We start from the raw sequence: 47,698 nt of genomic DNA on the forward strand, positions 1-47,698 counted from the left end.
TGGGTGATTAGCTCAGTTGGGAGAGCATCGCCCTTACAAGGCGAGGGTCACTGGTTCAAGTCCAGTATCACCCACCACATATAAATACCATCAGACAACCTCTCTAGTAATAACTCTTTCTTCGCATATTAAATACATTTAAGAACTTCATAAAAACTCAATATATAATACCAATCTGCTTATATATGGGGTCTATTTAACGTTAAGAAAATTACGCTAGAACTAGGCAAAAGTTTTTGTATCTAGTTGTTCTAAATAAAAAATTTTTAACGACGTTATAGTGCAATTTAATTCGTTAAATTGATCAAAGATTTATGCAGGTTGGTATAAGTCGTATGTAATTAAGTCACTGGTATCAAGCCAAGTAATCACCCACCACATATAGATACCATCAGATAACTCTTTAAATGACAACTTCTCTAGTAATAACTCTTTTCCCATATTGAATACGTTTAACTCCTCTTTTTACCTTAAATACATTTCATATTTTTATTAAAATCTAAATTTCCATATCAAAGCACTCATCAAATATAGCGTTATCAATTTTACTTATTTAGTTTTTAATTATGTTATTCGGCTCAGTACCTTCGTAGTTAGATAAACGTATTAGGCAAAGTTAAGTACCTAATAAATACAGCTATCATTTAAATTCCCTTGTAAGGAGTTAAACTGTTGATTATAGTCTGTGTTAAATACAATTACGCTTAAGCCAATGCCAACTAAGATCTATTCAAAAGCCAAAATACTTATAGTAGAAGAGCAGCCACTTGCTCAAAGCTATATGAAACAATCGTTAGAAAGGCTTGGCTTTCGGCAGTTGCGCTTTGCTGATCATGCAAATTCTGCAAAAGAGCAGTGTTTAAGTGAAGAATTTGATCTAATCGTTTGCTCATTCAACTTAAATAAACACCAAGATGGCTACCAGCTTTATGAAGAGCTACGTGTAAAGCAACTCATAAAAAGCTCGACTGGCTTTATTTTTATCTCAGCAGAAACAAGTGGCTCACTTGTTCATAGTGTTCTTGAGCTGCAACCTGATGACTTTTTAGTTAAACCTTTTACAGTACAAGAGCTTAAAATACGCATTGAACGAATCCTAAAGCGTAAACACGACTTACAAACAGTGTATTCATTAATTGATGATGGTAACGATTCAAAAGCTATTAAGTTTATTGATACCGCTCTGGATAAAAAAAATAATAATTACAGCCCTATCCTACTTCGCTTAAAAGGTGATGCCTTACTTCGCTTAAAGCGCGCTCAAGATGCGAAAGACTTTTTTAAGTCTGTTCTCGACATTCAAAAATTTGCTTGGGCAAAAGTAGGCTTAGTAGAAGCACTTATAGCGAATAACGAACATATTTTGGCGCAGCGAATGCTCAAAACAATGTTAGAGCGCCAAGAAACTCGTTTAGTAGCCCTTGATTTGTTGGGCAGATTAGAAATAAAGCTAAATCAATTTGAGCTAGCACAAAGCTTTTTAAGCCAAGCTGCAGAAATTGCACCGCGAAATATCACACGCCAAAAATCGCTAAGTAATGTGTCGCTAATTAATCACGACTACGAAAAAAGCTATTTAACTCAAAAAGATATAGCCACCTTTGCAAAACACTCAATACACGACCACCCCGATGTATATTTGAATGCAGCACGTGCAGGTATCGACTTTGCGCTAACGACTGATCAAACCGACCAAATACAGCGAATTTCAAGGCAAACTAATCAGTACATTAATGATTTAAAAAAACAGTTTCCTAATAATGCGAATAAAGCTCAAATTGATGTACTTAATGCACGACTTCATTATTTAAAAGACGAGCACCAAAAAGCTAAAAAGCTAATTGAGCAGCTTGATGATGACGATACTCATATCCGATCGGTTGATGGCGCACTTGATAAAGCAAAGGCGTTTCATGAGTTGGGGTTTCATCAAAAGGCACAAGCCTTATTCACTCAAATAATCAGCCACTGTGAAAGACACCCTGCGGTTAGCGACACAACTTACTTGCGTTATATTCAGCAGCAACAAAGTGAGCGACGCGATATTAAAATGGGTCCTAAGGAGCTTAACAACCATGCAGTTAATCAATTTAATAAAGGCCAATTAAATACGGCACTGGAAGCGTTTACACAAGCATTTAGAGTCATGCCTCGTAATCAAAATATCGCACTTAATTTATTACAGTGTTTATTTGATTCAACCAAGCAATCTGGCAGCTCATTCAACATAGAACTTGCTAAAAGATGCTACGCCCTTCTTGATAAAGCTAAGTTACAAGCAGATCAGACGCAGCGTTTAGATAAGATTTTACATATAGCAAAAGAAATGAATTTAGATATTCAAAGCGCTAGGGCGCGTTGATCTTTGGTGGGTGAATTTGCAGCAGTATGTTTGGTTTTTAGGCAAGGCGGAGCCTATGTAGTGTGGTTATTCCCCATGAATAGGCGATAACGCAGCATAAATACCAAACATGCGCTGCCCTTTGGGTTCTTTCTAGGGACGATTAACTCTTTGTTGCTCGGTTTTTACTTAGCCCACTAGGTTACAAACCTCGCGCCGCGATTTAATCGCCCCTAGATTGAACAAATTTCAATCCACAAAGATCAACACGCCCTAATAAATAAAATATTAGAGTTTTTTCATTGATGCGGCATTAACGCAATAACGTAAACCTGTTGGCAATGGGCCATCTGGAAATATATGCCCTAAGTGCGAATCACACATGTTACAAACCACTTCTATGCGCTCCATACCATGACTTGTATCGCTTACATAACCAATTGCTTCAATTGTTGCAGGTTGCGTAAATGACGGCCAACCAGTACCGCTATCAAACTTTTCATCTGCATCAAACAATAGATTATCACAGCAAATGCACACATACTTGCCAGGTTCGAGCAATGTACAACTACCCGAGCTACCTGGGCGTTCTGTTCCCTTTTTACGTGTTACGTAATATTCATCTTCTGATAGTTGCATCCGCCATTGCTCATCAGTTTTGACTACTTTTTTACTCGGGGTAGGATTGCCGTTGGTGGCAAAATTAATAACATCATTCCACTTCAACATAATAACCTCATTGAATAGTTGATTAGCGGTACTTTCTAAATTTATAGAAAAGTATCACCAAGTATTACGTTTTTGAATAGAGCGAAGATCAGCCTAATCAAAGGTAATGTTTTGCTTTTCTGAATCGGTAAGTATTCGTTTAATAAAACTAGCTAGTTCTGCTTTTTTTACAGGCAAACTAACGCTCATTTGACGCTCGTTATTACTATAAATTATTAGCCCATCATCCTTTGTCGTTATACGTTCAATACTCTCAATAACTAACCAATCTGGACCGTGCTTTTTATCAAAAAATCCCATCAAACTAAAAAGTAATAAGTGCTGGGCATCTCGTTGAATAAAATCTTCTAACCTATTTCTTGATTTAAATAGCAGGGTAAGTCTATAAATACTTGAACAAAAAATAAATATCCATAATCCAAATAACACTTTAAACCACATAAACTCTAAAAGCTCAGTGCTAATCATTAAAATAACAAGCACTAATCCTATTAGCGAAACCGCTATCGCTATTTTTTTATTTACAGCGTCCACATCTAATCCCTTTTAAGTCGCTTTTTTTCTTCTGATGCTTTTTCTGTCGGCTCAGGCCAATCATTAAAAAAAACAGTTAAATAACGGCTTTTCATCAAATACCACAGTACCCATAAAACAATCATCATTTGTATGGCTAAAAATGGTGAAAATCGATAATGACTATGCGCAGCTTGAACACTTAACCATGTCAAATCTACAACTGCGCATAAAATAAGGGGCCAACGCATATGTCGCCATATTTTTGCTAGCCTGTCGCTCGCACTAAGTGAGTCTCGGGGCCTGCGTAAGCAAAATAAAATAGTCGGTATTATTGCAATACTTCCAATCGTTATTGCGATAAAAAAGTCATTTTTATTTTTAAAAAATAACGACATTAAATCCAGTTCAGGTCTGCGGCTTAAAGCCGCTATCACCCAAATAAAATAGCCGCGTAAAAGCACAAGTACACTTAAATGAAATGCAATAGGTGTACGGTAACTTCCGTACTTATCCCAGTATTCTGGCCCATATCGGCTCATTTTTGTTTTCCTAACCGTTATGCTTTATAAGCAGCTCTATTAACTCATCTTCCGTTAGTATGTCGATACCTAGGTCTTGTGCTTTAGTTAATTTTGAACCTGCTTTTTCACCTGCTACTAGTGCATCTGTTTTAGCCGATACACTACCCGATACTTTGGCGCCTAGTTGCTGTAAGCGCGCTTTAGCATCATTACGATTAAGTGTATTAAGCGTACCTGTAAGTACATAAGTAAGCCCTGCTAGCGGCTGTTCTTCCTCAGAAGGTGCACTTAGCGCTGGCCAATTTACGCCTTGCTCTATAAGCGCATTAACAACTGCTAAATTATGCTCTTCATCAAAAAAGCCACGAACATGAGCAGCTACAATTTCGCCTACATCGCTCACCTGCGTTAAACTATCAATGCTGGCATTTATTACATTTTCAAGGGATAGGAAGTGATTTGCTAAATTTTGTGCTGTTGCCTCCCCGGCTTCTCGAATACCTAATGAATATAAAAACTTAGCAAGCGTAGTGCCTTTAGCCTCTTCAAGTGCTGTTACTAAGTTTTTAGCTGACTTAGGTCCCATACGTTCAAGTGACTCAAAATGCCCCTGTTTTAAAATAAACAAATCAGCAGGCGTTTTTATAAGTTCTCTATCGACTAACTGATCAACAATCTTATCGCCAAGACCATCTATATCCAGCGCTTTGCGCGAAGCAAAGTGCTTAATAGCTTGCTTACGCTGTGCAGGACATACAAGTCCACCCGTACAACGGGCTACAGCTTCGCCTTCAACCTTTTCAACATGAGAATCACAGATTGGGCAAGTCGTCGGGAATTCGATATCTCTGGCATCATCAGGTCTGCGTTCAAGTACAACTTGAGTTATTTGTGGGATTACGTCTCCAGCACGGCGAATAATAACTGTATCGCCTACTTTTACGCCTAAACGTGCAACTTCATCACTGTTATGAAGCGTTGCATTTGATACGGTAACGCCACCCACAAAAACAGGCTTTAAACGTGCAACAGGTGTAATGGCGCCAGTACGACCGACTTGAAAATCAACATCAAGTAGTTGAGTTATTTCCTCTTGCGCCGGAAACTTATACGCAATAGCCCAACGAGGAGCACGTGCCACAAAGCCTAAACGCTCTTGTAAGGTCTTTTTATTTATTTTTATTACTACGCCATCAATTTCATATTTAAGCTCACCACGGCGCGTTAAAATATCGCTGTAGTACTCGAGCGCGGCTTTTGGACCTTCAACTAATTTTGTTTCTGGGCACAAAGGTAGCCCCCAATCAGTCAGCTTTTCTAATTGCTGATAGTGATCCTCAGGAATGCTGCCATCAGCAACAAGCCCGGTGCTGTACGCATAAAACATGAGTGGGCGTTTAGCGGTAATTTTAGAGTCGAGTTGACGCAAACTCCCCGCGGCTGCATTACGCGGGTTAACAAATACTTTTTCACCGCGTTTTTGCGCTTCAGTATTCAATTTATCAAAGCCAGCGCTGTCCATAAATACTTCGCCGCGAACTTCAAGCTCTTTTGGGTAATCACCACGGAGCTTGAGCGGTACATTACGAATGGTTTTAACATTTTGAGTAATGTTTTCACCGGTAAAACCATCACCTCGAGTAGCCGCTTGTACAAGCACACCATCGCGATAAATAATTGATACAGCTAAACCATCAAGTTTTGGTTCACAACAAAAAGTAAGCTCATCAGTACTCATTAAACGCTCTTTTATACGGCGATTAAACGCAGTGAATTCTTCTTCACTAAAGGCGTTATCAAGTGAGAGCATGGGTACTTGGTGCGCTACTTGCTCAAATTTACTAAGTGCTGCACCGCCTACTTTTTGTGTAGGAGAGTCGGCGGTTAAAAATTCTGGGTGCTGTGTTTCTAGTGCGCTTAGTTCGCGTAATAACCTATCGTATTCAGAATCAGGAATACTAGGGGTGTCGAGCACATAATAATTATAGTTGTGTTGCTCTAATGTAGTACGAAGATGATTAACTTGCTCACTAATGCTGCTAGACATTTAAACCTCAATAAACATAAAAAAAGCCACTTTGACGATTCACCGTCCAGTGGCTTATAAAAATATAATGTATGCGTTATTTACGCTGAAAAAGAACGGACCTGCTCAACATATTGTCTTACGCGATCTACCGTCATTTCATTTCGCTCAGCATCTAAAATTTGTGCACCAAATTCATCCGCTAATTTTTTAGCTGCGCTGTGCAACATATTAAATGCAGCTAAGCCATCGCCGTCACAAGGTAATGTCATAAATAAGCTTACCCCAGCGGTACTAAATTGTTCCATATTATCAATATCGAACGTACCTGGGTTGTACATATTTACTAATCTAAATAAAACAGGGCCTTGACCAGCCGGATCTAAGTGGCGATTAAAAAAGCCTTCCTCAGAATATTTAAAACCTAAAGTGTTAACTGCTGGTAATAATTTACTACCCTGCATGCTAAGCTCTTCTGGCATTTGAATATGCACAATAACAAAGTCAGACATTTGGGCAGGTGCTTCTTCAACGCTTTGCTCTTTTGCTTCTAGGTCATCAACTATTTCTAAATCATCTTCAATAGGAACTTCTGGGACGCTCGTATCAATTTGCGGCTCATTTTCATCAAAGTTAAGCTCACCAAATTGCGGCTCGTCACGTTCGTTTTGCATCGGCTCTTTTGGCTCAGCCTCAGTACGAAACGGTTTAGATGAAGCAGGTGCACTCTCTTGCAATGGCTCAACCCGTTCATTATCCGATACTTCTGGGCGGTCTTTTTTTCTAACAGACCACAATCCATGTATTAATAAACCACCAATGACAACTACACTGATAACGATTAAAACCCATCTTAATTGTTCGGCCATCCCCTCACCTTTTATTATTTGATATGCCTAAAGCCTGTATATTAATTAAAAACTAATACACTTGTTATAAAAATTTATACGTGTGCAAGTTGCACAGCTTGTTCTATATCTACAGCAACCATACGCGATACGCCAGGTTCTGCCATAGTAACACCCGTTAATCTACCTGCCATTTCCATCGCAATTTTATTATGACTAATATAAATAAACTGCACAGATTGTGACATTTCTTCAACCAAACGGCAAAAACGGACAACGTTGGCATCATCTAATGGTGCATCTACTTCGTCCAGCATACAGAAAGGAGCTGGATTGAGCCTGAATATAGAAAACACTAATGATAATGCGGTCAGCGCTTTTTCTCCACCACTTAACAAATGAATTGTTGAATTTTTCTTACCCGGTGGTCGTGCCATTATACTAACACCACTTTCGAGTAAATCGTCACTGGTTAATTCTAAATACGCGCTCCCGCCACCAAAAACTTTAGGAAAGAGCTCTGCAAAGTCCTCATTTACCTGATCGAACGTCGCTTTAAAGCGTGTTTTAGTCTCACTATCAATTTTACGAATAGCTCCTTCAAGGGTACTTAACGCTTTGGTTAAGTCATCTAATTGATTATCAAGATAATCACTACGGGCTTTAGCTAAATCAAACTCTCCTATTGCCGCTAAATTTACCGCGCCTAATTTTTCTAACTGATTAGTAAATCCGGCTAACTGATTTTGCGCTGCGCTTAAACTTAATGAATCAGGTAATTCATCGAGTATTGCTTTTAAACTTTGCTTTAAATCTTCTAATGGTTCGAGCGCAAGCTGCGCTTTTATAAGTAAACTTTGCTCTTCAATTATTAGCTTTTGATGTTGCTCTTGCAAACCCACCAGCTCACCTTGTGAATTTTTAAGGCTTACTTGCTTAGCGTTTAAGCTTTCTTTGGCTTGAACTAATTCTTTTTGAAGTAATACCAGTGCCTGGTCACCTTTTTGATGTTGCGCTAAAAACTCCGTTATTTTATCGCCAAGTTCTTGCTCTGGTATAAGCAGCTCTTCTATTTCATTGAGTAATTCTTGTGCGCCTTCAGAGGCACTAACATGCTCTTGCTCTGCATGGCTGAGTTTAGTTTGGCTTAACTGCCATTCACTGCGTGCCTTTTGCTCAGTAAGCGTTGCCTTATGCGCTTGTGTTTTATATTGCTCAAGCATGCTTAATGCTTCGCTATAACTTTTATCACTTTGTGAGCGCAGGCTATTTGCAGCGTCAACCTCATCCGTTAAGTTGAGCTGCTGCTCATTTAACACTTCAAATTGCTCTGTTTGCCCACCAAGCACGGTATTTAATTGCAAATGCTGAGTGGTTAATTGCTGTTTTTGTTGCTGTCGTTTTTCAAGCTGCAGCTTAAAGTGCGCTACTTGCTGTTTGAGCATATCGCTTCGCGTACTCCCTACCGCTATATTTTGCGCAAGCTCATGTATCGCTTCTTTAAGCTCGCTCTGCTCGTTAGTTAACTTTACTTGCTTGGCTATATGTTCATCACGAGTCGATGTTATTTGTTTTAGCTCATACTCGGCACTAGTTAACTGCTGAGTTTTATCCTGTAATTGCTTATGTTTTAAAAGCAATGAGTTTTCGGCATTGCGATCGGCGCTTACATGCCAATTTCGACCATATAAAGCACCACTTTTATCCATAACAGCTGTATAAAAAGTATCTTTTAGCAGGGTTAAATCACCGCTCTCGCTATAAGCAATACACGTTAAATGTTCTGGATACACGCCACTTGTTACAAATGTCGCTAAGCTATTTTCAGCAATGTGCTTAGTACTAATTGGCCACACACTATTATCAGCTTGCTGCTCACTTACATTTAAATGCTCTAGCGATTTAAGTGCTTGCTCTATTAAGGGTTCAAAGCCTTCTTTAACACTTAGCTGATTAAACAACACATTAGTATTTTCATTTTCGTCATCAAGCCCTAATGTACTTTTAAGCCCGGTTATACTGGCTTTTAACTCATTTATTGTTTGAGTAAGCGCTGAGTATTGCTTTTGTGAGTTATTAACACGCTCATTTTGCACTTCAAGCTTTGCGCTGCACTGCGTATGCGCTGTTTGTTTAGCGGCCAGTTCTTGAGTTAATATTTGTGTTTGCTGTGTTTGCTGCGTTAATTGTTGCTCTACATCACTACTTTGTAGCTCGCTAAGCTGCGAATTTAACTGATTAAGTTGCTCGTTAACGTGACTTATTTGCTGCTGCGTTTGCTTAATGTGGCTGCTATGCAGTTGCGCATTATTATTAAGTTGTTGCTGTTGCTCACACAAAGCTTGCCAGTGAGTGTTACGGCGCTGCTTAAGTGATAATAAGTCCTCAAGCTCATGCGTTAACCCACTAACTTGCTCTTCGCACATTAGGCTGTTTTCACTTGCCTCTTGTAGGGTTTCATTTAGCTGTTCGCACACAATTTGCTGCTGCGTTTTAACCTCAGTGCTATGGGTTTGGCGTTGCTGTAATTTAATTAAATTTTGTTTAAGTGTTTGGGTTTGCTGCTTTACACTTATTTGCTGTTGCTCAGCGCGGGTAAGCTCGGTATGTATTACATGTTGCTGGTGCTGTGCATCGCTTAGTTTATCTTGCTGAGCTTGCACTTGTCCTTCTAAGCTTGCAAGTACATCGTCATGCCCTGAGTTAGCTGTTTTAAAAAACGAAATCTGATCGTTCAGCTTTTTAATTTGGGCACTTTTTTCAAGTTGTTGCTGGTGTAGCTTTTGCCACTTTAAAACCGCAATTTGCCCTTTTAGCGTGCGCTCTTGCGCTTTTAACTCACGGTATTTTTTTGCATCAACTGACTGCACAGCGAGTTTATCTAACTGGCTTTGCAGCTCTTTACGCACATCGAGTAAACGTTCAAGGTTTTCGCGGGTGCTTTTAATACGTGTTTGGGTTTCGCGGCGGCGTTCTTTGTATTTAGAAACACCAGCGGCTTCTTCTAAAAATACGCGTAGCTCTTGTGGTTTACTCTCTATTAAGCGCGAGATCATCCCTTGTTCAATAATCGCATAACTTCGCGGACCAAGCCCAGTACCTAAAAATATATCGGTAATATCGCGCTTACGGCATTTACTACCATTTAAAAAATATAGTGACTGCCCGTCGCGCGTTACTAAACGCTTAATGGCAATTTGGTTTCTGTCGGCAAATGTATTTGAAGGATTACCTTTGTCGTTATCAAAAACAAGCTCTACGGAGGCCTGCGATATGGCTTTACGATTAGTTGAGCCATTAAAAATAACGTCGGTCATGGCATCGCCACGCAGATTTTTAGCAGAGCTTTCACCTAGCACCCATCGCACTGCATCAATAACGTTCGATTTGCCACAGCCATTAGGGCCTACAACACACGTCATTTGATCAGGAAATGGAATTTTAGTGGGCTCTACAAACGATTTAAAGCCCGCTAATTTAATAGTGCTTAAGCGCATCTTATTGTTATTACCAATTTATTATTGTTATTTGTCATAAACAATTTAACCCATAATTTACTAATAGATTAAGCTTGTCGTTTGAAGTTATCTAAAATAATACCGGTTGCCATTGCAACATTAAGCGACTCTGCTCCACCAAAAGCGGGAATGGTGATTTTATTGGTCACTAAATTTGCACATTCCTCGCGTATACCATGCGACTCACTGCCCATTAGTAAAACGCCTGAGCCCGTAAATTGGGTTTTATGTACACTTTGCCCATCTAAAAAAGCACCATAAACAGGTAAATTTAAAGACTGTAAGTAATCAGGTAAATCTACTTGGCTTACCGATACCCTTACAAATGAGCCCATTGTGGCGCTAATTGTTTTAGGGTTGTAAGCGTCTGCGCTGTCGGTGCTAGTTACTATATGTTTAATACCGTACCAATCAGCTACTCTAATTATTGTGCCTAAGTTACCTGGGTCTGACACGCCATCAAGCGCGAGTATTAAGCCACTTGATTGTGGTAAAGCCGCCTTTGGCATATCAACAATAGCAATAGCTGCATTATTGCTAACTAGCGTGCTGGCTTTAGTGAGGGTCTCTTCATCAGCTTCAATAAAATTAGCGTGCTGATACTCACCTTGGTACGCATTTATAAATTCGTTTGTAGCAAAAATATTTACCACATTTAATGGGCTGTTTAATAACTCAAGTACGTTTTTTTCACCCTGTACAAGGTATTGATTATATTGCTTTCGGTACTTTTTTTGGCCAAGTTGGCGAATAAGTTTGAGTTGGTTTTTTGAAATCATAACAGCCCCATAAAATTATCCACTCAGTATAACAGATTTAGCAATCACTTCTGAACTTCAAAAATACAAAAGTGCTTATTAAGCGACATCTAAACTCGCTATTTTTTTAGCGCTTCTCTCAAAAGTGAGATTAATGCGCATAAACATCCCTTTAATGGTTTCTACTTGGCTACTTTCACCAGCTGCATCTACTAGCTCTGCGTATAAGGCGTCCGATTTATTTTTAAACTCATTACTACACTTACCTTTAGTAGCTAATAAAAAAGCATCTGCAAGGGATTGCTGCCAGCTAATAAGTTGCTTTAAATCCTTACCCGCTAGATTTGTACAAATTGACTGCAAGCGAATAGATGCATGCCCTACATTTAAAGCCGTTAAGGCTAAATCGGTAATAGCGCGTGAATGCGACCCTTGATCGTAGTTAGTTAAGCGCAGTAAGCGGTCAGACATTCTACGGTTATACCAAATAGCTGGCGTACGCTGCTGATGTATTTGAAGCAAATCTTGATGAGTTGTTTTAAATACTCTATGCACAAGCAAGCGTACACTGGGCCCTGTTATTAAATGAAATACCCAAAACAAAATACTCACTCCTGTAAAAATAGCCATGGCAGCGCTTAATGTATAGTCGATAGAAAACGCTAAGCTCATATCGGTGCTTGGGCGCACTAAAATAGAAAACGGAATACAAAACCCTAAACCGTAAGGTAGTGTAGCTCTATCACCAAGCAGTAGTAGTCCTAAAAAGTAAGGGCCTGCTAGCACTAAAATTAAAATCTCTAATTGCCCACCACTTTGCGATAATAAATTAAGCGCGTAAAAAATAGTTACAATTGATGCGACCACTATGCCAATAAGTAGGCGCTTTATTACCACCTTTAACATGGCAAGCGGAATACGCGCTAACATGATTGAAAAAATTACCGGTAAAATCATGATCATTAATGCAGCTGACGAGCCTGTACTTATCCAAATGCATGCGCCAATAACAAAAACGAGACTCGTTCTAAGCCCTACAAAAACACCTGCTAGCGGGTCGCGATAAGTAAGCATACTTGGGGCATTTAGTAAGCTTTTGTCTCGTTCCTCAAGTGCTTTATAAGCTTTTAGTAAAACGGTTAACTCTGAGGCCACTTCTAACGCGAGTGACAGCATATGAGATTCAAAGGGCGAGTCTGTCTGGTTATCAGCTTTAAGGGCTGTTAAGTTTTTTCTGTATGTTTTTACTTCACCCGCGCAATACTCAAAACAATCTGACTTTGCAATATTGCATAAAACATCACTTAAGTTTTGCATTAGCTTGGTTAAGTCGGGGGTGATTAGCTCAGTGTGGCTGCGCTGTAAACGACCAAATATTTGTATTAAAGCAAGTAACGAAAGCACTTTTTGCGAAACTTGGTTAGCAGCGCGCGAACGACCAGGGCCTTTAGGGCCTTCGTATCTTACAGCGCTTGAGTCTTCGTTTATTACGCCCAGTGTGGCCATAATTCCATCGATTTGCTGATGACGTTTTTCGTGGGTGCCTTTTGTGTCTATTTCGGTAACTAAGTAGTTAAGTGTTTGGTTAATAACAGAGCGAGCTTGAACCTGTAATGTCTCTTTAACTTTAACTGGCCAAAATAAATGGCTAACTAATCCCGCACAAATAGACCCAACCACTATCTCGCTCATACGCGATTGTGCTATATCAAACACAGCTTGGCTGCTTACTGTTGTTGGGTTTGCCATAACTAAAAGTACTATAATTTCGGCCGTTACAGCTGCCATTGCAAAAGCATAAACAAAATTAGCTTGGCGCACCATTGCCGAAAGCGCTGAGTTTAACCCAAGCCACAATGCTAAAGTTCCAAGCGCTAAATAAGGGTAAGGCATAAGCTGAGTAAGCAGCAATATACCAAATAAGCCACCAATAATAGTGCCTACAATTTGGCAAATTGCTTTTTCTACAACTAAACCGCTTTCTGGCCGTAACTGCAAAAATATAGCTGATACTAGTGCCCAATAAGGCCTATCAAGATTGAGATACATAGCAACGCTTAACGACATTGCCATAGCAATAACGCCTTTTGTTGCAAAAATAATGGCCTGTTTTTTAGGAAAAAACAAATTCCTCAATACATCACCCAAGGCATTCTCCCTACTGAGTATTGAGGTGTATTGTGGCGGTCATTCCGGCGCTAAGCTGTATATCCTCAGGCACCGAATCTAGTTTTATATCAACAGGAATTCGCTGTGATAAACGCACCCAGTTAAATGTTTGCTGTACCACGGGTAAAAGCTGTGTATTACTTTGCGTGTTTGTATTCGCAATGGCTTTACCCACACTAATTACATGCCCGGTTAAAGCCTTGCCACCGCTTAACAGTGATATTTTAGCTTTTTGATTGTCATGGATTAAAGGAATTTTAGTTTCTTCAAAGTAACCCGTAACGTAAAACGAATCTGATTTTACAATGGCAAATACCGATTTTCCTTGAGCTACATAATTACCTTGGCGTAAGTTTAAGTTAATAATTTGCCCACTAACGGGGGCATACACTTTTGCTCTATCAAAGTTAAGTTGAGCTAATGCTTGATCTGTTTTTGCAAGTTCATAATTGGCTTTTGCTATTTTTGAATTAATGCGTGTTGACTCAAGCCCTTCTTCACTAATTGCTTGCTGAGTGTTTAAACCTTTTCGGCGAGCTAGTTTATGTTTTGCCAACTCCCAAGTGTATAAAGCATTTTCAGTAGTCGCTTTACTCCTATCAAGTGCCGCTTGGTAGCGTTTGTTGTCAACACTAAAAAGTAAGTCACCTTTTTTTATATTTTGACCATCTTTAATGTTTAGCCCAATTACCCACCCCGACACATCGGGCGAAACGGTGACTATTTCAGCTCGAATACGACCATCTCGAGTCCAAGGAGTATGCATGTAATCAGTCCATACCCATCGTCCTGCAAATACAGCGGCTATAACAACGATTATGGTTAAAAGTATACGTAGATATTTTGTCATCTAATTTATCTTCCACTGAGTAGGTAAACGGTTAAGGCCAAATAACAAATAAATAAAGACACCTCAAACCAAGCCACCTTCCAAATACGGTCGTGCCAATCTAAACGATGTAATATAAAACGTGTAATGGCTGTTAAAATAAAAGCGATAGGAAAGTAAATAATCAAAGGGCTAAACTCTACCCCGCCTAAAACAACAGCTTGCAGCATAATAAAAATCCATATGTGTTTAAAAACGGTTAAAAGTTGAGTGCGATAAAGCAGATATCTAATTATATTAATTTTGTGCTTAATTTAAAATTAATAGTCACACAGTTTTAAGCCTACTGCTATTACTTATAGTCTTTTAATCAGCTACTTGCAAAACTGTGGTGTTATTATAAACATTGAATTTTGCACCAAATTTAGGTAAATTAACAAAAAAACAACATGGATATAATTTTAATGGAATCAATACACCCTACTACCCCCGAAGCAAACCCACCAGTAAATGAGCCAACTGCACCCATTTTTAGCGGAAAAGTGCAGTTTAGTGGTAAAGGCGGTGAGTTTTTTGGCATTTGGATTGTAAATATATTACTGAGTGTTATTACGCTCGGCATATACTCAGCGTGGGCTAAAGTACGTACGCATCGCTATTTTTACGGTCATACTCGCATAGATGGTCATAGCTTTGACTACTTAGCAACGCCAATTCAAATTTTAAAAGGCCGGATTTTAGCGGTTATTGTGTTTTTTATTTACACACTCTCTATCAGCTTTATGCCTATACTTGGCCTGTTTATTGCTATTGGTTTTATCTTTTTAATGCCATGGATTATTAACCAAGGTTTACGTTTTAATTTGCGTATGACGCGCCATCGTAATGTTCGCTTTTCTTTTAAAGGCAGTTATGGCGAAGCCTTTGTTAACTTTATACTGTTACCTATAGCAAGCATATTTACGCTCTATTTATTAATGCCTTATGTTATAAAACGTATTGATAGCTATATCCATAGCAACATTAGTTACGGCGACAAACCACTTACTGTAAATCTAAAAGGCGAAACCTATTACCTAACAGCGCTAATTTGTTTTGTGGTCAGCTCTATTACCATGGTGGTATTTATGGGGATTTTAGGATTATTTGGCCTCAACTTATTAGATGTTGAAAATGCACAAAATTTAGAGAACTCCCCTGCAATGGTTATGCTTCCTATATTTATGATGATTGCCTACGTACTGATGATTGCAATAGTTTCAGCTGTATGGCACGCCGCTATTCGTAATCACATTTTCGATAACAGCCATTTTGAAGGCGTTGCTACATTTAAATCAGAGCTAAAGCCTATTCCTTTCGCAGTTTTACTACTCACTAATATGTTGGCTATTGTATTTTCTTTAGGGCTTGCATACCCATGGACAAAAGTACGTACATCAAAAATGCTTGCAGATGTAACTAACGTCACTATTTATCCTGGTGTATTGAATCTGATTGATACCGCGCAGGATCAGCAATCATCATTTGCTGAAGAAGCTGCAAACGTATTTGATATTGACCTTTCTTTAACTTAAGAGCTCACTATGCATGTAAAGGGACATTTTTTTCCCAAAGCATCGAGTAACTATCAAGTGTGTGTTGCAACTATTAGCGACACACACATTGAAATTATTAACGATGAATATGTTATTGCTCGTCACGCAGTCTCAAGTCTAAAATTAAGTTCGGGAATGGCAGGACTTGCTGACGAACTAAACTTTGAAGATGGCAGTCGTTTTATTCCTCAAGATGTAAGTTACAGATGGCCATTTAAAGAAAATAACCATCACATAATGGAGCGCCTCGAAAAAAGTAAATGGGCCATTTTAGCCGCCGTAATTTTTACGCCACTGTTTATGTGGTTAGTACTTTATAAAGCGGTACCTGCCATTGCTGTTTATAGTGTTGATACCCTACCGCGTAGTGTTGTAGAGCAAATGGGTGAGCAGAGTTTTACCCTTATTAAAAAAATTGCGCTTGACCCAAGTGAGCTACCCGCAGAGCAGCAAGCTAAGGTACAAGCACACTTTAAAAGTATGCTTAATGCGTTATCGCTTGATCAATCAGTTTATAGATTATCGTTTTATAAATCAGACAGCTTTGGTGCTAATGCGTTTGCACTACCCCATGGGCGTATAGTCGTCACCGATGAGTTAGCCAATTTACTTGCCGATAAACCCAATGCGCTAAAAGCGGTATTGCTACACGAAATGGGCCATGTAGTCCACCAGCATAGCGTACGTATTACAGCGCAATCTGCCGCAAGTACGATTGTGTTAGCGGTTGTATTTGGTGATTTAGAAGGTGTTGCAGAGGTTGCATTAGGTACGGGTGCCTCGTTTGCTCAGCAAGGATTTTCACGTGATATGGAACGTGAAGCCGATAGTTTTGCGCTCATACAACTTGAACACTTAGGGTATTCGAGTAATGATTTTGCTGATGCAATTGAAGCTCTGCAAAATGCACATACTAGCGAAAACGAACATCTCGAAAAAGTGAATAACTTATTAGAGTATTTATCTAGCCACCCAAGCGCTCAAGAGCGTATTGATAATGCTAGGAAATAATCGCGGTTATATTCAACTTGCTCGCTACATAGTGTAGTTTAAGTTGGATATATCATGGCTTTTTCCCAAAGCTTTACCATATTGCACCACTTGAAAAATTAATGACTGGCAGTGCTGGTTTTTCAGCAGAAGTGTCTGACTTAATTACACGTTCGGCGGGTGTTGGCGAAATTATATTTGGATTGTGTTTATTTATGTTTTATAAACATAAGTACTTAGTAATCTTAAATATTTTAGCGTTAATTGGCCTTTTACTCGCTGTAGTTGTAATGCAGCCACAATTACTTATTGAAGCATTTAACCCTGTAACTACTAACCTGCCGCTTATTGCCTTAAGCTTTATTTGGTTAAAAGAGATTAAGCTGCTGAATAATCGATACCTCTAACTAAAAAAGGGTATGCCTGCGCATACCTTTTTTTGTAGTACAAAATTTATAAAATTAGTACTTATTTTTATGTGTCCACAAATGTAATAATTCGCTCGCAATGGTTGCTGCGGCAATAGCAGTAAGCTCACTTTGGTCATACGAAGGTGATACTTCTACCACATCCATACCCACCATGTTTATGCCTTTTAGCGCACGCAGTACTTTAAGTACTTTATCTGACGTTAAACCACCACACACAGGAGTGCCTGTACCAGGCGCAAACGCAGGGTCTAAACAATCTATATCAAACGTTAAGTAAACAGGTAAGTCACCTACTCGCTCAAGTATTTGCGCTGCAATATCATTTGCATGTAAATCGTTAGCTTGCATCGCGTCAATCACAGCAAACTCGTGTTTACTTTGATCAAAGTCAGTACGAATACCTATTTGTATACTGCGTTCAACATCTATCAGCCCTTCCATTGGCGCATGATAAAACATAGTGCCGTGATCAAAACGCGAGCCGTTACTATAGGTATCTGTGTGCGCATCAAAATGTACTAATGCCATTTTGCCATGTATTTTTGCATGAGCACGTAATAGCGGAAGCGTCACAAAGTGATCGCCCCCTAAACCTAATAGCGTTTTACCTTGGCGAAGTATTTGCTCAGCAGCCATTTCTAGCTGCGCAGTAAAATACTCAGGATCGCCAACAGGGTAAGTAAAGTCCCCTGCGTCTGCCACTTTTAAACGCTCAAACAACGGAAACGTCCACGGGTATTTAGTGTCTTCCCATGCTAAATGAACCGATGCTCTGCGAATGGCATCAGGACCTAAGCGCGCACCAGGGCGACCCGATGTCGCTAAATCAAACGGTAAGCCTAAAACCACTACGTCAGCATCAATTGCATTAATATTTTGCACCATAGGACGACGCAAAAACGTCATCCCATTTGAGTACAATGAGTGATCTGCGTGACCAAACAAAGTCGACATTGCTTATAACTCTTCTAAATAAGTGTAGCCATCAAGGCCGCTTTGCAACTCGTCTAAAACGCTTTGCTGTTCGTGTTTTTCAAGTTTAGTGCTTACTAAGTGCTCGTATGATTGCTGAAAACTCTCAACATCTAAATGTACATAGCGCATCATATCGGCAACCGTATCGCCTTGGTTTATTTCAGTAATACTAGCAACGCCTTGCTCATCCATATTAACAATCGCGCTGTGCGTATCGCCAAACAAGTTATGCATGTCGCCTAAAATTTCTTGATAAGCACCCACCAAGAAAAAGCCCATTAAGTATGGTTTATCAGCACTAAACTCTGGTACTGGTAATGTGCTTTCAATGCCTTGCCCATCTACGTAATGCTCAAGTGCGCCGTCTGAGTCACAGGTTATATCAAGTAATACAGCACGTTTTTTTGGTGCTTCAGTTAAGCCACTTAATGGCAATACCGGAAACACTTGATCAATACCCCATGCATCTGGAAGCGATTGAAATAACGAGAAGTTTACAAAAAACTTATCGGCTAAACGTACGTTTAACTCGTCAATAATAGGACGATGAAAACGGTTTTTATTATCCATATGCTTATTAAGTTCGTAACAAATACGAATATTAATTTGCTCAGCCCACGCACGTTGCGATAAATCGAGTAAACCTAATGCGAACTGGTTGTGCGCTTCAGCTAAATCACCTTGGCTGTCGTGATAAATTTCAATTAATGCACGGTCATCTGTTAAATCAGTTAACTGTACAAACGACGCCCACATGTTTTTTAATAAAAGTGGTGCATCTGCTACTGGCGCGATTAAATCTTCTGGCGTGTAACTCTCAGTACCAATAACATTAGAAATAAGCACAGCATGATGCGCCGTAAGCGCACGACCCGACTCAGAAATAATAGTCGGCATTGGTTGCTCATATTGCTTACATGTATCACCAATGGTGTACACAATGTTATTTGCATATTCAGCTAAGCTGTAATTCATAGAGTTATGCGATTGGCTACGTGTTCCATCATAATCAACAGCTAAGCCACCGCCTACATCAAGGCAATCAATTTCTGCGCCTAGTTTACGTAGTTCGCAGTAAAAGCGTGCAGCTTCACTCACGCCTAAACGTACGTCACGAATGTTTGCCATTTGCGACCCTAAGTGAAAATGTACTAGCTGCAATAAATCAAGTTGGTTTGCGTCTTTTAAACGATTTACTACGTGTAAAACTTGCGATGCAGATAAACCAAATTTTGACTTTTCGCCGCCACTTGCTTGCCACTTACCTTTACCTTGCGACGCTAAACGTACGCGAATACCAATGCGTGGTTTTACGTTAAGCTCTTTTGCTTGGCTAAGTACCATGTCTAGCTCAGAAAGCTTTTCAAGAACGATATACACTTTATGACCTAGCTTTTCGCCAATCAGTGCTAAACGTACGTATTCTTTATCTTTGTAGCCATTACATACAATAACGGCGCTGGTTTTTTCAGCCAGTGCTAATACTGTGAGTAGTTCAGGCTTGCTGCCTGCTTCTAAACCAAGTTGCTTTTTTTCTACTTGTGCTTGGCTTGCTACTATTTCTTCAACTACTTCACGTTGTTGGTTTACTTTTATTGGGTAAACTAATAGGTAATCTTTAGGGTAACCATAGTTTTCGATCGCAGTATTAAATGCGCCGCATAAGCTGTGTACACGATGGTGTAAAATTTGCGGAAAACGAACTAAAGCAGGTAGGCTTAAACCTTTATCTTGTAGTTGTTTTGCGATATCTGTTAATGCAATAGTTTGCTCTGGGGCATGTGCCTTTGGCGCCACATACACATCACCTTGATCATTAATACCAAAAAAACCTTGGCTCCAATGACGAACATTGTAGCTCGTACGAGCTTGTTCTAGTGATGTTGTTTCTTTCATTTATCTTTCTCTTTTATTTGATGAATGCCAATAGTGAGTATCGGCTGATTGCGCGCATTAAAAGAAAAATAGGGATTCAAGTCCAACAAGTATTTTTACTCGTAACGAGTAATTTTTAAGATTATAAATACCCACTTTATTACACAGCCAACGAGCCCTTAATTAATAAGGCTTAGCTGCTAATTAACTTTATGATTGGCAGTATATAGCGGGTTATGATGGTGAGTTTCACTTCCAAAATTATATAAATTTTTGCTTAATTAATTACTACTTTGGTTATTGAGTCTGCTTTTGAAGATGTAGATCCAAGTTTGCGCCATGCTTCGTACTTTTCACTTTTGAGCCATGTAATACCTATATACTCTTCCCAATTAACAAAATTAAGAGTTCTATAGCGCTCATCTGCGCAGCCACCAGCGCCAAATGCCACCCTGCAAAGCGTCAATGTAAGATACATGCCATCGTATTTAAGGCGTTTATTGCTTTGATTTTCTGGGCAGCTAGACAATAACCGAGTAGGTATATTCAAAATAATGCTTGCTGTTTTTATACTGCCTTCACTAGCAACCCGAGTGATAGACGAGCAACCTTGTAAATAAAATTCATTGTTATTAATAACAACATCAGGCGTTAATGGCTCCCACCAAGGCGTAGGTATCGAGGTAATAACATTGGTTTTTAAAGGATTTTTACTACAAGCAGTTATCAAAACAAGGCAGCCAAAGAGTAAAAGCAGTGATTTGTAAATATTCATAGTTGGCTTCCTATCTCTGCAGTTTAATTTATTTGAGTATAGGATATTTTAACAAAAGGAAATTGGACGAGATTAAACACTTTTAGGTGCAAACATAATAATGGCCATACCCAGTAAAGCAACAGCTCCACCAATACCATCCCACATAGTGAGCTTTACGCCATCAACAACCCATAACCATAATAGCGCAACACAAATATATACGCCGCCATAAGCTGCATATACACGACCTGCTGCATCAGGGTGGAGAGATAATAACCAAGCAAATAAAGCTAAACTTAAAGCACCAGGAATTAAAAGTAATATACTTTTATCCTCTTTAAGCCAAAGATAAGGAAGGTAACAGCCAATAATTTCGGCAAGAGCAGTTATGACAAATAGCGCGATAGTTTTTACTTCAAACATAACGTTCTCACGTAATTTAATTAGCTAAGTAACGTACAAATGTTGTTACTTAGCTATTTTACTTATTCAGCTAATGCCATTGCGGCAAGCTTCATTGTACTTTCAAACGACTTAGTACCCGCTATAAATAAACCATTGTGACAGAACACAGCGTCTTCAATACCTGTTTCATCTACAAAAGATTCATCAGATAGGCCTGACCATGTTTTAGGAAGCGATTTTCTATCTTCAAATGAGCCTGGCTCAACTGGCACTGTTTGTAATATCCACTGCCCTGAATGCGACGGATAAACCATGTATAACGCATCGCTTGATAAAATATGCACTGTTTTTTTCCATGGGGTGTATTTTTCAAGCACGATTACTCGAGCATCTTCTGCATTTTCAATTGCTTTAGCAACAATCGCTTTTGCATTAACACTACCGTGAGCTGAAGCGATAAAACGCGTTAGCATACGCGCTGCAAATTCAACAGCCTCATCAAAACAGGCATCAAAGTTACTTTCTTCTTCCCATGTAGGGTTAAACATTGAAATTGTTTGGCTCAGTGTTATGCCCTCAACTACGCCTTTTACATAACCGCAGTCAATGGCATCAATAGTCGATACTAAACCAGAGTCAACTCTATCTGCTACTGCTTGATTATCATTACAAAGCATTAAACCGTACTTTTTCCAAATTAAACCAAATGATGAAAAAGGAGTACCATTTTCACGCTCACCCGCACCACCGCGTTGGTGATGATCAAATCGACCTGTATCTGGGTTATATTCGCCGCCTACATCAACAACAATATCAGCACTTTCTATAAGCGCTTTATCGCGAGTACGAACAAGCTTAAACGCTGGCAAAATATGTTTAAGTACCGCAATACTAAAAACGTCGTCTGCATGAAAATTACCATTGTGGGTTACTACTGTTATTTCGCTCATTGGTTTATCGCTACTATTAGAAAAGATAAAAATTCTCGCTTTGTAAGTTAATTACTAATTATCGAGACAGATTTTATACGAAGACAGGTGTTAAAAACAGTGAAGTATTTTTTGCTTATCTATAAAAGGAGTTTTTATAGTGATTAGTTTTAAGAATAGCGTTTATTGCAAGGTAATAATGGGTGATTGTAGGGAAGGATATTTACGACACGTTAAACTTTAACATGCCGCATAGCTAGTTAACTTATTGGCTAAGCCCTAGTTCCATAAATACACTTTGTGGATTATCGACATATGAGCCAAAGCTGCCACAACGTTTAAAGCCTAAATTTTCATATAAACTGATCGATTTAATTTGCTTTGGGCCTGTTTCTAAACGTATTAACGGGATTTGCTTTTCACCAGCTTGATGCAATAAAATTTGCATAATACGTCTCGATAGCCCTTTACCACGATGGCTTGGTTTAACGTACAAACGTCTTATTTCGCCATAAGGTTGAGTATCAAATTTCTCTACAATCGCACCGCAGGCTATAATTCCCTCTTCGGTTTTTAAACCAATAGCATATACATTAGGTGAGGTTAATTCGTCTAACTCAAGAGACTGCGCGGTAGCAACAGGATATAAAGAGTTTATAAGTCGGTCTATATCATCAAATACATTGACTACATCGGGGTCATTAGGGTTCAAATCGACTAACTGCATAAAGCTTCCATTCATTGTTATAAGTTGATTAAGCTTTAAATAATATATTTAAGCGGGCGTAGCTTAGCACTGTTTAACAAAAAAATCTTTAGGGGAGACTGCATTGTGAAATTTCATCACTAAGAGCAATAAATAATCCAGTACCAAAATGAGCAGTTAGATTATTGCTATTAAATTGCGTTGAGCTTTAAGTAATGAGATTGTGAGGCTTATTTTTAGCGTTATGCCATTTTAAATAGCGATCCTTATCCATTGGTTTTGCGATTAAGTAACCTTGCATCGAATCAATATTCATTTTTTTAAGTAAATTGTACTGCTCAGCGGTTTCTACACCTTCTGCCACTACCGCTAAGTTTAAGCTTTTTCCTAAGCTGATAATTGTTTGCGCGATATTAAAACCAATGTCATTGTCTAAAATTTTATCAATGAAGCTCTTATCTATTTTTAGTTCTTTAACAGGAAACGCACTTAAATAAGCTAAGCAAGAATACCCAGTTCCAAAATCATCAATCGAAAACAAAAAGCCTGCAGCAATAAGCTCTTTCATTTGTTTAATTGTATATTCTATATCGTTTGAGATCATCGACTCGGTTATTTCTAACTTAATTTGTGAAGCTCGAATATCAAACTCGCTTATAGTACTAAACAGCTCCTTTTTTAAATTTGATGAATTAAACTGACTTTGGCTAATATTAATTGAAACACAGAACGAATCGTCAATAGCGCTGGCTTCTTTAAGTTCATTAATTAAAATACATATATCGCGTAATACTGCATTTTGTAGTTTTTGTATAAGTCCGTACTGCTCGGCTATAGGTATAAATTCATTTGGTGCTATCAGGCCTCTTTGCGGATGGTTCCATCTAATTAGCGCTTCAGCTCCAATAATATCTCCGCAAGTATTAACTTGTGGCTGAAAATAAGCACAAAACTCATCAGAAGCAATAGCTCTAACAATGTCGGTTTCAAGCTCAGTTTGCTTTTCCAGCAGAGTTTGCGACGCTGGATCGTAAAAACTACTGCTGTTTCCGCCTTTCTTTTTAGAGCGATACATAGCAGTATCGGCAAACTTTAATATATTGTCAGTTTGTGCATTTACGCTGTCTATTAGGCAAATACCTATGCTGCAACTTACTTGAAAGGCAAGTTCGCCGACTTCAAAATTATCATGAAACACGCTCTGAATTTTTTTAGTCACGGATTCGCATTCATAAATTGCCTGCTTTGTATTTTCACCTATATCTTCAAGTAAAATAATAAACTCATCGCCACCGGCTCTAGCTAACGTGTCTGAGCTTTTGATTATGGCGTTTAATCTTTTTGATAGCTCTACAAGTACTTCGTCTCCGGCACTGTGCCCCAACGAATCATTAATACGCTTAAAGTTATCTAGGTCTAAAAATAATAAAGCTCCAATATTTTTTATACTTTTTATGCTCTCTACGCACGTGTTTAACCTATCACTAAGCATTCTTCTATTTGGCAGATTGGTGAGTGGGTCATAAAATGCGAGCTTATGAACTTCTTGCTCTGCTTTTTTCCTTATTGAAATATCCCTGGCCATCCATACAATATGCCTTTTTGTCGGGTTCTCAGGGTGGTAATGATCTAAAGCAGCGGCTCGTCCTTCAAAAACTATACTCCCCTTCGGGACATTTAATTCATATTCAAAGATTTGCATATCGTTAGTCGACAACGTTTTTGCAATGACTGCCATTATCATTTGCGCATCTTTTTGAGGAAGTAAGCCTTTAACATTTTCACCAATAATATCTACCGTCGACTCAAGCAGTAACTCATTAGAGGTACCATAAACATCGGTATATACGCCCTCTTCGCTTAAAATAAGGATGAGATCGGGCATTACTTTGGTAAAGGCTTTAAATTTTTCATTACTGTGCTGTAAATTAGCGACAAGCTGTTTTGCCTTTTCAAATTCGTTACTTTTTTCAAGAGCGATACTTGAAAAGTGTACAAAAAAATCTATTAATTCTAAATCTTGTTTTGATGGAATTTTAGGGCTGCTATGGTAAATAGCAAAGGTGCCTAACAAATCAGCTTGAGTTGACATAATAGGCGTTGACCAACATGACTTAAGATCAAACTTTAACGCTAAGTCTTTAAAGTCCTCCCACAGTGGTGAAGTTTCAATATTTTCTACAATTATGCGCGATTTCGAAAATGCAGCAGTACCACATGAACCCACTTTTGGCCCTATGTAAACTCCATTAAGCAAACCACAGTACTCTGGATGAATATTTGGGGCTGCACAATGAAAAAGCTGCTCGCCTTTAGCTGATAAAATGGAACACCTAGCAGATTCATCATCCATAATTTTTTCTATCGATAAACAAATTTCAGTAAGCACCTCATTTAAAGGTGCCCCTAATGCAATTTTAGATAAAATGCCTTGCTGGTGAGATAATAACTTTTTTAACCTGTCCGTACCCATTTTTACTTGCTCGCATTATTTATACATATTGATACAACAAAAGCCTCAAGCAGATGCTTTTTTACTATGGAGTAAAGTTCAGTATAGTCATGATTAGTAAGTTTATTATTTTATTAATAAAAAACTAATCTGACCTATTTTGATCAATCATAATTGCATATTACTAAACATCTGTAGTTACCATATAACCAAAATAGCAACATTAAAGCTAACACTTTGTTACCTAAAAATACTGTTTAAAATTACTCAGCTATTTATAACTGTCACTAATGGAAAATATTTTTGAAGTTACAGTGCAGATCACGCAAGGTATGGAATATTTTTTCAGGATTTAAATTAATTAGCCAAAAAGGGTTAAAGCGTTTTGTGCTTATCCCGCTTTTAATTAATATTTTACTATTTGATAGCTCGTTTTTTTATTTTTCTGGTTAAACGACTGTTTTAGCTACATAAATAACATACTACCCGAGTGGTTAAGCTGGCTAGAGTAGTTAATGTGGCCAATCGCAGTTTTGCGTCGTATTATTTGGCTGCAGCATGCTATTTACTATAATCACTAATTTTATTATACCAATCTGCTTATATATGGGGTCTATTTAACGTTAAGAAAATTACGCTAGAACTAGGCAAAAATTTTTGTATCTAGTTGTTCTAAATAAAAAACTTTTAACGACGTTGTAGTGCAATTTGATTCGTTAAATTGATCAAAGATTTATGCAGGTTGGTATTACAGCCCCATTCAATGCTTTATTAAGCGAAAAAGTTGAGCTTTATTTAACGGGCCAAAAAATTAGCGATGACGGCTTTTCTGAATTAGTTAAAGATGTACCTGGAATGCTTGCCCGTGAGTGAACAAAGCTGTGCTACTACCCTCTATGCACTATTGGCTTTTTTATATTACTTTGGGTTTTACCGGTCATTGGTCAAGTATTATGGGGTTTATTTACGTGTTGGATGTGTGCGGTGCAATACGAAGACTATGCGTTTGATAACCATAAAATTGACTTTAAGCAGATGAAAGACGATTTAAAAGCTAAGCAAGGTGTATCGTACGGATTTGGTTTTGCTGTTATGTTATTAACCGCTATACCATTTATAAACTTAATCGTTATGCCTATTTGCTGTGTGATTATGCTCACCGAGCCTTTAATTTGAATCCTTGCTTTAACCCTTATTGCTGGTGCTGCTGCACTGCAAAGTTTACTTGGTTTTGGCTTAGGGGTTATTGCTACGCCAATTTTAGTATTGATTTATCCTGCTTTTATACCCGCCCCTATTTTGCTTCTAGGACTAGGCTTATCGCTATTAAGTGCACTAAATAATAAAAAGAACATACAGATTAGTCGTATTAGCATTACTTTATGCGGGCGTTTTAGGTAGACGTTACCCTAGCTATAGCAGCGGTGTAACCAACTTAATAACCACTGATAACAAGCAAGCGTTAACCATTATTTGTAGTTCAAGGGTCGATTTAATACCAATCTGCTTATATAGGGGGTCTATTTAACGTTAAGATAATTACGCTAGAACTAGGCAAAAATTTTTGTATCAAGTTATTCTAAATAAAAAATTTTTAACAACGTTATAGTGCAATTTAATTCGTTAAATTGATCAAATATTTATGCAGGTTGGTATAACTACCTCACTTCAAAGTGATAACAGTTATATGATTAGCGCTGAAAAAATTGAAAAAAACAAAAATCACTCAGTTAATCATGGGATCGGAATTGACGAAGATATTTGGCTAAAAATAAATTATCTCGGTGTGGGGTCTTGGTAGAAAACCCCGACCACTCTAGACTCGATGCCGGGGGCGCTAACCTATAAATAAGATTGATTACCTCACGTTGGGCAATCAATCCTTTATTTAGCTTTAATACCTATTGCTTATAAACCTTGCTCAGTAGCCATTTTTTTCGCAATTTGTGGGGCAGTCCAAAGTGATGGTAACAACACAAATGATACAGGTACGGCGGTTACTACAATAAACGACTGCAGTGCAGAAATACCACCTGAACCTATCGAAATTAATATTGCTGCCATAACCCCCATCATAATGCCCCAAAACACTCTAACGGGTGTTTGCGGATGATCGTTACCCGTCATTACCATAGATACAGAGTAGGTCATGGAGTCACCCGTGGTTGCTACAAATATTGTGGTTAAAATTAAAAACAACACCGATATAACAAAGCCCATAGGCAGCTGCTCAGTAATGGCCAACAGTGCAGCGGGTAAATTTAAGCCCGCAAAGGGTTCTGAAATAACACCCGGGTTTGCTAACTCAAAAAATATACCAGAACCACCCACTATCGTAAACCAAAAACAAGTAATAACAGGAGCAATTATTGAGATAAGCGTGATCATTTCGCGAATAGTACGGCCTCGCGAAATTCGTGCAACAAACATAGCCATTAAAGGCCCGTAACCTAAAAACCAGCCCCAAAAGAATACTGTCCACCAGTCTAACCAGGCAGTATCGGCACGAAAAGTGGCCATAGGTATAAAGTTATTAATATAAAGCCCAAACGAATGAATATAGCTATCAAAAATAAAGCCTGTAGGCCCCATCAGTAAAATAAACAACATTAACGCCACAGCTAAAATTACATTAAAGCGACTGAGTAATTGAATTCCTTTAGTAACACCACTTACGGCAGATAGAGTATAAATTGCAATTAAACTAAACAAAATGGCCACTTGAGTGGTGTAAGTATCTGGAATACCAAATAGCTTTTCTAAACCAAAACTTACTTGCAACCCTAAAAAACCAATAGGGCCTACCGTGCCTGCTACTACAGCTATAACACAACACGAATCGACAATAGCACCAAATGCGCCTTTCATTACGCGATCGCCAAATACCGGATACAACAAAGTACGCGGCTTAAGCGGTAAACCTTTTTCGTAATGTAAATGCATATAAACTATGCCAGTCAGACTACCTAAAATAGCCCAGGCTAAAAATCCCCAATGCATAAAGCTTTGCGCTAAAGCATTAAATGCAGCCTCTTTAGTGCCTGATTCACCACCAAAAATTGGCGGCGGCGAAATAAAATGTGCCATGGGCTCAGCAGCAGCCCAAAACACCCCACCACCAGCAAGGAGTGTACACATAATAATGCTGATCCACTTAAAGGTGGTAATCTCTGGCTTTTTTAAACCACCTAATACCACTTTTCCGGTACGTCCAAAGGCTAGAAACAACCCAATTATAAAGGTCGAAAGCAATAATATTTGCCAAAAGGCACCAAACGTCTTAGTAGAAAAAGCAAAAGCGGTATTGATCCAACTCGACATCAAATCAATATCATAAAGTGCTAGCACAGCAAATAGCACAAGAATGCCACCACTGATTAAAAATACCGGTATATCAACCCCTGCCAAATACTTTATTGTAGATGAATGCTCATTCTCATGTTGTTTTGTTACTCCAGTAGTACTCATTTATCGTCTCTTGATGGATTTTTAGTTACCGACATAGCGACATACCACAACACCCACCCTAAATACGAAATGAAGCGACGCGAATCAAAAGGTTAAATTATCTTTCGATCTTACTTTATTTCGAGTTTAGAAAATGCCATAACAAATATCTTAACTGCCAACTTGTAAATATTTTACCCTTTTCAGCCACCTAATCCAACGGTACTCTAATTATTAATAGTAAATTTACACAATAGTAAAGCCTTGCTTACAGCTATTTTTAATAATAAACAAATATAAAACAACAATTTTGAAGGGGTTAGGAAAACAGAAATAGCAATATAAATAAAGAGATGGAAAGTACAGCGATAGAACAAGATACATAAGGCTAAGTATATTAATAGCCAAATGCATAATTAATCTCGCAATATATTTAATATGTATTGATAGTATTTTTGTAAAAATAACTAAGATAATATTTTGGGTAAATTTATTGATAGTTTCTAAATTATTAGCAACGCGTATAACACACATAAAAAAAGCGCTTAATAAGCGCTCTATTACTTTAATAAATACGATACTTACACTAATACTTGACGCGTGTTTGCTATAAAGTGATGTACTTCGCGCTCAATTTTAGGGTCAACAGGCTCATCTGGTCGACGATCATTCGGGCAAGGCATTTTTGGCGTAGTACCAAATAAGCGACAAATTAATGGGCGCTCATCATATACAGTGCAGCCATTGGGACCAAGATGCACACAATTGAACTCGTTTAACGCCGCTTCATGCTCCGCATCTGTTTTTACCGGTAAGCGCGACATTTCCTCTGAAGATGTTGTTACTGGCCCGCAGCAGTCGTGGCATCCTTTTACGCATTCAAACGCTGGAATATTAGCGCGCAATCGTAAAATTACTTCCTGATTTTTGTACATCACTATTTATACCCTTTATTTTTGCAACGCACTGACGCGGCAACTTTACTAATTTCTCCACAATGCATCAAAACGATGCCTAAGCCTAGAGTGGCTAGATCAGCTATAGTACGCTTTGCACTGCCCAAAAATCAAGCTAAGTTAGCGTTTAATTACGCCATAGTGCTAATATATACAGCTTGCAAACTAATTGTCGCTTATTAAGCTGGGAGGAGAAAATAGTAAACTGGCCGTTGTTATTATTTAACTTAAACACTTTGTTACCTAAAAATACTGTTTAAAATTACTCAGCTATTTATACTGTCACTAATGGTGAATATTTTTTGAGGTTACAGTGCAGATCACACAAGGTATGGAATATTTTTTTTCAGGATTTAAATTAATTAGCCAAAAGGGGTTAAAGCGTTTTGTACTTATCCCGCTTTTAATTAATATTTTGCTTTTTATTGGCTCAATGTTTCTTTTAATTATAAAGTTTGAAGAGTGGATCACTGCATTAATCAACTGGCTACCTGACATCTTTAGTTGGTTAGAGTGGCTTATCTGGCCGACGGCTATATTCGTCACTATATTCAGTTATGGCATGTTATTTACAGTCATCACTAATTTTATTGCAGCCCCCTTTAATGCTTTATTAAGCGAAAAAGTTGAGCTTTATTTAACGGGTCAAAAAATTAATGATGACGGCTTTGCCGATTTATTAAAAGATGTGCCTAGAATGCTTGGCCGTGAGTGGACAAAATTATGTTATTACCTGCCTCGCGCAATTGGCTTTTTCATACTTCTTTGGGTTTTACCTGTCATAGGCCAAATATTATGGGTTTTGTTTACCTGTTGGATGTACGCGGTGCAGTATGAAGACTATGCGTTTGATAACCATAAAATTAGCTTTAAGCAGATGAAAGACGATTTAAAATCTAAGCAAGGTTTATCATACGGGTTTGGTTTTGCCGTAATGCTACTAACCGCAATCCCGGTTATAAACTTAATCGTTATGCCTGTGGCTGTATGCGGTGCAACTCGTTTATGGGTTGATAGTTACAGGCCTAAATACAGAAGTTAAAAGTAAAAATGGGTCTAGCGACCCATTTTTGTTACCCATGAAAATGTTAGCTGTATAGATTTTGTGGCACTTTAGTTACATTTAAATGAACGGTTATTTCCTCACGATCATGATATAGATGCTTAGCTTGTAACTCGTAATTAATACCTTGTTTCTCAAGCTCTTTTCTGATCATCGAGAGGCATTCATAAACACTATCAAAGCGTTTTTTCATAGGTAGTTTTAAGTTAAATATAAACTCTTTTGCATATGCAGCTACTGCCCAATCAATCATTAGCGTAGTCACTTTGGTCGGTTTTTCCACCATATCGCACACTAACCAAGTAATATTTCTTTTTTCTGGGCGATATTTAAAACCGTCAACTCTAAAATGTTTAACTTGTCCTGTTTGCATTAAATCGTCGTTCATTGGGCCATTATCAATCGCGCTTACAAACATACCACGGCGTACAAGCTGATAAGTCCACCCACCTGGGCATGCGCCTAAATCAACACTGCGCATACCTGCAGCCACGCGTGATTCGCGTTGTTGCTCAGGAATAAATACATTAAATGCTTCATCGAGTTTTAACGTCGAACGACTCGGCGCATCGCTTGGCATACGAAGGCGTGAAATACCCATAAAAAATGGAGAATTATTAAAGCTATACGAGTAACCAACGTAAGCCGTATTGTTTGTTAAAAACATAACATGCATTACTGGGCGGTTTGCTTTTGGCTCGCGCAGTACAGTATTTTGTTTTTCGAGGGCTTTTTTAAGCGGTGTTGAGATTTTTTTACAGAACGTTAAAAGCTCTTTGCCTTCATTTGTGTCTGGCGTTTCTACGCGTAGCTCTGAGCATAATGTATAGTCTTTAGCAGCTTCGACTACTGCGCTTACACGGTCTTCCACTGGCATATTTTCGAGTAATGTACCGGCAAACCATTGGCGTGCAAACACCATGTTTTTAAAATCGACCTTTTTGATTATTTCGTCGCTGTGATGCGCTTCAAAACATTCGTAAACAACATAACCTGTATTTGGTTTTGCTTTTACATACCCTGCAAAACCTTGCTCTGCAGCATGAAACGTTATTTCAGCAGCGGCATCGTTTTCAAAACCACTACGACAAAAAATCACAACACTAGACATATTAACCCTTAAACTCTTTAAAACTTAAATCGTGCAACTTGCACTAAAATAACAATCCAACCAATAATAAAGCACAACCCACCAAGTGGTGTTATCGGCCCTAGCCACTTCATTCCTGTTAGAGCGAGTAAATATAGACTGCCACTAAAAAGTAGTGTGCCCGTTATAAAAAAGCCACCAGCCCAACTTAGGTTTATGCCCCATTTAATTAAAATAGCCACCGCAATCAATGCAAGTCCATGCACCATTTGATACTCAGCAGCTGTTTTAAAAACCCCTAATGAATACTCCGATAAACGGCTTTTTAAACCATGGGCAGCAAATGCACCTAACATAACCGAAAGCATACAAAAAATACTGCCGGCCATTAAAAATAATTTTATCATTTAACCTCCTAATCGAATTTTAACACTTCTCAATTTGTTGCTTAATAAATTCAACAGCCCTTAATGCCGCTGTTTCTCTATTTTGCAGTTCAGTTACACCACTTTTTTTACGCGGCTTTAATGAGTGATCGCCATCAGTTAGCCATGTAAGCAAAGGCTGCTTTGGCATTTGCATAGTAAGCAGTTCTTCACGCGTACCAAATGTATCTCGCTCGCCCTGTAATACTAAAAAAGGACAAATAATATCAGCAAAATGGTCGGTGCGTAGTTTTTCTGGCTTACCCGGCGGATGAAATGGATACCCAAATGCAACAACACCTTTAACGGGCTGCTCAGTGGTACATGCGAGCATTGATGCCATGCGACCGCCCATCGATTTACCGCCTATAAATAAAGGTAAATCTGGCTGCGCATTCGTTAGCACTTGTTCATAATAAATAAGTAGTTTTGGCGCTCGTTCAGGCGGCCTGCGTTTATTGGTTTGTTTAGCAATTTGCATATATTCAAAATCAAATAAACCAACATCAACACCTTGCTCGCTTATTAATTTTGCCATGTGTTGCATAAAGTCAGAATCGCTACCGGCGCCTGCCCCATGCGCAAATATAAACTGTGCAATTGCAGGTCGCGCCGTGCTTTTAAACCATTCAATCATTATTAATACTCATATTCCTGCTCATGCTCTACTAAACTCAACATCCACTCTTTAAACGAGACTATTTTGCCAAGCTCTGTTTGCGATTCACGTAGCACTAAATAATACGCATTTTTACTCTCTAAACTGTGATTAAATGGGATAACCAAACGCCCTGCATCTATGTCAGGTTTAGCTAAAACACTATTACCTATTGCCACACCTTGCCCGTGTACTGCAGCTTGAAGCACCATAGATGAGTGACTAAATATAGGACCTTGGTTAACTTGAACATTACGCACACCTGCGGTTTTCATCCATGTTTTCCAGTTTTTACGTGTCGTGTCGTGCAATAGAGTGTGATGCGCTAAATCACTAGGTTGATCAAGCGGCTTTGGCCCGCTTAACAACATAGGGCTACAAAGTGGTACTAAGTATTCGGTATGAAGTTTATATGCCTGAACACCATTCCAATGGCCTCGGCCATAGTAAATAGCAACGTCTACGTCATCAGTCAGTGAATTTTCATCTTGGTCTTGCGCTTTTATTCGTACGTCTATTTCTGGATGCAACTCATTAAATAAACTCAAACGAGGCACTAACCACTGAATAGCAAAGCTTGGCGTTAAACTTACTGTTAGTGAGCCTTTAGCACCACGCGCTAATAGCTTTTCAGTTGCATCAATAAGCTGAGTGAAAATCTCTTTAATATCTAAAAAATAGCCTTGGCCTTCTTCAGTTAATAGTAAAGAGCGATTTTTACGTAAAAACAACTTCAAACCTAAATGCTCTTCAAGTGTTTTTATTTGATGACTCACTGCCGCCTGCGTTACATAAAGCTCTTCTGCAGCCTTAGTAAAACTTAAATGACGCGCAGCCGCTTCAAAGGCTTTTAATGCGTTTAATGGAGGTACTCGTCTTGACATAATAACCAAGCTTAGAATTAGTTTTTCTTATGCGTGAGATTATATACATCATATAAGTTTGTGTATATTAAAGGCATAAAAAAAGCGACTTAAGTCGCTTTTTAATAAACATTATGCTGAGTTATAAATCGCTTGCACTTGTATCAAGTGGTGCAAAGCTTTTAATTAAATCATCAACCGCTTTCATTTGCGTTAAGTAACCTTCTAACTTGCTAAGCGCTAGTGCACATGGGCCATCACATTTAGCTTCGTTAGGGTTAGGATGCGCTTCAATAAATAAACCAGCTATGCCTAAAGCCATACCACTGCGAGCAAGCTCTGCAGCTTGTGCACGACGACCATCAGCAGAGTCAGCTCGTCCACCAGGGCGTTGTAGCGCATGTGTTGCATCAAAAATAACAGGCGCCATTGCTTTCATGTCATCCATACCCAGCATATCAACCACTAGGTTGTTGTAACCAAAGCTAGAACCACGCTCACAAAGTGCGATGTTATTATTACCCGCTTCATTAAATTTAGTAATGATGTGGCGCATTTCATGCGGCGCTAAAAACTGTGGTTTTTTCACGTTAATAATTGCACCTGTTTTAGCCATCGCCACAACTAAATCTGTTTGACGTGCTAAAAAGGCTGGTAACTGAATTACATCAACAACTTCAGCAACAGGTGCTGCTTGATGTGGTTCGTGTACGTCAGTAATAAGAGGAATATTAAACGTGTTTTTAATCTCTTCGAATATTTTTAACCCTTCTTCCATACCAGGACCACGATACGAATTGATTGAAGAGCGGTTAGCTTTATCGAATGATGCTTTAAATACATAAGGAATATTTAATTTAGTCGTCACTTCTACGTAATGCTCTGCAACACGCATAGCTAAGTCGCGAGATTCTAATACGTTAATACCACCAAACAATACAAACGGTTTGTTGTTTGCCAGTTCAATTTCATTAATTTTAATAATTTGGTCTTTCATTTAAATTCCTTACGGTGCAACTGCTTGCATCATTAATCCACAAATATAAGCCATATAAGTGCCCACGCCGTAACCTAATACAGCTAACAGAACACCAACAGGCGCTAATGACGGATGAAACGCAGATGCTACAACAGGTGCAGATGCTGCGCCGCCCACATTAGCCTGAGAGCCTACGGCCATATAAAATAACGGTGCTTTAATAAGTTTAGCTACTATTAACATTATGCTTGCATGCACTAGCATCCAAATTGCGCCAACTAAAAATAACCCTGGGTTATTAAAAATAGCGGTTACGTTCATGTGCAAACCAATTGATGCAACTAAAATATACAAAAAGCTAGAGGCTACTTTAGAAGCGCCAAACGCTTCTATTTGTCTTACTTTAGTAAACGATAAGCCTATACCAATCGTTGTCGATATAACTATTAGCCAAAAGAACTTGCTGTTTAAGCTGTATTCCTTTGCCCACTCATAAGTCGTGCCAAAGTACGGACCTAAAAAGTCAGCGCAAAAATGCGCTAAACCGGTTATACCAAATGCAATTGCAAGCAACATCATGTAATCGTTAAGTGTAGGTATACGTGCATGTTCTGCGTGATAGGCTTCAACACGTTTTTTTAAATCTTCAATTGCGCTTGTATCGGCACCAGTAGCAGCATCAATTTTTTTATGATTTGCTGCCATTAACAATAAAACAGCCATCCAAATATTAGCGACAATTACATCTACTGTAATCATTACAGAAAATATATCACCGCCAACTTCAAACATTTCTTTCATTGATGCTTGATTAGCACCGCCGCCAATCCAGCTACCCGCAACAGTTGTCATACCGCGCCATACTGCATCAGGTCCATGCCCGCCAACAATACTTGGATCAAATGCACTCACTACTAAAATAGCTAATGGGCCGCCAATAACAATCCCGAGTGTACCCACTAAAAACATAATAAGTGCTTTAGGGCCTAAGTTAATAATGGCTTTTAAATCAATACTTATTGTAAGAAGTATTAAACAGGCAGGCAGTAAATAGCGCGAAGCCACATAGTAAACATTAGATTTATTACCATCTACAATACCAAAAGTATTTAATAACGAGGGTAAAAAGTAACACAGTAGTAAAGCGGGTACGTATTTGTAAAATCGTTTTAAAGCTGGACGCTCACTGTTTGAAGTTTTAAAAATAAACCCCAAAATAACAGCAAGTAAACCAAGCACAACGGCATCATTAGTAATTAATGCACTTTGAGTTTCAACCATAATTATTCCTATTCTTAATGGTGCGTTTTATTATTATCTTCTAGTTCTTCAATTTGGTGCTGAATTATCTCTATTGCAGGATCATCCGGACACTCATCTACAAAAAACTGTAAATCATCACGTGCCATTTTAGGGCAACCGAGCTGATTTAATAAGTAACCTCTGTCGCGTCTCTCATACGGGTCGTCGCCTATTAGCTCCATTAGCATCTCTACACAGGTTAAAGCGTGACCAAATTTGTTTTCGCTAATGAAAGACCATTTTTGCTGAGCTAAAAATAGCTTATATACTTCATCATCAAAAATGAGTTCGAGTGGCTCTTGCTCTTGGCCATCATCTTCGTCTGCATTTTCAGGGATGATATACCAGCTTTGTTGTCCACTACTTGGCTCTATTATGTAACCTTCTTCATCACTAATCGCCACATGTACGCCAACATCACCTTGTGTAAGACTAAGATTCGCGTCAAAGTTAGCTTGCTGTAAAAAGTGACAAAGTATAACTGCCAGTGTTGTAGGTGAACCACTGCGCATAGAAAGTGTATAGCTTAGTGTATTTAATTTATATTCAGGCACTTTTAAGCCTGAGGCACTAAATAGCCAATCGCTGTAAAACATATCTAATAATTTTTCGAGACGATCGTGCTCATCACTCACTTTTAAACACAGCGCTGAAATTTGCTGTTCAAAGTCAGTTAAAGTTTCATAACATGGTGTTAAATCTATCTGAGGGTCCCATTTTGACTCTGCTTTAATACAGCGATAAATCGCTGGAGGTGTAAATTCATCGTAAGCATCATCAAGATAAGATTCATCGTGTTCGTCAAACCCGAGGGTAGTCATTAATACTGCAACATTTTAGAAAACGAAAGCGTAGTTTACCTAACTTTAAAGCTATATACCAATATAGAGATGTTTTTGAATATTTTCTGGGAGGGAGTCGTATTTGAGCTTCACAAAGAATTATAAAGCTCAAATAGTTAGATATTACTTAAAGCAAAAAAGCTGATTTAGACGTCGCCAAATAGCCTATAGCCAAAATAACAGCGGTATTAACTAAAACGTAAGCAACTTTAGCCGTCATTTTAGTTTGTCTGGCGCTTTTAGCCCCAATACCAATATATATAACCACTAAAACTATTTTTTCTAATAGCCAATATTGTTCAAACGGGTTTATTTTTGCCATAAATATAAGTGTAAGTGCAGACACTAACAACAACGTATCTATGCTGTGACTGCCAATCATTACCACTTTATTTTTCGCTAATTTACCACTACCCATTCGCGAAAATGCGCGAACATAAAATAAAATTACACTTAACATCGCAATTGCCATGTGTGAGTGCTTTACTGCTAAATAATCCATATGCCCCTGTACTTCTGTTTTATAAAAATCTAATCAGGAAAACGGTTAAAAACCGCCTCTACTTATCAATAAATTTTACTGTGTTGTCTCATTTCAGACTGAAGTTGTACGTTTTCAAACGCAAGCTGTACATTTTGCGAGAAAATTTTAATTAAATGTCGCTGTATATCAGTTAAATCTTTTGGGATCCCTGATATAAACAGTATTGAGTTATGATTATACTTGCTGCTGCAATACGCAAATAAGTAGTTTTCTTTATAAATAATACTTTTTTCATTAAGGGCCTGATGGTATGCACTTAACTGCTGTATTTGTAGCACCGCATCAAGCTCTTTACCTTCACTTTTTTCGAAATCGCCAGTGCCAGAACACACAATTAATTTTTTATTATTTCCACTTCCTGGGTTCTGCGCAACCAAAGTGCTCGCATATACTGCTCGATCAGCAACGCCAAGTAAAGATGTTAACTGCTGCATAACCCCTTCAATAAAGTGCTCTATTGAATGCGCAGAAAAAATATCACGAGACGCTATAATTATTTTTTCAAGCCCTTCGCGTGACTGCTCAATCGAAATAATATCCCGATACGAGCGCAGGCTCGACATAATAACAGTAAATAGTTTTTGAGCAGTAAGCTCTGTTTTTGATTTGTAATCGTTAATATCGTAATTAATAATTACTTGGCGCTCAGGAGCCTGTCCAGGTTGCCCTGTTCTTAAAATAATTCGTATATGATTATTTTTAGCCTCTTCGCGAATAAACCTAGCAACTTGTAGGCCGGCATCATCGGTTTCCATTACTACATCAAGTAGCACAATCGCTGCATCGGTATGCTCTTTTATAAGCTCTTTGGCTTCAGCACCCGAATAAGCACTGATAAATTCTAAGCGTTTATTTTGAAACTCAAAATCACTCAACGCTAGTTTTGTAACGGCATGAACTTCAGGTTCGTCATCAACAATTAATACTTTCCAGGTACCGTGTTCAATCTCATCGATTGTCTCTTCTGGCTCATCTGAAAATAAAAAATCACCCATCATAATCGAAATTCCTTCATGGCATTATGTAACGCACTAGCAAGCAATTATTATTATTTAGGGCCACTGTGCAAACGTTACACGGTCATTATTACCAAGGTCTTTCACTGTTTTAATATTAACGAATGCCATTTTTTTAAAAAAATGACGAACAGCTTCACCTTGCTCAAAACCGTGTTCTATTAAAAGATAGCCACTAGATAACAAATAGTCACGTGATTGTGTAATTATTTGTTTAATATCAGACATTCCGCAGTCATCAGCCACTAATGCCGACAAAGGCTCAAAGCGCACATCGCCCTGATTCAAGTGTATATCACTGCTTTCAATATAAGGGGGATTGGTGACAATTAGGTTAAACTTTTCACCGTGCAACTCGCTAAACCAATTACTTTGCTTAACGCGCACGTTATTAATTGCCAGTCGCTGCTGATTACGTGTAGCAAGTGCAACAGCATCGCTTACTCTATCTACAGCCGTAATTTGCCAGTTAGGCATTTCACTGCCCAGTGCTAATGCAATTGCACCAGTACCTGTGCCTAAGTCAAGTACCTTCGCTGTAGCGGGTAGCGCTACTTCAAGTGCTTGTTCTACTAACGTTTCGGTATCTGGTCGCGGTATTAAGGTTGTTGCGTTAACTTCAAGCGATAAACTCCAAAACTCACGCCGCCCCGTAATATGTGCAACGGGCTCACCGTTTAAACGTCTTTGGCAAAAGTTATCAAATTGCTGCTGTTGCTCAGCATTAAGCTCATGCTCTGGCCAAGTAAAAAGGTAACTGTGAGGTTTTTGAAGAATATGTAAAAGTAAAACTTGTGCATCTAATTTAGCACTTTCGCTGCTAGGTGCTAATAAATTAGCGCCTGCAGCAATTGCTTGTTCAAGAGTGTGGCTCACGACTACTCGTCGCCCATAGCCGCTAATAAGTCAGCTTGATGCTCTTGCATTAGTGGGTCAATAACGCAGCTTAAATCACCTGCTACCACTTCATTCAAACGATAAAGTGTTAAATTAATACGGTGATCGGTAATACGACCTTGTGGGTAGTTATAAGTACGAATACGTTCAGAACGATCACCACTACCTACTAAATCACGACGCTCAGATGCTTCTGCCGCATGGCGTTTTTCATCTTCAGCCTGTTGCAAACGTGCTGCAAGTACCGACATAGCTTTAGCCCGGTTTTTATGCTGTGAACGCTGATCCTGACACTCAACCACAACACCGGTAGGTATATGTGTAAGTCGAATAGCAGAATCTGTTTTATTAACGTGCTGACCACCTGCGCCCGATGCACGAAATGTATCAACTTTTAAATCTGCGGTATTAATTTGTATCGCTTCAGCTTCTGGTACTTCCGCCATTACCGCAACAGTACACGCAGAGGTATGAACGCGCCCTTGTGACTCAGTTTCTGGCACACGTTGAACGCGGTGTACACCAGATTCAAACTTTAATTGCCCGTAAACGCCTTCACCACTAATATTCGCAATAACTTCTTTGTAACCACCGTGTTCACCTTCATTGGTGCTCACAACTTCTACTTTCCACTTTTTAGTTTCTGCGTAGCGGCTGTACATACGAAATAAGTCACCAGCAAAAATAGCCGCTTCATCACCGCCTGTTCCTGCACGTACTTCAACAAACACGTTGTTGTTATCGCGCGGATCTTTTGGCAACATTAATACTTGAATTTGATCTTCAATTACCAAAATTTGTGCTTTAGCTTCTTTGTATTCTTCTTGCGCCATTTCACGCATTTCAGGGTCAGAATCTTTAAGCATTTCTTCTGCACTGGCTAAATCGTCTTGCGTTTCTTTGTAGGTTAAAAACGTTTTTACAATCTCTTCAAGCTCAGAGTATTCTTTTGAAAGCCCACGAAAACGATTTTGATCACTAATGACCGACGGGTCGCTTAGCAGCGCTTGTACTTCTTCGTAACGCTCTACTAAGGTTTCTAATTTATTATAAACAGACTCTTTCATTTAACGGTTATTCCTGATCAATACCTAACATTTTTTTCAACTGGTTTAGCTGCGCCACTTCACCTTTTTTCGCTGCGTCTTGTATTGCACGGGTAGGCGCGTGCATTAAGCGATTGGTTAATTTATTGGCGAGCTCTAATATAATTTTTTCTGCATCTTTACCTGTATTTAGCTGACTAACAGCTCGCTCAACAAGTTCTGACTTAATTGTTTGTATATCATTTCGATAATGGCGGATTAAATCTACCGAATCGAGTGAACGCATCCACATTGCAAATTCTTTGGTGCGCTCTGTAATAATTATTTGTGCTTGCTCAGCAGCTTGCTCTCGCGCTGCCATATTCTCGCTTACAATGGTTTGTAAGTCATCAACGGAATATAAATAGGCAGCATCTAGCTCCCCTACTTGGCTTTCTATATCGCGTGGAACCGCAATATCTATAAATAGCATAGGCTTGTGACGGCGCTGCTTAAGCGCTTGTTCAACAACCCCTTTACCAATAATAGGCAAAGTACTGGCTGTAGAACTAATCACTATATCGGCTTTATGTAAACGCTCTGGCAATTGCGCTAAAGCAATTACATCCGCCGACACCTCGTCAGCTAAGCTTCGAGCTCGCTCAATAGTTCGGTTCGCAACGGTGATATTTTGTGGCTCATTTTGATATAAATGTTTAGCAACTAACTCTATAGTTTCGCCGGCGCCAATTAATAATACGTTTGTTTTATCGAGCTTACCGTAAATATGCTTCGCTAAATTAACAGCCGCAAATGCAACCGATACTGCGCTTGCGCCAATATTTGTTTCGGTTCTAACTTGTTTCGCCACCGAAAATGTTTTTTGAAACAATCTATCAAAAGTAACACCTACAGCATCGTGGGTTTTAGCGCTAAAAAACGATTGCTTTATTTGCCCTAAAATTTGCGGCTCGCCTAACACAAGAGAATCCAACCCACACGCTACGCGCATTAGGTGGTTAATGGCGTCATTACCTTCATGACAGTATATATTGCTACTCAGTTCATGTTCATCCAAACCATGGAAACTGGCAAGCCAAGTCAACAGTGTTTGGGAATTTTGCTGAGCGAGGCTACAATAGATCTCGGTTCGATTGCAGGTAGACACGATAACCGCTTCATTAAAGTCGGCATGGCCGCTTAATTGTTGCAACGCCTCTGAAATTTGCTCAGGCGAAAAGGCCACTTTTTCACGTAATTCTACGGATGCGGTTTTGTGATTTATACCTAGTGCTATTATGGTCATATTTGCCAAATATTGCTGAGCCCTACTTCAAAGGCGGTAATTTTACCAAAAATCAGCGGAATATGGAAAGTAAGGAACAACATTTGATTCGACAATATTTGATTTTATTCATGTTTTTTTTGTTTTTAGGTGGCTGTGCTCATCAAATTGATACAAAAACAACACTTTATGATGATTGGAAACCACGTTTAGCTGCTCAAAAAACTTGGCAGGTCGAGGGTAAACTCGCGTTTATTAGCCCAAAAGAGCGTCAATCTGCAAACTTAAATTGGCAGCAAACAACAAATTCTAATAATTTAATACTGACTACCTTTATTGGTACGCGTATTTTGTCGCTTAAACAAACAGCAAACGGTGCTGAATTAGAATTTGACGGCGACGAGTATTTTGATACTAGCGCTTCAGAGCTTTTAAAGCGTTTAACGGGTTTTACACTCCCTGTTGATAATGCCGATAATTGGCTTAAAGGGACTATTGATGACCAAAGTTTAGTTGTTGATGAGTTAGGCCGCGCAAAACAAGTATTATGGTTTGATAATACAGGTAAGAAATGGCAAATAGATTACGGCACTTATATACAAAACGCAGGTTACTGGCTACCAACCAAACTAACGTTAAAGCATCAACAAATAAAAATTAAAATTCAACTCTACGATTGGCAATTTAAATAAACATGAATAACAAAACCTCTTTTTCACTTATTGCTCCGGCAAAGCTCAATTTATTTTTACATATAAATGCTCGCCGAGAAGATGGCTATCATGAACTAGAAACCTTATTTACTTTTTTAAATTTTGGTGATGAGTTGCATTTTGAGCTAACAACGGATGGTAGTATTTCTATCGATGGTGATACTAAAGACATACCTTTAACTGATAATCTCATCTATAAAGCGGCACTTTTATTACAAACTCACTGCAAAACATCGCTTGGTGTAAAAATAAATTTAATTAAACGCCTGCCAATGGGTGGCGGTGTTGGAGGTGGTTCGTCCGATGCAGCCAGTACTTTATTAGCACTAAATAAGTTATGGAAATTAGAACAGAGTTTAGAAACCCTAGCCCAATTAGGGCTTAAATTAGGCGCTGATGTTCCGGTGTTCATACAAGGTCAAAGCGCCATAGCACATGGTATTGGTGAGAAATTGCACCACGTAGAACTTGAACAAAAATGGTACTGTGTTGTGCACCCAAATCAACATGTAAGTACGGCTAAAATATTTACACACCCCGATTTAAAACGCGACACACCAAAAATAATAGGCGATTGGAAACACCATATTTTAACCAACGATTGTGAGCCTTTAGTTAAAAAGCTTTGTCCCGAGGTTGAAAAAACCCTCCAGTGGTTGCTAAAATACGCACCGTCGAAGATGACCGGAACAGGTTCATGTTGTTTTGTCGAATTTGCTAGTCAAGTTCAAGCACAAGATGTACTTGAAAATCTCCCCCATACTTGGCAGGGTTTTGTGGCTTCAAGCGCAAATGTCTCACCTGCTCATACGGAGTTAACCGCCATTTTCGATCAATGAAGTAACGTACAAGTAATCATAAGTTAACTTGCAGTGGTATTTATTACTGCTCGTTAGTCCAAATATTCAGTGCCTGAGGAACCCTACCGTGCCTGACATGAAGCTCTTCGCTGGTAACGCAACACCTGAGTTAGCTCAAAAAGTTGCAAAACGTTTATATATTGAATTAGGCGATGCTGTTGTTGGCCGTTTTAGCGACGGTGAGATCAGTGTTCAAATAAATGAAAACGTTCGTGGCTCGGATGTTTTTATCTTGCAATCAACCTGTGCCCCTACAAACGATAACTTAATGGAGCTTATCGTTATGGTTGATGCTCTACGTCGTGCGTCTGCAGGTCGTATTACTGCCGTCATTCCTTATTTTGGTTATGCGCGCCAAGACCGTCGTGTACGTTCTGCTCGTGTTCCAATTACCGCTAAAGTTGTTGCCGATTTCTTATCAAGTGTAGGTGTTGACCGTGTTCTTACGGTTGATTTACATGCGGAACAAATCCAAGGCTTCTTTGATGTACCAGTAGACAACGTATTTGGCAGCCCTGTATTACTTGAAGATATGAAAGAACGCGACTTTGAAGACGTCGTTGTTGTATCTCCAGATATTGGTGGTGTTGTACGTGCGCGTGCAATTGCAAAACTACTAAACGATACCGATTTAGCTATTATTGATAAACGTCGCCCACAAGCAAACGTTTCTCAAGTAATGCATATTATTGGTGACGTTGAAGGCCGTGATTGTATTATTGTAGATGATATGATTGATACCGGTGGTACGTTATGTAAAGCCGCTGAAGCACTAAAAGAACATGGCGCTAAGCGTGTATTTGCATACGCAACGCACCCTATTCTTTCAGGTAAAGCAGCAGAGAACCTACGTGACTCAATGATTGACGAAGTTATTGTAACTGACTCAATTCCGCTATCTGACGAGCTTAAAGCCCTTGATAAAATAAAGGTACTTACGCTTGCTGACATGTTAGCAGAGACTATTCGTCGTATTAGTAACGAAGAATCTATCTCAGCGATGTTTGAACACTAAGATTAAACATTCCTGAGTATAAAAGCGCCTTTTGGCGCTTTTTTTGTAAGCGATGTTTATTTTGTCTGAGCGTGGTGGTATGATAGCGCGCCTTTTGGCTAGGGACCTTGGTCGCAAAGGCCCTACACATTTAAATAACTGGAGACATCATGTCTAACAAAACTTATACGTATAACGCTGAACTTCGCGTAGAAACTGGTACTGGTGCGAGCCGCCGCCTACGTCGCGAAGACAAAGTTCCTGCAATCCTTTACGGAGCTGACAAAGAAGCTTTATCTCTTACTTTTGCTCATAAAGATATGATCAAAGCGCAAGAAGACGAAGGTTTCTACACGCATATCCTTACGCTTAACGTAGATGGCGAAGCTGTTGAAGTAATCTTAAAAGATATCCAACGTCACCCATTCAAACCTAAGCTTACTCACCTTGATTTCCAACGTGTAGATGCTACTCATAAATTTCAAACTAAAGTTCCTCTTCACTTCATCGGTGAAGATATTGTAACTAAAGCTGGCGCAACTGTTGTTCACCAGTTAACTGAAGTTGAAATCTCGTGTCTTCCAAAAGCACTTCCAGAATTCATTGAAGTAGATGTGTCTAAGTTTGTTGTTGGCGATTCTGTTCATATTTCTGACCTTACTTTCCCTAAAGGCGTAAGCTCTGTAGATTTAGGTAAAGGCGAAGGCCATGATCAGTCTATCCTGACTATCAAAGCAAACAAAGCAGCTCCAGTTGAAGACGACGCTGCAGCAGCAGAATAATTTTTAAGGTCTCGCAACCTTGAATTCTATTCAAATGCTTGTGGGCCTGGCTAATCCAGGCCCCGAATACGCAAACACACGCCACAATGCAGGTGCTTGGTTCATCGAGCAAATCGCTGCACGCTACAACTGCACTCTAAAACACGATCCTAAATATCACGGCCTTACTGGCAAAGTGATAATTCAAGGCCAAGAATTCAAATTATTGATCCCCACTACTTACATGAATTTAAGTGGTAAAGCGGTCAGTAGTTTAGCTAATTTTTTCAAAATCCCTGTCGAGGACATTTTAGTTGCCCATGACGAATTGGATTTAGACCCAGGCGTTGCCAAATTAAAAAAAGGCGGCGGACATGGCGGTCATAATGGTTTAAAAGACATTATTGCAAAAATGGCAAATCAAAAAGACTTTATGCGCTTGCGCATTGGTGTAGGTCATCCGGGGCATCGTGAAATGGTAACTGGTTGGGTGCTTGGAAAAGCGACCAAAGTAGACCAAGAAAAAATGGATGCTGCTGTTGATGAAGCAGTTCGTTGTATGGAAATACTTGCAAAAGATGGTGTGTTAAAAGCACAAAACAGACTACATTCGTTTAAACCCTAATAACTTGGGTTCAAGCACATCGTTTAAACGAATCTAAACAAGGTATCTTACTATGGGTTTTAAATGTGGCATCGTTGGCTTGCCTAACGTTGGTAAATCAACGCTTTTCAATGCACTAACTAAAGCGGGTATTGAAGCCGCTAACTTTCCTTTTTGTACCATTGAGCCTAATACAGGTGTGGTACCAGTGCCAGATCCTCGTCTAGACGAACTTGCTAAAATTGTTAATCCTCAACGAGTTCTTACCACTAGTATGGAATTTGTAGACATTGCTGGCTTAGTAAAAGGCGCATCTAAAGGTGAAGGCCTTGGTAACCAGTTTTTAGCTAACATTCGTGAAACCGATGCAATTGGCCACGTAGTTCGCTGTTTTGAAGATGAAAACATCATCCACGTAGCGGGTACTATTGACCCTGCTGACGATATTGACGTAATCAACACTGAGTTAGTGCTTGCTGATATGGATAGTGCTGAAAAAGCCCTTTTCCGTAATTCAAAAAAAGCTAAAGGTGGCGATAAAGACGCTAAAGAGCAAAATGCTGTACTTGAAAAAGTAAAAGTGCATCTTGACGAAGGCTTAACTTTACGTGGTCTAGCACTAACTAAAGAAGAAAAAGCAGCAATTAGCTCTATAAACTTCTTAACGATTAAGCCAACAATGTATATTGCTAACGTTGCTGAAGATGGTTTTGAAAATAACCCATACCTTGATCGTGTACGCGCAATTGCCGCAGCTGAAGATGCGATTGTTGTTCCTGTATGTGCCGCTATCGAATCTGAGCTTTCAGAATTAGATGACGAGGATAAGCTTGAGTTTATGGCTGATCTTGGCCTAGAAGAGCCAGGTCTTAACCTTGTTATTCGTGGTGGTTATGAATTACTACAATTACAAACTTACTTTACAGCTGGCGTAAAAGAAGTACGCGCATGGACAATCCCTGTAGGTGCTACAGCACCACAAGCAGCGGGTAAAATCCATACCGACTTCGAGCGTGGCTTTATTCGTGCGCAAACTATTGCTTTTGACGACTTTGTTGCCTTTAAAGGTGAGAGTGGCGCAAAAGAAGCAGGTAAGATGCGTCAAGAAGGTAAAGAGTACATTGTTAAAGACGGCGATGTAATGAACTTCTTGTTCAACGTATAAGTACAAATTAAACCAATTTAGCTTGGTAATAATTTTTAAAGGCTCGTTTTTACGAGCCTTTTTTGTATTTAAGTATTATAAAAATAATAATTGAGCGCAATCAGGGCCTGTTGACCTTTTAGGATTGAAATTTGTTCAATCTAGGGGTTATTTAATCGCGGCGCGAGGTTTGTAACCTAGTGGGCTAAGTAAAAACCGAGCAACAAAGAGTAAATTGCCCCTAGGCAGAACCCTTCGGGCAGCGCATGTTTGGCATTTATGCTGCGTTATCGCCTATTTATGGGGAATAACCACACTACATAGGCTCTGCCTTGTCTAAATACCAAACACACTGCTGCAAATTTAACCTCAAAAGATAAACAGGCCCTAGTCTATCTTTGTAATATCGCTCAATTAAAGAAGTACAGGGTTAATTAAGATTCTGCGTATTTAAGGCTGCTAAAAAAACAGCATTTTTATTAAAATTTAGCCTGTTAGCTTAATTTTCCTGCAAACAAACACAGTTAAGTGTTTTTTTGCAAAAAAGGTGTTGACGAATTTGGGTCATATCAGCATAATACGCCCCGCACTCAGCGATGAAGTGCTAACAAAAAAAGATGGCTAAGTAGCTCAGCTGGTTAGAGCACATCACTCATAATGATGGGGTCACAGGTTCAAATCCCGTCTTAGCCACCATTTCTTCTTTTAGAAATGGCTCTGCAAGAGTTAAATTGCAGCTCAATGAAGAGTTTAAAATAACTACCTGTACTTTATTGTACAAACGATGCGGGAGTGGCGGAATTGGTAGACGCGCTGGATTTAGGTTCCAGTAACTTCGGTTGTGAGAGTTCAAGTCTCTC

41 protein-coding genes, 2 tRNA genes and 3 pseudogenes are annotated in these 47,698 nt (G+C 38.9%); 14 read left to right on the plus strand and 32 right to left on the minus strand.

What is annotated here, in order from left to right; all coding sequences use genetic code 11:
- Position 1: 1 nt before the first annotated feature.
- Positions 2-77: transfer RNA gene (locus I6F53_RS14825), tRNA-Val, on the plus strand.
- A gap of 235 nt (positions 78-312) precedes the next feature.
- Here I6F53_RS14825 and I6F53_RS20775 read toward each other — a convergent pair.
- Positions 313-441 carry a hypothetical protein gene (locus I6F53_RS20775; protein WP_269435025.1) on the minus strand — a complete coding sequence of 43 codons (129 nt, stop codon included), beginning with the start codon at positions 439-441 and terminating at the stop codon, positions 313-315.
- Between the two features lie 271 nt (positions 442-712).
- On the opposite strand from I6F53_RS20775, the gene I6F53_RS14830 reads away from it, so the two are divergent.
- The gene (locus I6F53_RS14830) at positions 713-2,362 is read left to right on the plus strand and encodes a tetratricopeptide repeat-containing response regulator (RefSeq protein WP_197240061.1); all 1,650 of its coding nucleotides are present in this window, start codon (positions 713-715) and stop codon (positions 2,360-2,362) included.
- Between the two features lie 267 nt (positions 2,363-2,629).
- Here the strand turns inward: I6F53_RS14830 and msrB are convergent, their stop codons facing one another.
- The 10 genes from msrB to I6F53_RS14880 form a co-directional block, all read right to left on the minus strand.
- Positions 2,630-3,070 (minus strand): peptide-methionine (R)-S-oxide reductase MsrB, encoded by a 441-nt coding sequence (gene msrB / locus I6F53_RS14835; RefSeq protein ID WP_197240062.1) that lies wholly within the window; start codon positions 3,068-3,070, stop codon positions 2,630-2,632.
- A gap of 93 nt (positions 3,071-3,163) precedes the next feature.
- On the minus strand, positions 3,164-3,604 hold the full coding sequence (locus I6F53_RS14840) for a hypothetical protein (RefSeq protein WP_197240063.1): 441 nt from the start codon (positions 3,602-3,604) through the stop codon (positions 3,164-3,166).
- Positions 3,605-3,606: 2 nt separating this feature from the next.
- Positions 3,607-4,125, minus strand: coding sequence for a DUF2919 domain-containing protein (locus I6F53_RS14845; RefSeq protein WP_197240064.1), 519 nt, complete (start codon positions 4,123-4,125; stop codon positions 3,607-3,609).
- Positions 4,126-4,135: 10 nt separating this feature from the next.
- Positions 4,136-6,154, minus strand: coding sequence for an NAD-dependent DNA ligase LigA (gene ligA, locus I6F53_RS14850; protein WP_197240065.1), 2,019 nt, complete (start codon positions 6,152-6,154; stop codon positions 4,136-4,138).
- A gap of 80 nt (positions 6,155-6,234) precedes the next feature.
- Positions 6,235-7,002 (minus strand): cell division protein ZipA, encoded by a 768-nt coding sequence (zipA, locus tag I6F53_RS14855; RefSeq protein ID WP_197240067.1) that lies wholly within the window; start codon positions 7,000-7,002, stop codon positions 6,235-6,237.
- A 74-nt stretch (positions 7,003-7,076) separates the two neighbouring features.
- Positions 7,077-10,478 carry a chromosome segregation SMC family protein gene (locus I6F53_RS14860; RefSeq protein ID WP_197240068.1) on the minus strand — a complete coding sequence of 1,134 codons (3,402 nt, stop codon included), beginning with the start codon at positions 10,476-10,478 and terminating at the stop codon, positions 7,077-7,079.
- Positions 10,479-10,546: 68 nt separating this feature from the next.
- Entirely contained in the window at positions 10,547-11,278 is a 732-nt protein-coding gene (locus I6F53_RS14865) for an RNA methyltransferase (RefSeq protein WP_197240069.1), read from the minus strand.
- A 78-nt stretch (positions 11,279-11,356) separates the two neighbouring features.
- Entirely contained in the window at positions 11,357-13,405 is a 2,049-nt protein-coding gene (locus tag I6F53_RS14870) for an FUSC family protein (protein ID WP_197240070.1), read from the minus strand.
- 10 nt (positions 13,406-13,415) lie between these two features.
- The gene (locus I6F53_RS14875) at positions 13,416-14,276 is read right to left on the minus strand and encodes an efflux RND transporter periplasmic adaptor subunit (protein WP_197240071.1); all 861 of its coding nucleotides are present in this window, start codon (positions 14,274-14,276) and stop codon (positions 13,416-13,418) included.
- A gap of 5 nt (positions 14,277-14,281) precedes the next feature.
- Positions 14,282-14,485 carry a DUF1656 domain-containing protein gene (locus tag I6F53_RS14880; RefSeq protein ID WP_024600681.1) on the minus strand — a complete coding sequence of 68 codons (204 nt, stop codon included), beginning with the start codon at positions 14,483-14,485 and terminating at the stop codon, positions 14,282-14,284.
- Positions 14,486-14,719: 234 nt separating this feature from the next.
- On the opposite strand from I6F53_RS14880, the gene I6F53_RS14885 reads away from it, so the two are divergent.
- The 3 genes and pseudogenes from I6F53_RS14885 (at position 14,720) to I6F53_RS14895 (ending at position 17,247) form a co-directional block, all read left to right on the plus strand.
- Positions 14,720-15,829, plus strand: a complete 1,110-nt coding sequence (locus I6F53_RS14885) for a YjgN family protein (RefSeq protein WP_197240072.1) — start codon at positions 14,720-14,722, stop codon at positions 15,827-15,829.
- Between the two features lie 9 nt (positions 15,830-15,838).
- Positions 15,839-16,861 carry a M48 family metallopeptidase gene (locus I6F53_RS14890; RefSeq protein ID WP_197240073.1) on the plus strand — a complete coding sequence of 341 codons (1,023 nt, stop codon included), beginning with the start codon at positions 15,839-15,841 and terminating at the stop codon, positions 16,859-16,861.
- A pseudogene (locus tag I6F53_RS14895) lies at positions 16,848-17,247 on the plus strand (DoxX-like family protein). Before I6F53_RS14890 ends, I6F53_RS14895 begins: the two are co-directional and overlap by 14 nt.
- A 54-nt stretch (positions 17,248-17,301) precedes the next feature.
- Here I6F53_RS14895 and speB read toward each other — a convergent pair.
- The 7 genes from speB to I6F53_RS14930 form a co-directional block, all read right to left on the minus strand.
- Positions 17,302-18,225: an agmatinase gene (speB, locus tag I6F53_RS14900; protein WP_149613580.1), complete on the minus strand. Its 924-nt coding sequence runs from the start codon at positions 18,223-18,225 to the stop codon at positions 17,302-17,304.
- A 3-nt stretch (positions 18,226-18,228) separates the two neighbouring features.
- Positions 18,229-20,142, minus strand: coding sequence for a biosynthetic arginine decarboxylase (speA, locus tag I6F53_RS14905; RefSeq protein ID WP_197240074.1), 1,914 nt, complete (start codon positions 20,140-20,142; stop codon positions 18,229-18,231).
- 256 nt (positions 20,143-20,398) lie between these two features.
- Positions 20,399-20,896, minus strand: a complete 498-nt coding sequence (locus I6F53_RS14910) for a hypothetical protein (RefSeq protein ID WP_166419111.1) — start codon at positions 20,894-20,896, stop codon at positions 20,399-20,401.
- Between the two features lie 72 nt (positions 20,897-20,968).
- The gene (locus I6F53_RS14915; protein WP_197240075.1) at positions 20,969-21,301 is read right to left on the minus strand and encodes a YnfA family protein; all 333 of its coding nucleotides are present in this window, start codon (positions 21,299-21,301) and stop codon (positions 20,969-20,971) included.
- 62 nt (positions 21,302-21,363) lie between these two features.
- The gene (locus tag I6F53_RS14920; protein WP_166419113.1) at positions 21,364-22,233 is read right to left on the minus strand and encodes an MYG1 family protein; all 870 of its coding nucleotides are present in this window, start codon (positions 22,231-22,233) and stop codon (positions 21,364-21,366) included.
- 244 nt (positions 22,234-22,477) lie between these two features.
- Positions 22,478-22,939 carry a GNAT family N-acetyltransferase gene (locus tag I6F53_RS14925; RefSeq protein WP_166419114.1) on the minus strand — a complete coding sequence of 154 codons (462 nt, stop codon included), beginning with the start codon at positions 22,937-22,939 and terminating at the stop codon, positions 22,478-22,480.
- 187 nt (positions 22,940-23,126) lie between these two features.
- Positions 23,127-25,391: a sensor domain-containing phosphodiesterase gene (locus I6F53_RS14930; protein WP_166419115.1), complete on the minus strand. Its 2,265-nt coding sequence runs from the start codon at positions 25,389-25,391 to the stop codon at positions 23,127-23,129.
- A gap of 726 nt (positions 25,392-26,117) precedes the next feature.
- Between I6F53_RS14930 and cysZ (I6F53_RS14935) the strand changes: the two are divergent.
- A pseudogene (gene cysZ / locus I6F53_RS14935) lies at positions 26,118-26,546 on the plus strand (sulfate transporter CysZ); the annotation flags it as partial.
- A 732-nt stretch (positions 26,547-27,278) separates the two neighbouring features.
- On the opposite strand, the gene I6F53_RS14940 reads toward cysZ (I6F53_RS14935), so the two are convergent.
- Positions 27,279-28,838 (minus strand): BCCT family transporter, encoded by a 1,560-nt coding sequence (locus I6F53_RS14940; RefSeq protein WP_197240076.1) that lies wholly within the window; start codon positions 28,836-28,838, stop codon positions 27,279-27,281.
- 560 nt (positions 28,839-29,398) lie between these two features.
- Positions 29,399-29,752: a YkgJ family cysteine cluster protein gene (locus I6F53_RS14945; RefSeq protein WP_165728894.1), complete on the minus strand. Its 354-nt coding sequence runs from the start codon at positions 29,750-29,752 to the stop codon at positions 29,399-29,401.
- 352 nt (positions 29,753-30,104) lie between these two features.
- On the opposite strand from I6F53_RS14945, the gene cysZ (I6F53_RS14950) reads away from it, so the two are divergent.
- Positions 30,105-30,815 (plus strand): sulfate transporter CysZ, encoded by a 711-nt coding sequence (gene cysZ, locus I6F53_RS14950; protein WP_197240087.1) that lies wholly within the window; start codon positions 30,105-30,107, stop codon positions 30,813-30,815.
- Between the two features lie 46 nt (positions 30,816-30,861).
- On the opposite strand, the gene rlmM is transcribed toward cysZ (I6F53_RS14950), so the two are convergent.
- From rlmM to hemA, 12 genes and pseudogenes are all read right to left on the minus strand, one after another.
- Positions 30,862-31,947 carry a 23S rRNA (cytidine(2498)-2'-O)-methyltransferase RlmM gene (rlmM, locus tag I6F53_RS14955; protein ID WP_197240077.1) on the minus strand — a complete coding sequence of 362 codons (1,086 nt, stop codon included), beginning with the start codon at positions 31,945-31,947 and terminating at the stop codon, positions 30,862-30,864.
- Between the two features lie 17 nt (positions 31,948-31,964).
- Entirely contained in the window at positions 31,965-32,333 is a 369-nt protein-coding gene (locus I6F53_RS14960; RefSeq protein ID WP_166419119.1) for a DUF423 domain-containing protein, read from the minus strand.
- Between the two features lie 19 nt (positions 32,334-32,352).
- Positions 32,353-32,988 carry an alpha/beta family hydrolase gene (locus I6F53_RS14965; RefSeq protein ID WP_197240078.1) on the minus strand — a complete coding sequence of 212 codons (636 nt, stop codon included), beginning with the start codon at positions 32,986-32,988 and terminating at the stop codon, positions 32,353-32,355.
- A gap of 2 nt (positions 32,989-32,990) precedes the next feature.
- Positions 32,991-33,893 (minus strand): transcriptional regulator GcvA, encoded by a 903-nt coding sequence (locus I6F53_RS14970; RefSeq protein WP_166419121.1) that lies wholly within the window; start codon positions 33,891-33,893, stop codon positions 32,991-32,993.
- A gap of 121 nt (positions 33,894-34,014) precedes the next feature.
- Positions 34,015-34,869 (minus strand): 3-deoxy-8-phosphooctulonate synthase, encoded by an 855-nt coding sequence (gene kdsA, locus I6F53_RS14975; protein ID WP_166419122.1) that lies wholly within the window; start codon positions 34,867-34,869, stop codon positions 34,015-34,017.
- Between the two features lie 9 nt (positions 34,870-34,878).
- Positions 34,879-36,132 carry a DUF819 family protein gene (locus I6F53_RS14980; RefSeq protein ID WP_166419123.1) on the minus strand — a complete coding sequence of 418 codons (1,254 nt, stop codon included), beginning with the start codon at positions 36,130-36,132 and terminating at the stop codon, positions 34,879-34,881.
- Between the two features lie 14 nt (positions 36,133-36,146).
- Positions 36,147-36,974 (minus strand): tetratricopeptide repeat protein, encoded by an 828-nt coding sequence (locus I6F53_RS14985; protein ID WP_166419124.1) that lies wholly within the window; start codon positions 36,972-36,974, stop codon positions 36,147-36,149.
- A gap of 148 nt (positions 36,975-37,122) precedes the next feature.
- Entirely contained in the window at positions 37,123-37,497 is a 375-nt protein-coding gene (locus I6F53_RS14990) for a SirB2 family protein (RefSeq protein WP_197240079.1), read from the minus strand.
- Between the two features lie 89 nt (positions 37,498-37,586).
- Positions 37,587-38,537, minus strand: a pseudogene (locus tag I6F53_RS14995) (DUF3369 domain-containing protein); the annotation flags it as partial.
- Between the two features lie 54 nt (positions 38,538-38,591).
- A complete protein-coding gene (gene prmC / locus I6F53_RS15000) occupies positions 38,592-39,431 on the minus strand; it encodes a peptide chain release factor N(5)-glutamine methyltransferase (protein ID WP_197240081.1) in 840 nt (279 codons plus the stop codon).
- 2 nt (positions 39,432-39,433) lie between these two features.
- Positions 39,434-40,519 carry a peptide chain release factor 1 gene (prfA, locus tag I6F53_RS15005; protein ID WP_007583962.1) on the minus strand — a complete coding sequence of 362 codons (1,086 nt, stop codon included), beginning with the start codon at positions 40,517-40,519 and terminating at the stop codon, positions 39,434-39,436.
- A 7-nt stretch (positions 40,520-40,526) separates the two neighbouring features.
- Positions 40,527-41,783 carry a glutamyl-tRNA reductase gene (gene hemA / locus I6F53_RS15010; RefSeq protein ID WP_197240082.1) on the minus strand — a complete coding sequence of 419 codons (1,257 nt, stop codon included), beginning with the start codon at positions 41,781-41,783 and terminating at the stop codon, positions 40,527-40,529.
- A gap of 83 nt (positions 41,784-41,866) precedes the next feature.
- On the opposite strand from hemA, the gene lolB reads away from it, so the two are divergent.
- The 7 genes from lolB to I6F53_RS15045 all read left to right on the plus strand — a co-directional run bounded on the left by lolB (position 41,867) and on the right by I6F53_RS15045 (position 47,534).
- The gene (gene lolB / locus I6F53_RS15015) at positions 41,867-42,454 is read left to right on the plus strand and encodes a lipoprotein insertase outer membrane protein LolB (RefSeq protein WP_197240084.1); all 588 of its coding nucleotides are present in this window, start codon (positions 41,867-41,869) and stop codon (positions 42,452-42,454) included.
- 2 nt (positions 42,455-42,456) lie between these two features.
- Positions 42,457-43,314, plus strand: a complete 858-nt coding sequence (ispE, locus tag I6F53_RS15020; protein WP_197240085.1) for a 4-(cytidine 5'-diphospho)-2-C-methyl-D-erythritol kinase — start codon at positions 42,457-42,459, stop codon at positions 43,312-43,314.
- An 88-nt stretch (positions 43,315-43,402) separates the two neighbouring features.
- Positions 43,403-44,350 carry a ribose-phosphate pyrophosphokinase gene (locus I6F53_RS15025; protein WP_007583957.1) on the plus strand — a complete coding sequence of 316 codons (948 nt, stop codon included), beginning with the start codon at positions 43,403-43,405 and terminating at the stop codon, positions 44,348-44,350.
- A gap of 149 nt (positions 44,351-44,499) precedes the next feature.
- The gene (locus tag I6F53_RS15030) at positions 44,500-45,111 is read left to right on the plus strand and encodes a 50S ribosomal protein L25/general stress protein Ctc (RefSeq protein WP_166419130.1); all 612 of its coding nucleotides are present in this window, start codon (positions 44,500-44,502) and stop codon (positions 45,109-45,111) included.
- 19 nt (positions 45,112-45,130) lie between these two features.
- Positions 45,131-45,715, plus strand: a complete 585-nt coding sequence (gene pth, locus I6F53_RS15035; protein ID WP_197240086.1) for an aminoacyl-tRNA hydrolase — start codon at positions 45,131-45,133, stop codon at positions 45,713-45,715.
- A 52-nt stretch (positions 45,716-45,767) separates the two neighbouring features.
- On the plus strand, positions 45,768-46,859 hold the full coding sequence (gene ychF, locus I6F53_RS15040) for a redox-regulated ATPase YchF (RefSeq protein WP_007583951.1): 1,092 nt from the start codon (positions 45,768-45,770) through the stop codon (positions 46,857-46,859).
- A 598-nt stretch (positions 46,860-47,457) separates the two neighbouring features.
- Positions 47,458-47,534, plus strand: a tRNA-Met gene (locus I6F53_RS15045).
- Positions 47,535-47,698: the final 164 nt, after the last annotated feature.

The sequence above is a fragment of the Pseudoalteromonas sp. SWN29 genome, assembly GCF_015864465.1.
Classification (GTDB): domain Bacteria; phylum Pseudomonadota; class Gammaproteobacteria; order Enterobacterales; family Alteromonadaceae; genus Pseudoalteromonas.

What these genes read in the sequence shown, in the direction of transcription:
- I6F53_RS20775 (WP_269435025.1), bottom strand. Translation starts at nt 441, where the DNA reads ATGGGAAAAGAGTTATTACTAGAGAAGTTGTCATTTAAAGAGTTATCT.
- I6F53_RS14830 (WP_197240061.1), top strand. Translation starts at nt 713, where the DNA reads ATGCCAACTAAGATCTATTCAAAAGCCAAAATACTTATAGTAGAAGAG.
- msrB (WP_197240062.1), bottom strand. Translation starts at nt 3,070, where the DNA reads ATGTTGAAGTGGAATGATGTTATTAATTTTGCCACCAACGGCAATCCT.
- I6F53_RS14845 (WP_197240064.1), bottom strand. Translation starts at nt 4,125, where the DNA reads ATGAGCCGATATGGGCCAGAATACTGGGATAAGTACGGAAGTTACCGT.
- ligA (WP_197240065.1), bottom strand. Translation starts at nt 6,154, where the DNA reads ATGTCTAGCAGCATTAGTGAGCAAGTTAATCATCTTCGTACTACATTA.
- zipA (WP_197240067.1), bottom strand. Translation starts at nt 7,002, where the DNA reads ATGGCCGAACAATTAAGATGGGTTTTAATCGTTATCAGTGTAGTTGTC.
- I6F53_RS14860 (WP_197240068.1), bottom strand. Translation starts at nt 10,478, where the DNA reads ATGCGCTTAAGCACTATTAAATTAGCGGGCTTTAAATCGTTTGTAGAG.
- I6F53_RS14865 (WP_197240069.1), bottom strand. Translation starts at nt 11,278, where the DNA reads ATGATTTCAAAAAACCAACTCAAACTTATTCGCCAACTTGGCCAAAAA.
- I6F53_RS14875 (WP_197240071.1), bottom strand. Translation starts at nt 14,276, where the DNA reads ATGACAAAATATCTACGTATACTTTTAACCATAATCGTTGTTATAGCC.
- I6F53_RS14880 (WP_024600681.1), bottom strand. Translation starts at nt 14,485, where the DNA reads ATGCTGCAAGCTGTTGTTTTAGGCGGGGTAGAGTTTAGCCCTTTGATT.
- I6F53_RS14885 (WP_197240072.1), top strand. Translation starts at nt 14,720, where the DNA reads ATGGAATCAATACACCCTACTACCCCCGAAGCAAACCCACCAGTAAAT.
- I6F53_RS14890 (WP_197240073.1), top strand. Translation starts at nt 15,839, where the DNA reads ATGCATGTAAAGGGACATTTTTTTCCCAAAGCATCGAGTAACTATCAA.
- speB (WP_149613580.1), bottom strand. Translation starts at nt 18,225, where the DNA reads ATGTCGACTTTGTTTGGTCACGCAGATCACTCATTGTACTCAAATGGG.
- speA (WP_197240074.1), bottom strand. Translation starts at nt 20,142, where the DNA reads ATGAAAGAAACAACATCACTAGAACAAGCTCGTACGAGCTACAATGTT.
- I6F53_RS14910 (WP_166419111.1), bottom strand. Translation starts at nt 20,896, where the DNA reads ATGAATATTTACAAATCACTGCTTTTACTCTTTGGCTGCCTTGTTTTG.
- I6F53_RS14915 (WP_197240075.1), bottom strand. Translation starts at nt 21,301, where the DNA reads ATGTTTGAAGTAAAAACTATCGCGCTATTTGTCATAACTGCTCTTGCC.
- I6F53_RS14920 (WP_166419113.1), bottom strand. Translation starts at nt 22,233, where the DNA reads ATGAGCGAAATAACAGTAGTAACCCACAATGGTAATTTTCATGCAGAC.
- I6F53_RS14925 (WP_166419114.1), bottom strand. Translation starts at nt 22,939, where the DNA reads ATGCAGTTAGTCGATTTGAACCCTAATGACCCCGATGTAGTCAATGTA.
- I6F53_RS14930 (WP_166419115.1), bottom strand. Translation starts at nt 25,391, where the DNA reads ATGGGTACGGACAGGTTAAAAAAGTTATTATCTCACCAGCAAGGCATT.
- I6F53_RS14940 (WP_197240076.1), bottom strand. Translation starts at nt 28,838, where the DNA reads ATGAGTACTACTGGAGTAACAAAACAACATGAGAATGAGCATTCATCT.
- I6F53_RS14945 (WP_165728894.1), bottom strand. Translation starts at nt 29,752, where the DNA reads ATGTACAAAAATCAGGAAGTAATTTTACGATTGCGCGCTAATATTCCA.
- cysZ (WP_197240087.1), top strand. Translation starts at nt 30,105, where the DNA reads ATGGAATATTTTTTTTCAGGATTTAAATTAATTAGCCAAAAGGGGTTA.
- rlmM (WP_197240077.1), bottom strand. Translation starts at nt 31,947, where the DNA reads ATGTCTAGTGTTGTGATTTTTTGTCGTAGTGGTTTTGAAAACGATGCC.
- I6F53_RS14960 (WP_166419119.1), bottom strand. Translation starts at nt 32,333, where the DNA reads ATGATAAAATTATTTTTAATGGCCGGCAGTATTTTTTGTATGCTTTCG.
- I6F53_RS14965 (WP_197240078.1), bottom strand. Translation starts at nt 32,988, where the DNA reads ATGATTGAATGGTTTAAAAGCACGGCGCGACCTGCAATTGCACAGTTT.
- I6F53_RS14970 (WP_166419121.1), bottom strand. Translation starts at nt 33,893, where the DNA reads ATGTCAAGACGAGTACCTCCATTAAACGCATTAAAAGCCTTTGAAGCG.
- kdsA (WP_166419122.1), bottom strand. Translation starts at nt 34,869, where the DNA reads ATGAAAGACCAAATTATTAAAATTAATGAAATTGAACTGGCAAACAAC.
- I6F53_RS14980 (WP_166419123.1), bottom strand. Translation starts at nt 36,132, where the DNA reads ATGGTTGAAACTCAAAGTGCATTAATTACTAATGATGCCGTTGTGCTT.
- I6F53_RS14985 (WP_166419124.1), bottom strand. Translation starts at nt 36,974, where the DNA reads ATGACTACCCTCGGGTTTGACGAACACGATGAATCTTATCTTGATGAT.
- I6F53_RS14990 (WP_197240079.1), bottom strand. Translation starts at nt 37,497, where the DNA reads ATGGATTATTTAGCAGTAAAGCACTCACACATGGCAATTGCGATGTTA.
- prfA (WP_007583962.1), bottom strand. Translation starts at nt 40,519, where the DNA reads ATGAAAGAGTCTGTTTATAATAAATTAGAAACCTTAGTAGAGCGTTAC.
- hemA (WP_197240082.1), bottom strand. Translation starts at nt 41,783, where the DNA reads ATGACCATAATAGCACTAGGTATAAATCACAAAACCGCATCCGTAGAA.
- ispE (WP_197240085.1), top strand. Translation starts at nt 42,457, where the DNA reads ATGAATAACAAAACCTCTTTTTCACTTATTGCTCCGGCAAAGCTCAAT.
- I6F53_RS15030 (WP_166419130.1), top strand. Translation starts at nt 44,500, where the DNA reads ATGTCTAACAAAACTTATACGTATAACGCTGAACTTCGCGTAGAAACT.
- ychF (WP_007583951.1), top strand. Translation starts at nt 45,768, where the DNA reads ATGGGTTTTAAATGTGGCATCGTTGGCTTGCCTAACGTTGGTAAATCA.